The 56,275-nt window shown below is 62.9% G+C and carries 51 protein-coding genes and 1 pseudogene (2 of these 52 only partly in view); 29 read left to right on the forward strand and 23 right to left on the reverse strand.

From position 1 onward, the window contains the following. Window positions 1-333 carry the 5' portion of a transporter substrate-binding domain-containing protein gene (locus QYE47_RS01875; RefSeq protein ID WP_014592763.1) on the reverse strand. 153 nt of this gene lie to the left of the window's left edge, so the window shows 333 of its 486 coding nt (coding positions 1-333); the start codon lies at window positions 331-333; the stop codon falls past the left edge of the window. A gap of 223 nt (window positions 334-556) precedes the next feature. On the opposite strand from QYE47_RS01875, the gene QYE47_RS01880 reads away from it, so the two are divergent. Further along, a complete protein-coding gene (locus QYE47_RS01880) occupies window positions 557-1,033 on the forward strand; it encodes a DUF4399 domain-containing protein (RefSeq protein ID WP_014592762.1) in 477 nt (158 codons plus the stop codon). A 46-nt stretch (window positions 1,034-1,079) separates the two neighbouring features. On the opposite strand, the gene serA is transcribed toward QYE47_RS01880, so the two are convergent. Beyond that, complete coding sequence (gene serA / locus QYE47_RS01885) at window positions 1,080-2,309, reverse strand: phosphoglycerate dehydrogenase (protein ID WP_014592761.1); 1,230 nt, start codon at window positions 2,307-2,309, stop codon at window positions 1,080-1,082. Between the two features lie 171 nt (window positions 2,310-2,480). On the opposite strand from serA, the gene QYE47_RS01890 reads away from it, so the two are divergent. The 4 genes from QYE47_RS01890 (at window position 2,481) to QYE47_RS01905 (ending at window position 6,665) form a co-directional block, all read left to right on the forward strand. Continuing rightward, window positions 2,481-3,878 carry an FAD-binding oxidoreductase gene (locus QYE47_RS01890; protein ID WP_019439116.1) on the forward strand — a complete coding sequence of 466 codons (1,398 nt, stop codon included), beginning with the start codon at window positions 2,481-2,483 and terminating at the stop codon, window positions 3,876-3,878. A 26-nt stretch (window positions 3,879-3,904) separates the two neighbouring features. Continuing rightward, entirely contained in the window at window positions 3,905-4,570 is a 666-nt protein-coding gene (locus QYE47_RS01895) for a fumarylacetoacetate hydrolase family protein (RefSeq protein ID WP_010955685.1), read from the forward strand. 181 nt (window positions 4,571-4,751) lie between these two features. Beyond that, complete coding sequence (locus tag QYE47_RS01900; protein ID WP_014592759.1) at window positions 4,752-5,672, forward strand: SdiA-regulated domain-containing protein; 921 nt, start codon at window positions 4,752-4,754, stop codon at window positions 5,670-5,672. Between the two features lie 90 nt (window positions 5,673-5,762). Continuing rightward, window positions 5,763-6,665, forward strand: a complete 903-nt coding sequence (locus QYE47_RS01905; protein WP_014592758.1) for an SdiA-regulated domain-containing protein — start codon at window positions 5,763-5,765, stop codon at window positions 6,663-6,665. 103 nt (window positions 6,666-6,768) lie between these two features. Here QYE47_RS01905 and rpiA read toward each other — a convergent pair whose 3' ends face one another. Next, window positions 6,769-7,443: a ribose-5-phosphate isomerase RpiA gene (gene rpiA, locus QYE47_RS01910; protein ID WP_003249004.1), complete on the reverse strand. Its 675-nt coding sequence runs from the start codon at window positions 7,441-7,443 to the stop codon at window positions 6,769-6,771. 133 nt (window positions 7,444-7,576) lie between these two features. Here rpiA and ilvA point away from each other — a divergent pair, with 133 nt between their 5' ends. Together ilvA and QYE47_RS01920 are read left to right on the forward strand one after the other, a co-directional pair. Beyond that, window positions 7,577-9,091 (forward strand): threonine ammonia-lyase, biosynthetic, encoded by a 1,515-nt coding sequence (gene ilvA / locus QYE47_RS01915; RefSeq protein ID WP_014592757.1) that lies wholly within the window; start codon window positions 7,577-7,579, stop codon window positions 9,089-9,091. Window positions 9,092-9,238: 147 nt separating this feature from the next. Next, window positions 9,239-9,664 carry a DUF2269 domain-containing protein gene (locus QYE47_RS01920; RefSeq protein ID WP_012054018.1) on the forward strand — a complete coding sequence of 142 codons (426 nt, stop codon included), beginning with the start codon at window positions 9,239-9,241 and terminating at the stop codon, window positions 9,662-9,664. A gap of 100 nt (window positions 9,665-9,764) precedes the next feature. Here the strand turns inward: QYE47_RS01920 and QYE47_RS01925 are convergent, their stop codons facing one another. Next, a complete protein-coding gene (locus QYE47_RS01925) occupies window positions 9,765-10,421 on the reverse strand; it encodes an HAD family phosphatase (RefSeq protein WP_012054017.1) in 657 nt (218 codons plus the stop codon). Between the two features lie 141 nt (window positions 10,422-10,562). Between QYE47_RS01925 and QYE47_RS01930 the strand changes: the two genes are divergently transcribed. Together QYE47_RS01930 and ptsP are read left to right on the forward strand one after the other, a co-directional pair. Continuing rightward, on the forward strand, window positions 10,563-11,042 hold the full coding sequence (locus QYE47_RS01930; protein ID WP_003249017.1) for an RNA pyrophosphohydrolase: 480 nt from the start codon (window positions 10,563-10,565) through the stop codon (window positions 11,040-11,042). 22 nt (window positions 11,043-11,064) lie between these two features. Beyond that, complete coding sequence (ptsP, locus tag QYE47_RS01935; protein WP_014592756.1) at window positions 11,065-13,344, forward strand: phosphoenolpyruvate--protein phosphotransferase; 2,280 nt, start codon at window positions 11,065-11,067, stop codon at window positions 13,342-13,344. Window positions 13,345-13,466: 122 nt separating this feature from the next. Here the strand turns inward: ptsP and QYE47_RS01940 are convergent, their stop codons facing one another. After that, entirely contained in the window at window positions 13,467-14,213 is a 747-nt protein-coding gene (locus QYE47_RS01940) for an NRDE family protein (protein ID WP_014592755.1), read from the reverse strand. 129 nt (window positions 14,214-14,342) lie between these two features. Here QYE47_RS01940 and QYE47_RS01945 point away from each other — a divergent pair, with 129 nt between their 5' ends. From QYE47_RS01945 to QYE47_RS01955, 3 genes are read left to right on the forward strand one after another with little or no spacing between them, the layout of a single operon-like run. Then, entirely contained in the window at window positions 14,343-15,125 is a 783-nt protein-coding gene (locus QYE47_RS01945; RefSeq protein WP_014592754.1) for a sulfite exporter TauE/SafE family protein, read from the forward strand. 16 nt (window positions 15,126-15,141) lie between these two features. Next, a complete protein-coding gene (gene lgt, locus QYE47_RS01950; RefSeq protein WP_014592753.1) occupies window positions 15,142-15,948 on the forward strand; it encodes a prolipoprotein diacylglyceryl transferase in 807 nt (268 codons plus the stop codon). Window positions 15,949-15,999: 51 nt separating this feature from the next. After that, window positions 16,000-16,971, forward strand: a complete 972-nt coding sequence (locus QYE47_RS01955; RefSeq protein ID WP_003249029.1) for a thymidylate synthase — start codon at window positions 16,000-16,002, stop codon at window positions 16,969-16,971. Window positions 16,972-17,037: 66 nt separating this feature from the next. Here QYE47_RS01955 and cadR read toward each other — a convergent pair whose 3' ends face one another. Further along, a complete protein-coding gene (gene cadR, locus QYE47_RS01960) occupies window positions 17,038-17,532 on the reverse strand; it encodes a Cd(II)/Pb(II)-responsive transcriptional regulator (RefSeq protein WP_014592752.1) in 495 nt (164 codons plus the stop codon). A gap of 83 nt (window positions 17,533-17,615) precedes the next feature. Here cadR and QYE47_RS01965 point away from each other — a divergent pair, with 83 nt between their 5' ends. From QYE47_RS01965 to QYE47_RS01985, 5 genes are all read left to right on the forward strand, one after another. Next, the gene (locus QYE47_RS01965; RefSeq protein ID WP_014592751.1) at window positions 17,616-19,880 is read left to right on the forward strand and encodes a heavy metal translocating P-type ATPase; all 2,265 of its coding nucleotides are present in this window, start codon (window positions 17,616-17,618) and stop codon (window positions 19,878-19,880) included. Between the two features lie 9 nt (window positions 19,881-19,889). Next, a complete protein-coding gene (locus tag QYE47_RS01970; RefSeq protein WP_014592750.1) occupies window positions 19,890-20,759 on the forward strand; it encodes a LysR family transcriptional regulator in 870 nt (289 codons plus the stop codon). Window positions 20,760-20,990: 231 nt separating this feature from the next. Continuing rightward, entirely contained in the window at window positions 20,991-22,049 is a 1,059-nt protein-coding gene (locus QYE47_RS01975) for a putative 2-aminoethylphosphonate ABC transporter ATP-binding protein (RefSeq protein ID WP_014592749.1), read from the forward strand. A 1-nt stretch (window position 22,050) separates the two neighbouring features. After that, on the forward strand, window positions 22,051-23,775 hold the full coding sequence (locus QYE47_RS01980; protein WP_014592748.1) for a putative 2-aminoethylphosphonate ABC transporter permease subunit: 1,725 nt from the start codon (window positions 22,051-22,053) through the stop codon (window positions 23,773-23,775). A gap of 18 nt (window positions 23,776-23,793) precedes the next feature. Continuing rightward, window positions 23,794-24,819, forward strand: coding sequence for a putative 2-aminoethylphosphonate ABC transporter substrate-binding protein (locus QYE47_RS01985; protein WP_014592747.1), 1,026 nt, complete (start codon window positions 23,794-23,796; stop codon window positions 24,817-24,819). Between the two features lie 258 nt (window positions 24,820-25,077). Here the strand turns inward: QYE47_RS01985 and QYE47_RS01990 are convergent, their stop codons facing one another. Further along, the gene (locus QYE47_RS01990) at window positions 25,078-26,442 is read right to left on the reverse strand and encodes a GTPase/DUF3482 domain-containing protein (protein WP_070384448.1); all 1,365 of its coding nucleotides are present in this window, start codon (window positions 26,440-26,442) and stop codon (window positions 25,078-25,080) included. Further along, window positions 26,435-27,826 (reverse strand): DUF2868 domain-containing protein, encoded by a 1,392-nt coding sequence (locus QYE47_RS01995; RefSeq protein ID WP_041167109.1) that lies wholly within the window; start codon window positions 27,824-27,826, stop codon window positions 26,435-26,437. Before QYE47_RS01995 ends, QYE47_RS01990 begins: the two co-directional genes overlap by 8 nt. Window positions 27,827-27,880: 54 nt before the next feature. On the opposite strand from QYE47_RS01995, the gene QYE47_RS02000 reads away from it, so the two are divergent. Further along, window positions 27,881-28,396, forward strand: a complete 516-nt coding sequence (locus QYE47_RS02000; RefSeq protein WP_014592744.1) for a dihydrofolate reductase — start codon at window positions 27,881-27,883, stop codon at window positions 28,394-28,396. A gap of 199 nt (window positions 28,397-28,595) precedes the next feature. Here QYE47_RS02000 and QYE47_RS02005 read toward each other — a convergent pair whose 3' ends face one another. Further along, window positions 28,596-29,987 carry an L-cystine transporter gene (locus QYE47_RS02005; protein WP_014592743.1) on the reverse strand — a complete coding sequence of 464 codons (1,392 nt, stop codon included), beginning with the start codon at window positions 29,985-29,987 and terminating at the stop codon, window positions 28,596-28,598. Window positions 29,988-30,231: 244 nt separating this feature from the next. Between QYE47_RS02005 and QYE47_RS02010 the strand changes: the two genes are divergently transcribed. Then, window positions 30,232-31,287, forward strand: coding sequence for a phosphorylcholine phosphatase (locus QYE47_RS02010; RefSeq protein WP_014592742.1), 1,056 nt, complete (start codon window positions 30,232-30,234; stop codon window positions 31,285-31,287). Window positions 31,288-31,525: 238 nt separating this feature from the next. Here the strand turns inward: QYE47_RS02010 and ilvD are convergent, their stop codons facing one another. Both ilvD and QYE47_RS02020 read right to left on the reverse strand, forming a co-directional pair. Then, entirely contained in the window at window positions 31,526-33,367 is a 1,842-nt protein-coding gene (gene ilvD / locus QYE47_RS02015; protein ID WP_003249056.1) for a dihydroxy-acid dehydratase, read from the reverse strand. 270 nt (window positions 33,368-33,637) lie between these two features. After that, entirely contained in the window at window positions 33,638-34,834 is a 1,197-nt protein-coding gene (locus QYE47_RS02020) for a class I SAM-dependent rRNA methyltransferase (RefSeq protein ID WP_004575470.1), read from the reverse strand. A 175-nt stretch (window positions 34,835-35,009) separates the two neighbouring features. Here QYE47_RS02020 and QYE47_RS02025 point away from each other — a divergent pair, with 175 nt between their 5' ends. Next, window positions 35,010-35,828, forward strand: coding sequence for an HDOD domain-containing protein (locus tag QYE47_RS02025; RefSeq protein WP_172830965.1), 819 nt, complete (start codon window positions 35,010-35,012; stop codon window positions 35,826-35,828). A gap of 3 nt (window positions 35,829-35,831) precedes the next feature. Then, the gene (gene mutM, locus QYE47_RS02030) at window positions 35,832-36,644 is read left to right on the forward strand and encodes a bifunctional DNA-formamidopyrimidine glycosylase/DNA-(apurinic or apyrimidinic site) lyase (RefSeq protein WP_010955661.1); all 813 of its coding nucleotides are present in this window, start codon (window positions 35,832-35,834) and stop codon (window positions 36,642-36,644) included. A gap of 161 nt (window positions 36,645-36,805) precedes the next feature. On the opposite strand, the gene QYE47_RS02035 is transcribed toward mutM, so the two are convergent. The 5 genes from QYE47_RS02035 to QYE47_RS02055 all read right to left on the reverse strand — a co-directional run bounded on the left by QYE47_RS02035 (window position 36,806) and on the right by QYE47_RS02055 (window position 41,302). Further along, window positions 36,806-37,057, reverse strand: coding sequence for a YfhL family 4Fe-4S dicluster ferredoxin (locus QYE47_RS02035; protein WP_003249063.1), 252 nt, complete (start codon window positions 37,055-37,057; stop codon window positions 36,806-36,808). A 101-nt stretch (window positions 37,058-37,158) separates the two neighbouring features. Then, entirely contained in the window at window positions 37,159-37,644 is a 486-nt protein-coding gene (coaD, locus tag QYE47_RS02040) for a pantetheine-phosphate adenylyltransferase (RefSeq protein ID WP_010955660.1), read from the reverse strand. 112 nt (window positions 37,645-37,756) lie between these two features. After that, on the reverse strand, window positions 37,757-39,355 hold the full coding sequence (locus QYE47_RS02045; protein WP_014592740.1) for a GMC family oxidoreductase: 1,599 nt from the start codon (window positions 39,353-39,355) through the stop codon (window positions 37,757-37,759). A gap of 20 nt (window positions 39,356-39,375) precedes the next feature. After that, window positions 39,376-39,861: a hypothetical protein gene (locus QYE47_RS02050; RefSeq protein ID WP_014592739.1), complete on the reverse strand. Its 486-nt coding sequence runs from the start codon at window positions 39,859-39,861 to the stop codon at window positions 39,376-39,378. Window positions 39,862-39,871: 10 nt separating this feature from the next. After that, window positions 39,872-41,302 (reverse strand): coniferyl aldehyde dehydrogenase, encoded by a 1,431-nt coding sequence (locus QYE47_RS02055; protein ID WP_070384447.1) that lies wholly within the window; start codon window positions 41,300-41,302, stop codon window positions 39,872-39,874. Window positions 41,303-41,453: 151 nt separating this feature from the next. On the opposite strand from QYE47_RS02055, the gene QYE47_RS02060 reads away from it, so the two are divergent. Together QYE47_RS02060 and QYE47_RS02065 are read left to right on the forward strand one after the other, a co-directional pair. After that, on the forward strand, window positions 41,454-42,119 hold the full coding sequence (locus QYE47_RS02060; RefSeq protein ID WP_003249070.1) for a TetR/AcrR family transcriptional regulator: 666 nt from the start codon (window positions 41,454-41,456) through the stop codon (window positions 42,117-42,119). Window positions 42,120-42,154: 35 nt separating this feature from the next. Further along, complete coding sequence (locus tag QYE47_RS02065; RefSeq protein WP_070384446.1) at window positions 42,155-43,009, forward strand: sulfurtransferase; 855 nt, start codon at window positions 42,155-42,157, stop codon at window positions 43,007-43,009. 12 nt (window positions 43,010-43,021) lie between these two features. On the opposite strand, the gene QYE47_RS02070 is transcribed toward QYE47_RS02065, so the two are convergent. From QYE47_RS02070 to QYE47_RS02095, 6 genes are all read right to left on the reverse strand, one after another. Continuing rightward, on the reverse strand, window positions 43,022-44,014 hold the full coding sequence (locus tag QYE47_RS02070) for a hydrolase (RefSeq protein WP_014592736.1): 993 nt from the start codon (window positions 44,012-44,014) through the stop codon (window positions 43,022-43,024). Between the two features lie 60 nt (window positions 44,015-44,074). Beyond that, on the reverse strand, window positions 44,075-45,448 hold the full coding sequence (locus tag QYE47_RS02075; protein ID WP_301158827.1) for a pitrilysin family protein: 1,374 nt from the start codon (window positions 45,446-45,448) through the stop codon (window positions 44,075-44,077). Beyond that, a complete protein-coding gene (locus QYE47_RS02080; protein WP_014592734.1) occupies window positions 45,441-46,742 on the reverse strand; it encodes a pitrilysin family protein in 1,302 nt (433 codons plus the stop codon). The genes QYE47_RS02075 and QYE47_RS02080 overlap by 8 nt, the downstream gene beginning before the upstream one ends. 94 nt (window positions 46,743-46,836) lie before the next feature. Then, entirely contained in the window at window positions 46,837-47,439 is a 603-nt protein-coding gene (rsmD, locus tag QYE47_RS02085) for a 16S rRNA (guanine(966)-N(2))-methyltransferase RsmD (RefSeq protein WP_014592733.1), read from the reverse strand. Next, window positions 47,439-48,929, reverse strand: coding sequence for a pitrilysin family protein (locus tag QYE47_RS02090; protein WP_014592732.1), 1,491 nt, complete (start codon window positions 48,927-48,929; stop codon window positions 47,439-47,441). The genes rsmD and QYE47_RS02090 overlap by 1 nt, the downstream gene beginning before the upstream one ends. After that, window positions 48,922-50,277 (reverse strand): pitrilysin family protein, encoded by a 1,356-nt coding sequence (locus tag QYE47_RS02095; RefSeq protein WP_004575476.1) that lies wholly within the window; start codon window positions 50,275-50,277, stop codon window positions 48,922-48,924. The genes QYE47_RS02090 and QYE47_RS02095 overlap by 8 nt, the downstream gene beginning before the upstream one ends. 231 nt (window positions 50,278-50,508) lie before the next feature. On the opposite strand from QYE47_RS02095, the gene ftsY reads away from it, so the two are divergent. From ftsY to rpoH, 4 genes are all read left to right on the forward strand, one after another. Further along, window positions 50,509-52,002, forward strand: coding sequence for a signal recognition particle-docking protein FtsY (ftsY, locus tag QYE47_RS02100; protein WP_070384445.1), 1,494 nt, complete (start codon window positions 50,509-50,511; stop codon window positions 52,000-52,002). Window positions 52,003-52,004: 2 nt separating this feature from the next. Beyond that, a complete protein-coding gene (ftsE, locus tag QYE47_RS02105) occupies window positions 52,005-52,676 on the forward strand; it encodes a cell division ATP-binding protein FtsE (RefSeq protein WP_003249079.1) in 672 nt (223 codons plus the stop codon). Further along, on the forward strand, window positions 52,673-53,698 hold the full coding sequence (ftsX, locus tag QYE47_RS02110; RefSeq protein ID WP_014592730.1) for a permease-like cell division protein FtsX: 1,026 nt from the start codon (window positions 52,673-52,675) through the stop codon (window positions 53,696-53,698). Before ftsE ends, ftsX begins: the two co-directional genes overlap by 4 nt. 111 nt (window positions 53,699-53,809) lie before the next feature. Beyond that, window positions 53,810-54,664, forward strand: coding sequence for an RNA polymerase sigma factor RpoH (gene rpoH / locus QYE47_RS02115; protein ID WP_009684917.1), 855 nt, complete (start codon window positions 53,810-53,812; stop codon window positions 54,662-54,664). A 204-nt stretch (window positions 54,665-54,868) separates the two neighbouring features. On the opposite strand, the pseudogene mtgA reads toward rpoH, so the two are convergent. Continuing rightward, window positions 54,869-55,614 (reverse strand): annotated as a pseudogene (mtgA, locus tag QYE47_RS02120) (monofunctional biosynthetic peptidoglycan transglycosylase). Window positions 55,615-55,643: 29 nt separating this feature from the next. On the opposite strand from mtgA, the gene QYE47_RS02125 reads away from it, so the two are divergent. Continuing rightward, on the forward strand, window positions 55,644-56,015 hold the full coding sequence (locus tag QYE47_RS02125; RefSeq protein ID WP_014592729.1) for a DUF423 domain-containing protein: 372 nt from the start codon (window positions 55,644-55,646) through the stop codon (window positions 56,013-56,015). A 102-nt stretch (window positions 56,016-56,117) separates the two neighbouring features. Then, window positions 56,118-56,275, forward strand: the 5' portion of a protein-coding gene (gene thiS / locus QYE47_RS02130) for a sulfur carrier protein ThiS (RefSeq protein ID WP_003249090.1). The gene runs 43 nt beyond the window's last position; only the first 158 of its 201 coding nucleotides appear in the window; it begins with the start codon at window positions 56,118-56,120; its stop codon lies off the right edge, out of view.

Below are 56,275 nucleotides of genomic sequence, written 5' to 3' on the forward strand. Positions count from 1 at the left end.
AATCGGCAGGCTCACATCGAGCGGGCCGTCGCCTGTGAGCGATTCACTCGACGGAGCGAATGCGATGTCGTACTTGCCACTCTCGACACCCGCCAGCACTTCGGTCGCCGGGGCTTCGACGAACTCGGCGCGCAAGTCCAGTTCCTTGGCCAGGGCCTGGCCAAATTCGATGTCGAAACCTGTCAGGTGGTCGTCTTGTTTGAAGGCGTATGGCGAGTTCTCGGCCTGTACGGCAATGCGCAGTTCGCCCCGGTCGGCGATTTCGTCGATCAGCTCCGCCTGAGCCAATGGACTGATCAGTACTGCCAGCAGTACCCCTATGGTCGAACGCATGTATGCCCCTTTTCTTTTAGCAGTTTGAAATCGATCGCCACGGCTTTCTTCCTCGCCGTGATCGAGCGCAGCCTATGACCTTCAAGCCTCGGCATTGTTTAACCCTGACGGAAATATTTCTGTCAGGCAATGTGAACACCTTGGCGGTTATTTCAACTAAGGTGAACTACCGCCGCTTTTGGATGACAGGCTGCGGTCAATAAGTGAACCACAGGAGAAGTGAATGAACAGCCTATTTTCGCGTGCTGCCGTTGCCGGTCTGCTGATGGGGGCGTCGGTGTTCGCCAGTGCCGCAGACGCCCTGAAGAGCCAGGAGCCGCCCAAGGAGGCGAAGGTCTTCATCGTTTCCCCCGCCGATGGTGCCACGGTCGACAAGACCTTCACCGTCAAGTTCGGTATCGAGGGTATGGGCCTCAAACCTGCGGGTGACCAAACCCCGCACACCGGGCACCACCATCTGCTGGTGGATGTCGACAAAGAGCCGGTTGCTGACATGCCACTGCCAACCAGCCTGATGCCAGAGGCCGGCGTCGCACTGCCGGCGGGGCCGCAAGTACTGCACTTCGGCAAGGCACAGACCGAAACCAGCATTACCCTGACCCCGGGCAAGCACACCCTGCAACTGATTCTGGGTGACCAGTATCATGTGCCGTTCAAGCCTAGCGTCGAGTCGAAGAAGATCACGGTTGAAGTGAAATAAAAAAGGGAGGCCACCAGGGCCTCCCTTTTTCATACCGCCAGCGACCTTAGAACAGGACGCGCGAACGGATGGTGCCTTTGACCTGTTGCAGTTTTTCCTGCGCCAGGTCCGAGTACTCGGCGTCAACGTCGATTACCACGTAACCGACTTTCTCGTTGGTCTGCAGGAACTGACCGGAGATGTTGATACCGTTCTCAGCGAAGACCTTGTTGATCTCGCTGAGCACGCCCGGGATGTTTTCGTGAATGTGCAGCAGACGGTGTTTGCCTGGGTGTGCTGGCAGGGCCACTTCCGGGAAGTTGACCGAGGACACCGAAGTACCGTTGTCGCTGTACTTGACCAGTTTCTCGGCCACTTCCAGGCCGATGTTGGCCTGGGCTTCGGCGGTGGAACCACCAATGTGCGGCGTCAGGATCACGTTGTCGAGGCCGCGCAGCGGGCTTTCGAACTCTTCGTCGTTGGAGCGTGGCTCGACCGGGAACACGTCGATGGCGGCGCCGATCAGGTGCTTGTCCTTGATGGCAGCGGCCAGGTGGTCCAGCTCGACCACGGTGCCACGGGCGGCGTTGATCAGGATCGCGCCCTTCTTCATCGAGCGGATTTCCTTCTCGCCGATCATCCACTGGGTGGATGGCAGCTCAGGCACGTGCAGCGAGACGATGTCAGCCAGGCCCAGCAGCTCGTTCAGGCTGGTGACCTGCACGGCGTTGCCCAGTGGCAGCTTGGTCAGCGGGTCGAAGAAGTACACCTGCATGCCCATGTTCTCAGCCAGTACCGAAAGCTGGGTACCAATCGAGCCGTAGCCGACGATGCCCAGTTTCTTGCCGCGGATTTCGAACGAGTTGGCCGCGCTCTTGATCCAGCCGCCACGGTGGCAGGAGGCGTTCTTCTCAGGGATGCCGCGCAGCAGCAGGATGGCTTCGGCCAGTACCAGCTCGGCGACCGAGCGGGTGTTGGAGTATGGCGCGTTGAACACGGCGATACCGCGCTCGCGGGCAGCTTCCAGGTCAACCTGGTTGGTACCGATGCAGAAGCAGCCAACAGCGACCAGTTTCTTGGCGCAGTCGAAGATCTCTTCGGTGAGCTGGGTACGCGAACGGATGCCGATGAAGTGGGCATCGGCGATCTTTTCCTTCAGCTCGGCTTCCGGCAACGAACCAGTGAGGTATTCGATGTTGGTGTAGCCGGCGGCCTTGAGGGTATCGACCGCGTTCTGGTGCACACCTTCAAGAAGAAGGAACCGGATCTTGCTCTTGTCGAGAGAAGTCTTGCTCATCTGCGTAAACCTGTATCCCGGAGATAAATTGGCGAGGGGTGATGCCAGGCGCGAGGGCAGCCTTAGCATGAACAGCGGGAGGGCTATGCTAGCATACGCGACACAATCTGAGCTTATCCCGACAGGTGAAGAGTGCTCAGGGTGACCATGAATAAGTCGAGAGTTCCAGCGATGACCCATCCCGCTGTTATTGAAGAACTGATGACCCTTGTCGACCCTGGCAAGGTCCTGACTGACCCGGTTTCCCTCGAAGCGTATGGCAAGGACTGGACCAAGCATTACCCGCCTGCGCCCAGCGCCATCGTCTTTCCCAAAACGGTAGAACAGGTGCAAGCCATTGTGCACTGGGCCAATGCGCACAAGGTGGCGCTGGTGCCCTCTGGCGGGCGCACCGGGCTTTCTGCCGGCGCCGTGGCGGCCAATGGCGAGGTTGTCGTCGCCTTCGACTACATGAACCAGATCCTTGGCTTCAATGCTTTCGACCGTACTGTGGTTTGCCAGCCAGGGGTCGTCACCCGCCAGCTGCAAACCTACGCCGAAGAGCAAGGCCTTTATTACCCGGTGGACTTCGCTTCCAGCGGTTCCAGCCAGATTGGCGGCAATATCGGTACCAATGCCGGCGGGATCAAGGTGATTCGTTACGGTATGACCCGCAACTGGGTGGCCGGACTGAAAGTGATCACCGGCAAGGGCGAGTTGCTGGAGCTGAACAAAGACCTGATCAAGAACGCCACCGGCTACGACCTGCGCCAGCTGTTCATCGGTGCCGAGGGCACGCTGGGCTTCGTGGTCGAGGCCACCATGCGCCTGGACCGCGCACCGCGCAACCTCACCGCCATGGTGCTGGGCACACCGGACTTCGACTCGATCATGCCGGTGCTGCACGCCTTCCAGGGCAAACTGGACCTGACCGCTTTCGAGTTCTTCTCCGACAAGGGGTTGGCCAAGATCCTCGCCCGCGGCGATGTGCCTGCGCCCTTCGCGACGGATTGCCCGTTCTATGCGCTGCTGGAGTTCGAGGCCAGCACTGAAGACGTGGCCAACGAAGCATTGGCTACCTTCGAGCATTGCGTCGAGCAGGGTTGGGTGCTGGATGGGGTGATGAGCCAGAGCGAAACCCAGCTGAAAAACCTGTGGAAGCTGCGCGAGTACCTGTCGGAAACCATCTCGCACTGGACACCGTACAAGAACGACATTTCCGTCACCGTCTCGAAAGTGCCTGCGTTCCTGCGCGACATCGACGCCATCGTCTCAGCGCATTACCCGGACTATGAAGTGGTGTGGTACGGCCATATTGGTGACGGCAACCTGCACCTGAACATCCTCAAGCCTGAGCATATGAGCAAGGACGACTTCTTCGCTTCGTGTGCCAAGGTCAACAAGTGGGTGTTCGAGATCGTCGAGCGTTACAACGGGTCGATTTCTGCCGAGCATGGCGTGGGCATGACCAAGCGTGACTACCTGGGCTACAGCCGCTCCCCCGAAGAAATCGCCTGCATGAAGGCAATAAAGGCCGTGTTCGACCCTAACGGCATCATGAATCCGGGTAAGATCTTCGCACCTGAATAAAAAGCAGTATCCAGAAGGAGTCGGCCATGAGTTACCAGCACCAGTACGTAGACGGCACGCGCATTCACTTCCCCTTGGGCAAGGTGGTGTGCATCGGCCGTAACTATGCCGAGCATGCCAAGGAACTGGACAACCCGATCCCCACCGAGCCGCTGCTGTTCATCAAGCCAGGCAGCTGCGTGGTGCCGGCCGAAGGTGGCTTCAAGATCCCGGCCGAGCGTGGGTCGGTGCACTATGAGGTTGAAATTGCCGTGCTGCTGGGCAAGCCGCTGTCGACCCACCCGAGCGAGGAAGAGGTGCTGGATGCCATTTCCGGTTACGCACCGGCGCTGGACCTGACCCTGCGCGACGTGCAGGCCAAACTGAAGGAAAAGGGCCTGCCCTGGGAGCTGGCCAAGTGCTTTGACGGCGCTTGCGTGCTGCCACCGTTCGTCTCGGCCGCCAGCTTCGAGGACGTGACAGACATCCCGGTGCGCCTGACCGTGAACGGCGAAGTGCGCCAGGATGGTAACAGCGCGATGATGCTGAACCCGATCGTGCCGATGATTCAGTACATGGCAGCGCATTTCTCGCTACAAGCGGGGGATGTGATCCTCACCGGTACCCCGGCGGGTGTTGGGCCGTTCAATGTCGGTGACGAACTGGTGCTGGAACTGCCGGGTGTGAGCCGCTTCGAAAGCCGGGTGCTTTAACTCGAAACCGCGTCGCCTTCTTTGCGGGTAGACGCGTTCCTGCAGGGATTGCACAGGCCTTGAATACTGTGCAGCACCTTGGGCGCGGGTTTACCGGCGAAGAGGCCGGCCCTGTTTACCGATTTTTCACACCTAATCCGGATAATGCGCGCACCTACGCCCATTTCCCCAGGATCACCGCATGCCATTCCCCTCCAGCGCCCCGGTAACCCCCAAGCGTCGCTTCTACCTGCGCTGGCCCTTCGGCCTGGCAGTGGCGGCGGTGATCGGCTATGGCGTGGCCGTGGCCATGCACTGGGATGACCGCGGTGCACTGTGGGTAAAAGAAAGCTTCGAAAGCACCACCGCGCGCAGCGATAGCGTGTGGCTGCCGGATTACCAGGTGGACATCGACGCCAAGCCGCTGCCGGGCATGGACGATGATGAAGCCTCGGATGTGGCCTTCAACCCGCAAACCCGCACCCTGTTCGCGGTCATGGGCAAGAACCCGTTCCTGGTCGAGCTGAGCCTGGAGGGCGATGTACTGCGCAAGATCCCGCTCAACGGCTGGAACAACCCCGAAGGCGTCGCGGTGCTCGAAGACGGCAACCTGGCCATCACCGACGAGCGCCTGCACGATCTGACCGTGGTCAAGGTGGACGCGCAGACCACTGCACTGAATCACGACGACTTCCCGAGCCACGACCTGGGCCCTTCGGCCAAGAGCAACAAGGGCTTCGAGGCCATCGCCTGGGACCCGCTGCGCCAGCGCCTGATCATTGGCGAGGAGCGCCCGCCCAAGCTGTACACCTGGAACACCGATGGCCGCAGCCCGCTCAAGGGTGAGAAGCAGCCGTTGCCTAGCGATGAACTCGACTTGCGCAACCTGTCTGCGCTGGGTGTCGACCCGCGTACTGGCCACTTGCTGGTGCTTTCGGCCGACTCCAACATGCTGCTGGAGCTGGACGAGCAGGGCCAGCAAGTCAGCTTCATGACGCTGCTGGGCGGCTTCAACGGGCTTGAAGGCACCATTCCGCGGGCTGAAGGGGTGGCCATGGACGACAAGGGCACCTTGTACATGGTCAGCGAGCCGGCGCTTTTCTATCGATTCAAAAAGAACTGACAGCATCATCAGAATTGCCTGACGCTTGCATTAAGCTTTGCTTCAGCCATTCATGATTAGATTCGCCATCCTTGTGTCGAGTCTGTCCCTATGCGTCGTTTTGTTCGCCTGTTCCTTGTTCTGGCTGCCCTTGGTCTGCTCCTGCTTGGCTGGGCCGGGCAGGAGTTTCGCCTGTTCGAGCGTGGCTGGTTCAATCTCAAGACCTGGTGGCAGCCTGTTGAGCGCAGCATTGGCCTGGATCGCTACCGGGTGGTGCTGGAGGCGCAACCGATCGAAGGGCTGGATGATGACATCTCGGCGCTGACCTACGACCCCGACCGCAAAAGCCTCTTCACGGTCACCAACGCCCGTTCGGAGCTGATCGAGCTGTCGCTGGATGGCCGTATCCTGCGCCGTGTGCCGCTGACTGGCTTCGGCGACCCGGAGGCTGTGGAGTACGTTGGGCCAAACAGCTATGTGATCACCGACGAGCGTCAGCAACGGCTGATTCGCGTACGGCTGGAAAACGACACGATGTTTCTTGATGCCGGTGATGCCGAACAGCTGACATTGGGTATTGGTCTCAATGGCAACAAAGGCTTCGAGGGCTTGGCCTACGATTCGGCGGGCAAGCGCCTGTTCGTGGCGAAAGAGCGTGACCCGATGCTTATCTATGAGGTGCATGGCTTCCCGCATGACAATCCGGAAAAGCCCTACGCCGTGCATGTGGTACAGGACCGCAAGCGCGATTCACGGTTGTTTGTGCGGGATTTGTCGAGCTTGCAGTTCGATGAACGCAGTGGGCATTTGCTGGCGTTGTCGGACGAGTCGCGGTTGGTGCTGGAGCTGGATGTACAGGGCCAGCCGCTGAGTACCTTGTCGTTGCGCAAAGGCTTCCAGGGGTTGCAGGCGACGGTGCCGCAGGCGGAGGGGATTGCGATGGATGAAGCGGGGACCATTTACCTGGTCAGTGAGCCGAACCTGTTCTATGTGTTCAAGCAGCCGGTTGATTGATCGCCTGTCAGGGCCTATTCGCGGGTAAACCCGCTCCTACAGGGATCGCCACGGTTCCAGGCCTGTGGGGTACCTGTAGGAGCGGGTTTACCCGCGAAGGGTTTTACTCGGCCTTGAGGCTCTTAACGCCTTCAGCGGTACCCAGCAGCAGCAGATCCGCCGGCCGCGCCGCGAACAGGCCGTTGGTCACCACGCCGACGATGGCGTTGATCTGCGCTTCCAGCTCCACCGGGTTGGTGATCTGCAGGTTGTACACATCCAGGATCACGTTGCCGTTGTCGGTGACCACGCCTTCACGGTACACCGGGTCGCCACCCAGCTTCACCAGCTGACGCGCCACGTGGCTGCGGGCCATGGGGATCACTTCGACCGGCAGCGGGAAGGCCCCCAGTACCGGCACCAGCTTGCTGCCGTCGGCGATGCAGATGAAGGTCTTGGCCACGGCCGCGACGATTTTTTCGCGGGTCAGGGCTGCGCCGCCGCCCTTGATCAGGTGCAGGTGTGCGTCGCTCTCGTCAGCACCGTCCACGTAAAACTCAAGCTCGCTGACGCTGTTCAGTTCGTAGACCGGGATGCCATGGCCCTTCAGGCGCTGGGCGGTAGCTTCGGAGCTGGCGACTGCGCCGTCGAACGCGGTCTTGTGTTGAGCCAGGGCATCGATGAAGAAGTTGGCGGTCGAACCGGTACCGACGCCTACGACGCTCTTTTCATCCAGCTTGGGCAGAATGAAGTCGACAGCGGCCTGGGCGACGGCCTGTTTGAGTTGGTCCTGGGTCATGCGGGCTCCGGAAGGGGCAGGGCGGTTTCAAAGATGCCTAGTATAACGGCTCGCACGGCTTTGCTGTGGTCGCCCGACGTAGCGCTGGGGTAGACTCCCAGCCCTCGTCCCGCGGCCCAGTGATGCTTTCCCGATGCTCGAACAGTACGTCAAGAAGATCCTCACCTCGCGCGTCTATGACGTTGCCGTCGAAACCCCGTTGCAGAGCGCCGGGCAGCTGAGCAAGCGCCTGGGCAACCAGATTCTGCTCAAGCGCGAAGACCTGCAGCCAGTATTCTCGTTCAAGATCCGCGGCGCGTATAACAAGCTGGCCCAGCTGAGCCCGGAAGAACTGGCCCGCGGGGTGGTGACCGCCTCTGCCGGCAACCACGCCCAAGGCCTGGCCCTGGCCGCGCGTGAAATGGGCATCAAGGCCACCATCGTGATGCCCAAGACTACCCCGGAGATCAAGGTCGAAGGCGTGCGCTCGCGCGGCGGCAAGGTGGTGCTGCATGGCGACTCGTTCCCTGAGGCACTGGCCTATTCGCTGAAACTGGTCGAGGAAAAGGGCTTCGTCTACGTTCACCCTTACGACGATCCGCACACCATCGCCGGGCAGGGCACCGTCGCCATGGAAATCCTGCGCCAACACCCTGGCCGGCTGGATGCGATCTTCGTGCCGGTGGGCGGTGGCGGCCTGATCGCCGGCATTGCTGCCTACGTGAAGTACCTGCGCCCGGAAATCAAGGTAATCGGTGTCGAGCCGGACGATTCCAACTGCCTGCAGGCGGCTATGGCTGCCGGTGAGCGTGTGGTGCTGCCGCAGGTCGGGCTGTTCGCCGATGGCGTGGCGGTGGCGCAGATTGGCCAGCACACCTTCGATATCTGCCGCCACCATGTGGACGAAGTCGTCACTGTCAGTACCGATGAAATCTGCGCAGCAATCAAGGATATCTACGACGATACCCGCTCGATCACCGAGCCTGCTGGCGCTCTGGGAGTGGCGGGCATCAAGAAGTACGTCGAGCTATACGGCGTCAGCGGCCAGACCCTGGTGGCCATCGACTCCGGTGCCAACGTCAATTTCGATCGCCTGCGCCATGTGGCCGAGCGTGCCGAGCTGGGTGAGAAGCGCGAAGCGATCATCGCCGTGACCATCCCTGAGCGCCCGGGTAGCTTCAAGGCCTTCTGCGAGGCTATCGGCAAACGTCAGATCACCGAGTTCAACTACCGCAAGCACACCTCTGACGAAGCGCATATCTTCGTTGGGGTGCAGACCCACCCGGAAAACGACCCGCGCGCTGCGCTGGTGCAGCAACTGACCGAGCAGGGCTTCCCGGTTACCGATCTGACCGACAACGAACTGGCCAAGCTGCATATTCGTCATATGGTCGGCGGCCACTCGGCCGGTGCCAGCGATGAAATGGTGCTGCGCTTCGAATTCCCCGAGCGGCCAGGGGCGCTGTTCAACTTCCTCAACAAGCTGGGCGGGCGCTGGAACATCTCGATGTTCCACTACCGCAACCATGGCGCGGCTGACGGGCGCGTGGTGGCGGGGCTGCAGGTACCGGAGGACGAACGTCACCTGGTGCCGGCAGCGCTGGCCAAGATCGGTTACCCGTACTGGGACGAGACCGAAAACCCGGCCTACAAACTGTTCCTGGGCTGAGCGGCTAAGCTAGGGCTGATGGCCCTTTCGCGGGCTTGCCCGCTCCCACAGGTACTGCGCAGGCCTAAAGGCCTGAGATACCTTGGCAGGAGCGGGTAAGCCCGCGAAGAAGCGACCGCAAAATGCCCGTTTAAGGACGACCGAGACATGGAACACCTGACCACGCTCAAGACCCTGCACATCATCGCCACCGCGCTACTGCTTCTGGGCGCCCTGGGCCTGGCGATCTGGACCTGGCGCGCCCGCCGTCAGGGCGATGCCGAAGCCTACGCCAAGCTGCTGCGCCGGCCGTTGGTGTTCGTCTGGTTGGTGATGGGCCTGTGCCTGGTGAGCATGCCGTTCACCGGCTGGTGGCTGGTACACCTGGTGGGCTGGCCACTGGGGCAGACCTGGGTGTTGGCATCCAGTGTCATCTATACATTTGGCGCGTTTGCCGTGTGGTGGCTGCTGGTGCGGCTGAACCGGCTGCGCAAGGCCGAGGTGGTAGGGTTGCGGTTTACCCTGGCGCTGGCGGTATTCAGTGGGGTTTGCTTCCTGTCCATTGCCGGGCTGATGGGGGCCAAGCCGGTCTGACAGCCTTGTGCTGTTTGTGCCGGCCTCTTCGCGGGTGAACCCGCTCCTACAACGGGCGGCGCGGTCCTTGTAGGGGCGCGAAAAGGCGGCACAGGAAGCTTCAATCCCGCAGCGAGATCACCGGCCACCCACGCTTATCCGCCTCGGCCCGCAGGTCCGGGGCCGGGTCCACTGCCACTGCATGCGTCACCCGCTGCAACAACGGCAGGTCATTCATCGAGTCGCTATAGAAGTAGCTGTCCTCAAGATCAAAGCCGTTCTCCAGCATCCAGCGCTCCAGCCGCGTCACTTTGCCTTCACGGAAACACGGTATATCGGTACTACGCCCGGTGTAGCGGCCGTCGCGCACCTCGCATTCGGTTGCCAGCAACACCCGCACCCCCAGGCGCCGAGCGATCGGTGCGGTGACGAAGCGGTTGGTGGCGGTGATGATCACCAGTTGGTCACCCGCCTCGCGGTGCTGCTGCAGCAAGGCGAGGGCCTTGGGCAGGACGATGGGCTCGATGCAGTCGCGCATGAAGTCGCGGTGCCATTCGTCGAGCTGGGGCATGGGTGTTGCCGCCAGGATTTCCATGGAAAAGGCCAGGTAGGCCTGCAGGTCCAGGGTGCCGTTGAGGTAATCCTGGTAGAAGCTGTCGTTGCGTTGCTTGTAGGCGACCGGGTCGAGAATGCCGCGCTCGCAAAGATAGTCACCCCAGGCATGGTCGCTGTCGCCACCGAGGAGGGTATTGTCCAGGTCGAATAAAGCCAGGCGCATCGCGGTCACTCGCATCAGCCACAGGGTAGGCCCGCAGAATACGGAGTTTTCACGCTGCTGCACATAAGCTTGGCGGGCGCGTTGCTGCGCTCGCAAGCTTTGTGGAACAATGCGTTGACATGCGTTTGCGAGGTTGCTGCCGTGATCGACCCGGATGGTTTTCGCCCCAATGTCGGGATCATTCTCACGAATGATGCCGGGCAGGTGCTATGGGCTCGACGGATCAACCAGGATGCCTGGCAATTCCCCCAGGGTGGTATCAACCCTGACGAGACGCCGGAAGATGCCCTGTACCGCGAGCTGAACGAAGAAGTTGGCCTTGAACGCGACGATGTGGAAATTCTTGCCTGCACCCGTGGCTGGTTGCGTTATCGTTTACCCCAGCGATTGGTACGTACCCACAGCCAGCCGCTGTGCATCGGCCAGAAGCAGAAGTGGTTCCTGCTGCGCCTGGTGAGCAACGAACAACGGGTGCGGATGGACCTGACCGGCAAGCCGGAATTCGACGGCTGGCGCTGGGTGAGCTATTGGTATCCGCTGGGCCAGGTTGTGACATTCAAGCGCGAGGTGTACCGGCGCGCCCTGAAAGAGCTAGCACCGCGTCTGTTGACGCGCGACTGACGACGGAGTTCGACCCCGAGCCATGCTCAATACGCTGCGCAAGATCGTCCAGGAAGTAAACTCCGCCAAAGATCTCAAGTCGGCGTTGGGGATCATTGTCTTGCGCGTCAAGGAAGCCATGGGCAGCCAGGTCTGCTCGGTCTACCTGCTCGACCCGGAAACCAACCGCTTCGTGCTGATGGCTACCGAAGGCCTGAACAAGCGCTCCATCGGCAAGGTCAGCATGGCCCCCAACGAAGGCCTGGTTGGCCTGGTCGGTACCCGGGAAGAGCCGCTGAACCTGGAAAACGCCGCCGACCACCCGCGTTACCGCTACTTTGCCGAAACCGGCGAAGAGAAATTCGCCTCCTTCCTGGGTGCGCCGATCATCCACCACCGCCGTGTGGTCGGGGTACTGGTCATCCAGCAAAAGGAGCGCCGCCAGTTCGACGAGGGCGAGGAAGCCTTCCTGGTCACCATGAGCGCCCAGCTTGCCGGGGTTATCGCCCACGCCGAGGCTACCGGCTCGATCCGTGGCCTGGGCCGTCAGGGCAAAGGTATTCAGGAAGCGCGCTTCGTGGGTGTGCCAGGTTCGCCTGGTGCCGCGGTGGGGCGTGCGGTGGTGATGTTGCCGCCGGCCGACCTGGAAGTGGTCCCGGACAAGACCGTCGATGACATCGACGCCGAACTCAAGTTGTTCCAGAACGCCCTGGAAGGTGTGCGCGACGACATGCGCAAGCTGTCGGCCAAACTGGCCACCCAGCTGCGCCCGGAAGAGCGTGCGCTGTTCGATGTCTATCTGATGATGCTTGAAGACGCAGCCCTGGGCGGTGAGGTGACCGAGGTCATCAAGACCGGCCAGTGGGCCCAGGGCGCCCTGCGCCAGGTGGTTGGTGAGCACGTCAACCGCTTCGAGCTGATGGACGACGACTACCTGCGTGAGCGTGCCTCCGACGTCAAGGACCTGGGGCGCCGCCTTTTGGCCTACCTGCAGGAAGCGCGCTCGCAGTCGCTGGTGTATGCCGACAACACCATCCTGGTCAGTGAGGAACTGACACCGGCCATGCTCGGTGAAGTGCCGGAAGGCAAGCTGGTCGGCCTGGTCTCGGTACTCGGCTCGGGCAACTCCCACGTCGCCATTCTCGCGCGGGCCATGGGTATCCCCACGGTGATGGGCCTGGTCGACCTGCCATACTCCAAGGTCGACGGTATTGAACTGATCGTCGACGGCTACAAGGGCGAGGTGTTCACCAACCCCAGTGAAGTGCTGCGCAAGCAGTACAGCGAAGTGGTCGAGGAGGAACGCCAGCTGGCCCAAGGGCTGGATGCACTGCGCGAACTTCCGTGCGTCACCCCCGACGGTCATCGCATGCCCCTGTGGGTCAACACCGGCCTGCTCGCTGACGTGGCCCGTGCCCAGCAGCGCGGTGCCGAAGGGGTAGGCCTGTACCGCACTGAAGTGCCGTTCATGATCAACCAGCGCTTCCCCAGTGAGAAAGAGCAGCTGGCCATCTACCGTGAGCAGCTGGCGGCCTTCCACCCGCTGCCGGTGACCATGCGTACCCTCGACATCGGTGGTGACAAGTCACTGTCGTACTTCCCCATCAAGGAAGAAAACCCGTTCCTCGGCTGGCGCGGCATCCGCGTCACCCTCGACCACCCGGAAATCTTCCTGGTACAGACCCGCGCCATGCTCAAGGCCAGCGAGGGACTGAACAACCTGCGCATCCTGCTGCCGATGATTTCCGGCATTCACGAACTGGAAGAGGCGCTGCACCTGATCCACCGCGCCTGGGGTGAAGTGCGTGACGAAGGTACCGACGTACCGATGCCGCCAGTGGGTGTGATGGTGGAAATTCCGGCGGCGGTGTACCAGACCAAGGAGCTGGCGCGGCAGGTGGACTTCCTGTCGGTAGGCTCCAACGACCTGACCCAGTACCTGCTGGCGGTGGACCGCAACAACCCGCGGGTCGCCGACCTGTACGATTACCTGCACCCGGCGGTATTGCAGGCGTTGAACACGGTGGTGCGCGACGCCCATGGCGAAGGCAAGCCGGTGAGCATCTGCGGCGAGATGGCCGGTGACCCGGCGGCGGCGGTCCTGTTGATGGCTATGGGCTTCGACAGCCTGTCGATGAACGCCACCAACCTGCCGAAGGTGAAGTGGATGCTGCGCCAGATCAATATGGGCAAGGCCAAGGAACTGCTGGCCGAGGCCTTGAGTCATGACAACCCGCAGGTTATCCACAGCTCGCTGCAACTGGCCCTGAAGAACCTTGGGTTGGCGCGGATGATTGGGCCTGGGGCTAATAAAACCCTGTGAGGGTGATGCTGCCTGTGCCGGCCTCTTCGCGGGTGAACCCGCTCCTACATGGATCGGCGTACATGGATCGGTGTAGGAGCGGGTTTACCCGCGAAGAGGCCCGAACAGACAACACCAAATGCTCAGACCAACAACTCAATTTCCCCCAAATGCCCGCCAAAAGGCCCGAAACTGCGCTCAACCAGCCGCCTTCGCCCCTGTTCATCCACAATCAGCACTGTACTCGCCCGGGTCCCGTAATTCTGGCTGGCGATGAATACGCTCGACAGCAACTTTTCGGTCGCTAACCCCACGCCTGTCTCTGGTAGATCACCATCAGCCGCGGGCTCGTTATCCGCGAGTAAATCCAGCAGCCTGTGCGGCTCCGGCGTGTCCAGCAGGCTCTCCAGTCCGTCACGTGCCTTCACCAGCTTCGGCCACGGTGTATCCAGCCCGGCGTTCGAAAGCCCGTAAACCCCAGCCTTCAGCAGACGCGGCGCGGCCTCACGGGCATGCAGATAACCCAGTCGCTGCCCATCACCCACCAGCAAGTTGAACCCCGAGTACTGCCCGCTACGGCTGGCCACCTGGTCCAGGTAAGCCTCGACCCCTAGCTCGCCTTGCAGAAACGCCGCCACCAGCTCACCCCGCGAGCGAGGCCCCGGCGCCTGGCCCGGGTCGCGGATGTTGGTCAACGCGGCAAAGCGCCCCTGTGGGCCTACGCCCAGCCAGGTACCGCCTGCCTCCAGGTCGCGCCCGGCATGCACCCCAGGTGCATCCTCCCAGGCCGCCAGGGGCTGCGTGGGGCGGGCATAGAATTCGTCGCGGTTGGCCGCCACGATCAGCGGCAGGGCGTGCCCCGGCCGCCAGGCAAATACGATCAGGCACATAGGTTGGCCTCTGTGTTTTTTGGTCACTGTACCCACAGGAACGATGCGGATCCATCCTGACACAGAGTTCACTAGAGCCCCGAGCCCGGCTTCCGTTACCATGCCGGATTGATTTCTAGGGGATGCCGAATGGAATTCGTGCTCTATCTGTTGTTGGGCGCCTGTGCCGGTGTGCTGGCCGGGCTGTTCGGCGTGGGCGGCGGCATCATCATCGTGCCGGTGCTGGTGTTCAGCTTTACCCTGCAGGGTTTTGACGCTTCGGTCCTGACCCACCTGGCCGTAGGCACGTCACTGGCCACCATCGTCTTCACCTCGATCAACGCCGTGCGGGAGCACCACCGCAAGCGCGCGGTGCAATGGCCGATCTTCGTCTGGATGACCTTCGGCATCCTCCTGGGGGCCGGTGTCGGTGCCAAGACCGCTTCTCTGATCCAGGGCCCACTGCTGCAAAAGATCATCGGTGTGTTCGCCCTGGTCATCGCCGCGCAGATGGCCCTTGACCTCAAACCCAAGGCCAGCCGTGGCGTCCCCGGCAAACCTGGGCTGATCGGTGCAGGTGGCGTGATTGGCTGGGCCTCGGCCATTTTCGGCATTGGCGGTGGTTCACTGACGGTGCCGTTCCTCACCTGGCGTAGCCTGCCCATGCAGCAGGCAGTGGCCACGTCATCGGCCTGTGGCCTGCCGATTGCTGTAGCCAGTGCCCTTAGCTTCATGCTGCTGGGTTGGCACGAGGCGCACCTGCCGCCCCACAGCCTGGGTTACGTGTACCTGCCCGCGTTGGTCGGCATTGCCGTGACCAGCATGTTCTTCGCCCGCTTCGGCGCGCGCCTGGCGCACAAGCTGTCGCCCCGTTTGTTGAAACGCCTGTTCGCAGCCCTGCTGTTCTGTGTTGGCCTCAGCTTTTTGATTTGAATCGAGAGGAAGTTCCATGCTGCCTTACCCGCAGATAGACCCCGTGGCCCTGGCCATCGGGCCGCTGAAAATCCATTGGTACGGCCTGATGTACCTGATCGGCATCGGCGGTGCCTGGCTGCTGGCCTCGCGCCGTCTGAACCGTTTCGACCCCACCTGGAACCGCGAGAAGCTGTCCGACCTGGTGTTCTGGCTGTCGATGGGGGTGATTGTCGGCGGTCGCCTGGGCTATGTGCTGTTCTACGACCTGCACGCCTACCTGGCCAACCCGACGCTGATCTTCGAGGTGTGGAAGGGCGGTATGTCGTTCCACGGCGGCTTCATCGGCGTGATGCTGGCGGCCTTGTGGTTCGGCAAGCGCAACAACAAGTCGTTCTTCGAGCTGATGGACTTCGTCGCCCCACTGGTCCCGATCGGCCTGGGTGCCGGGCGTATCGGCAACTTCATCAACGCCGAGCTGTGGGGCAAACCCACCGACGTGCCATGGGCGATGATCTTCCCGCCGTTCAGCGACCCGGCCCAGTTGCCGCGCCACCCGTCGCAGCTCTACCAGTTCGCCCTTGAGGGCGTGGCGCTGTTCGTCATCCTGTGGCTGTTCTCGCGCAAGCCACGGCCGACCATGGCGGTGTCAGGCATGTTCGCGCTGTTCTACGGTATCTTCCGCTTCATCGTCGAATTCGTGCGGGTGCCGGATGCCCAGCTGGGCTACATCGCCTGGGGCTGGCTGACCATGGGTCAGATTCTCTGTGTGCCGATGATCCTGGCTGGCCTCGGTCTGATCTGGTGGGCTTATAATCGCAAGCCCACGGCGAAACCCGCCTGATTAATCCCACGGCAGGGGCGATCCCCCTGCCGTTTTTGCTACAGGTAAGCCATGAAACAGTATCTGGACCTGGTCCGCGACGTCATTGATAACGGCACGTTGCAGGGAAACCGCACCGGCATCCGCACCATCAGCCTGCCGGGCGCAATGCTGCGTTTCGACCTGCAGAAGGGCTTTCCGGCCATTACCACGCGCAAGCTGGCGTTCAAGTCGGCGATCGGTGAAATGGTTGGTTTCCTGCGTGGCGTGAAGAACGCCGGTGAGTTCCGTGAGCTTGGCTGCAAGGTCTGGGACCAGAACGCCAACGAAAACGCCCAGTGGCTGGCCAACCCGTTCCGTCAGGGCCATGACGACCTGGGCGAGATCTATGGCGTGCAATGGCGCCAGTGGCCGGGCTACAAGCGCATCCCGCTGAGCAACCCGGCGGCCATCGAAATGGCCGAGCAAGCCGGCTTCCGCCGTATAGCCCAGGACGAAGAGGACGGCGTCGCGTTCGTCATCCTGTACAAGGCGATCGACCAGGTGCGTCAGTGCCTGGACACCATCGCCAACGACCCGGGTAGCCGCCGCATCCTGTTCCACGGCTGGAACTGCGCGCAACTGGACGAAATGGCACTGCCACCGTGTCACTTGCTGTACCAGTTCCACCCGAATGTCGAGACCAGGGAAATTTCCCTGACCCTCTACATCCGCTCCAACGACCTGGGGCTGGGCACGCCGTTCAACCTCACCGAAGGCGCGGCGCTGCTGTCGCTGTTCGGTCGCCTGACCGGCTATACACCGCGCTGGTTCACCTACTTCATCGGCGATGCCCATGTGTATGAAAATCACCTGGACATGCTCAACGAGCAGCTCAAGCGCGAGCCGCTGGAGGCGCCGAAGCTGGTCATCAGCGACCGTGTGCCGTCGTTTGCCGAGACTGGCAAATACGAGCCGGAGTGGCTGGAGAAGATCGAGCCGAGTGATTTCTGGCTGGAGGGCTATGAGCACCATGCGCCGATGACAGCGCCGATGGCGGTCTGATAGATCTTCATTGTTTGAACTGGCCTCTTCGCGGGTGAACCCGCTCCTACAGGGTACTGCACAGGCCTAAGTCGTGCGCGGTCCCTGTGGGGGCGGGTTCACCCGCGAAGCTTTTGGCTCAATGCCGTGACTTCTCCCCACATGCGAATGCTCGGTATCCGGCACCGATACCGCCCCGTTTGTCTCCAGTTGCTGCAAGATCGCGCATTCACTCCCCTGCGCGTTGCAGCGCCGCCGCAGCTCCACCAGTTGCTCCTGCAATGCCACCAAGCCATCGATCCGCGCCTGAACATGCTCGATATGCTCGTCGATCAGCGCATTGACGCTGCCGCACGCGTCGGCGGGGCTGTCGCGCAGGCGTAGCAGGCTGCGAATTTCGTCCAGGGTCATGTCCAGCGTGCGGCAGTTGCGGATGAAGGTCAGCCGCTCCACATGGGCCTGGGTGTACAGCCGGTAGTTGCCCTCGCTGCGCGCCGGCTCTGGCAGCAGGTTTTCACGCTCGTAGTAGCGGATGGTTTCCACCGCGCAGTCGGTGGCTTTGGCCAGTTCTCCGATCTTCATCACGAAATCTCCAGCAAGTGGCTTGACCCTATAGTGGCTACAGGGTGTTCACTTGGCAACAGGCTCAATTTAAGGATGACCCCATGAACCAGCCTGTCAGCCACGAACACAAGCATCCGCACGATCACGATCACGATCACGCTCATGGCGATGACGACCATGGCCATGCTGCCCACGCTCACACCTGCTGCGGCGCCAAAGCCGTGCCGCCGCTGGTGCAACTGAGCGAAACGGCCAGTGCCCAGGCACAACTCAGTCGTTTCCGCATCGATGCCATGGACTGCCCCACCGAGCAGACCCTGATTCAGGACAAACTGAGCAAGCTGGCCGGTATCGAACAGCTGGAATTCAACCTGATCAACCGCGTACTTGGCGTGCGCCACACCTTGGACGGCACCGCCGATATCGAGCGGGCTATCGACAGCCTGGGCATGAAGGCCGAGCCGATTGCCGCCCAGGACGACGGCAGCGTCAGCGTGCCACAACCGGCCAAGGCCCGCTGGTGGCCACTGGCATTGTCGGGTGTTGCCGCAATCGCCGCCGAAATCGTGCACTTTGCTGCACTCGCCCCGGAATGGATGGTGGCGGGCCTGGCACTGGCAGCGATCCTCGGTTGCGGCCTGGGTACCTACAAGAAGGGCTGGATTGCCCTGAAAAACCGTAACCTCAACATCAATGCGCTGATGAGTATCGCTGTGACGGGTGCGGTACTGATCGGCCAGTGGCCGGAAGCGGCTATGGTGATGGTGCTGTTCACCGTTGCCGAACTGATCGAAGCGCGTTCGCTGGACCGTGCGCGCAATGCCATTGGCGGGTTGATGCAACTGACCCCGGACATGGCCACCGTACAGCAGGCCGATGGCCAGTGGCGCGAGCTGGACGTGCGTGAGGTGGCCGTCGGCGCACTGGTGCGGGTGCGCCCCGGTGAGCGTATCGGCCTGGACGGTGAAGTGACCAGCGGGCAATCCAGCGTCGATCAGGCGCCGATTACCGGCGAAAGCCTGCCTGTGGAGAAGGGGGTGGGCGACAAGCTGTTCGCTGGCACCATCAACCAGGCGGGGGCGCTGGAGTTTCGCGTCACCGCCGCTGCCGGGCAGTCGACCCTGGCGCGGATCATCAAGGCCGTGGAGGAAGCGCAGGGCGCGCGGGCGCCTACCCAACGCTTCGTCGACCGTTTCTCACGTATCTACACCCCGGTGGTGTTCGCCATTGCCCTGGCCGTGGCGCTGATACCACCGCTGTTCATGGCTGGCGCCTGGTTCGATTGGATTTACCGCGCCTTGGTGCTGCTGGTGGTGGCCTGCCCATGCGCGCTGGTGATCTCGACCCCGGTGACCATCGTCAGTGGCCTGGCCGCCGCTGCGCGCAAAGGCATCCTGATCAAGGGTGGCGTGTATCTGGAGGGTGGCCGCCACCTGGATTTCCTGGCCCTGGACAAGACCGGCACCATCACCCATGGCAAGCCGGTGCAGACCGACGCCAAGGTGCTGACGCCGCTGTTCGAAGACCGCGCACAAGCCTTGGCGGCCAGCCTGGGCGAGCGTTCGGACCACCCGGTGTCCCGCGCTATTGCCGAGTTCGGCAAGCAGCAAGGCCTGGCCTTGAGCGAGGTCAGTGACTTCGTTGCGCTGGCCGGGCGTGGCGTGCGTGGTGTCATCGCCGGTGAGGTCTACCACTTGGGCAACCATCGCCTGGTCGAGGAGCTGGGGCTGTGTTCACCAGCGCTGGAGGCCCAACTGGATGCGCTGGAGCGCCAGGGCAAGACCGTGGTCCTGCTGCTTGACCGCTCCGGGCCACTGGCACTGTTCGCTGTGGCCGACACGGTCAAGGACAGCAGCCGTCAGGCGATTGCCGAATTGCATCAGCTGGGTATCAAGACTGTCATGCTGACCGGTGACAATCCGCATACTGCGCAGGCCATTGCCGCCGTGGTGGGGATCGACCGCGCCGAGGGCAACCTGTTGCCGGCCGACAAGCTGAGAACCATTGAGGCGTTGTACGCCCAAGGCCATCGGGTGGGCATGGTCGGTGACGGCATCAACGACGCCCCGGCGCTGGCCCGCGCCGAAATCGGTTTTGCCATGGCTGCTGCCGGCACCGACACCGCCATCGAGACGGCCGATGTGGCGCTGATGGATGATGACTTGCGCAAAATCCCGGCCTTCGTCAGGCTGTCGCGCCAAAGTGCGGCGATCCTTATGCAGAACATCGTGCTGGCGTTGGGCATCAAGGCGATATTTCTGGCGATCACCTTCGCCGGCATGGCCACGATGTGGATGGCGGTGTTCGCTGACATGGGCGTGAGCTTGCTGGTGGTGTTCAACGGCTTGCGCCTTTTGCGCAAATAGAGGACGTACATGCTGAGTTCCGAGCTGAAGGCCTTCTACATGGTGGCCCGTCTGGGCAGCATTACCCAGGCGGCGAAGAAGCTTGGCCTCAGCCAGCCCACGGTGACCACGCAGATCCGCAGCCTGGAAGGCCAGTACGCCGTGGAGCTGTTCTACCGCGGCGGGCGGCGCCTGGTGTTGAGCGAGGAGGGCTTACGCCTGCTGCCGATGGTCAAGGCGCTGCTGCAGCAGGAAGCCGACATCGAGTTCGAGCTGCGCAACAGTGGTCAGGCCCAGGGCAGCCTGCGCATTGCGGCCACTGCGCCTTACTACATTCTCGACCTGGTCAAGATCTATCGCGAACGTTTGCCGCGGGTTGAAGTGGCGGTGGAGATCGGCAACTCGCAGCAAGTGCTGGAAATGCTCGAGGATTACCGGGTGGACATTGCCGCGTCGTCGCAATGGGTGGAGGACGCACGGTTGGTGCGGCGGATACTGGGCACTGACCCTTTGGTGGTGGCGGTGCACCGCAACCACCCGCTGGCCCATCGCCAGTCGGTGTCGATCGAGGTGGTGTCGGGGCATTGCCTGCTGATGCGCGAGAAGGGCTCGACCACACGCAAGCTGACCGAGCAGATGATGCAGGAGGCCGGGGTCAAGGCCAGCGCCATGATGGAAATCGGCAGCCGCGAGTCGATCCGCGAAGCGGTGCTGCGCAATATCGGCATCAGCGTGATTGCCCGCCATGAGGTGCCGCACAATCCCGAACTCCGGGTGCTGGCGCTGGAAAATGCGCCGGTGATGCACGAGTACCTGTATTGCCTGAAGGAACGGCGCCAGGCCAGGTTGCCGGCGGCATTCCTGGGGGTGGCGCAGGAAGTGGCCGGTTCGCAGTTCTAGATTTCTGCTGGCTTCTTCGCGGGTAAACCCGCTCCTACATTTCAGCGTACCCGCGTGCCTGCATTTTCCGCGAACATGCATGCCGTTGTAGGAACGGGTTTACCCGCGAAGAGGCCGGTACAGGCCACTACTAAATCTACCTATACCACTATCATCGGCTTTTGCCTTTAAGCCACAGAACCTTCGCACAGCCTGCCTAGCATGGCCCCATCTCTTCGATGAGGCCATGCCATGAACCACACCACCCCCGGCGCACAGATTAAAGTGCGCAACATCCACAAGTGCTTCGGTGCCTTTACGGCGCTCAACGATGTCTCGCTGGACATCGCTGCGGGCGAACTGGTGTGCCTGCTCGGCCCATCCGGCTGTGGCAAGACCACGCTGCTGCGTTGCATTGCCGGCCTGGAGCGCCAGGATCGCGGTACGCTGTACATCGGCGAACGCGATATCTCCGATCTATCCCCCCAGGCGCGGGACTACGGCATCCTGTTCCAGTCCTACGCGCTGTTTCCCAACCTTACCGTCGAAGCCAATATCGCCTATGGCCTGTCGGGCAGTGGTCGGGAGCAGGCCCGCCAGCGGGTGGCCGAAATGCTCGAACTGGTAGGCCTGTCGGGTAGCGAGAAGAAGTACCCAGGCCAGCTCTCCGGTGGCCAGCAGCAACGTGTGGCCCTGGCCCGCGCGCTGGCACCGTCGCCATCGCTGCTGCTGCTCGATGAACCGATGTCGGCGCTGGACGCCCGGGTGCGCGAGCACTTGTGCACCGAACTGCGTCAGCTGCAGCGCCAACTGGGCATCACCACGTTGATGGTTACCCACAACCAGGACGAGGCCATGTTGATGGCCGACCGCATCGCGGTGATGAACAACGGCCAAGTCGAGCAGTACGCCACCCCGCAGGAAATATACGACCACCCGGCCACGCCGTTCGTGGCCGAGTTCGTCGGCCAGGGCAACTGGCTGCCGTTCCAGCGCAGCAGCGACAGCCATGCCCAGGTCGGCGACATGAACATGCGCCTGGCGCCGGGTTCAGCCCAGGCCAGCAGTGGCCGGCTGTTCTGCCGCCCGGAAGCGATCACGGTCAACCCGGTGGTGCACGAAGAAAACCTGTTCCCGGCCATGGTCCGCGAAATCACCTTCCTCGGTAACCGCTGCCGCATGAGCTTTGAACTCAAGGCCCTGCCAGGCCATGCCCTGCTGGCCGAGCTGGCCCCCGAGGCCATGCCGCGCCTGGGTTCGCAGGACATCTGGGTGGCGTTGCCGCCGCAGAGCCTGCAGGTGTTTGCCTGAGATGGCCGCGCCAATGTCCCTGCCATTGAGCCAGGCCAAGGCCGCGCCGCGTGCTGGCTTCGCCCTGGGTGACCGGCTGTTCGTCGTCGGTGGCAAGAGCCTGCTGCTGATCCTGTTGGTGCTGGCCGTGCTGATGCCGTTGCTGGCGATCTTCTGGCGTGGTTTCAGCGGTGAAGCGGGCCAGGGTGGTGGCCTGCTGGCGGCCCGTGAGCTGTTCGCCAGCGACAACTTCCACTGGTTGCTGGGCAACAGTCTGTCGGTGGCCTTCACCGTCGCGGCCATTGTGGTACCACTGGCCTATCTGTTCGCTTATGCCCTGCAACGCACGCTGATCCCGGTCAAGGGCCTGTGGCGGGGGATTTCGCTGCTGCCGTTACTGGCGCCGTCGATGCTGCCGGCTATCGCCCTGGTCTACCTGTTTGGCAACCAGGGCCTGCTGCGCGGGTTGCTCAGCGACAATATCTACGGTTTCTGGGGCATCGTGCTGGGCGAGGCCATCTATACCTTCCCGCATGCGCTGATGATTCTGCTGTCGGCACTGTCACTGGCCGATGCTCGCCTGTTCGATGCGGCCCACAGTATGGGGGCAGGCTCGTGGCGTGCGTTCACCAGCATCACCTGGCCGGCCTCGCGCCAGGCGGTGTTCGCGGCGTTTTGCCTGGTATTTACGCTGACTATCACAGACTTCGGTGTACCGGTCGTGGTGGGGGGCGACTATCAAGTGCTGGCGCTGGAAGCCTACAAGGCGGTGGTGGGCCAGCAACAGTTCGGCCGTGGCGCGCTGATCGGCATGGTGCTGCTGTTGCCGGCCCTGTTCAGCTTTACCGTCGACGCCTGGCTGCGTAGACGCCAGGGCGAGGCCATGGGCGGCCGTGCCCAGGTGTTCGAACCCAAGCCGTCACGCGGCCGCGATGCCTGCTTCCTGACCATTGTGCTGCTGGTGTGCGCGGCGTTGCTGGTGGTGATCGGTATGGCGGTGTACTCCTCGCTGGTCACTTTCTGGCCCTACAACCTGTCGTTGTCGCTGCGCCACTACATGTTCGAAGACACTGCCGGTGGCGGCTGGCTGGCCTACCGCAATAGCGTGACCATGGCCATTGGCACCGCGCTGATCGGCAGCATCGTGATCTTCACCGGTGCTTACCTTATGGAGAAGACCCAAGGCCAACGTCTGCTCAACCATGCGCTGCGCCTGCTCAGCTTCATCCCCATGGCCGTGCCGGGCCTGGTACTGGGCCTGGGCTACGTATTCTTCTTCAACCTGAACGGCAACCCGCTGCATGTGCTGTACGGCGGCATGGGGTTGCTGGTGGTGTGCACCATTGCCCATTACCTGACCACCGCGCAGATGACCGCGACCACTGCCCTGCGCCAACTCGACGGCGAGTTCGAGGCCGCCGCGCTGTCGCTGAAGGCGCCGTTGTACAGGCACTTCGTGCGGGTGACCGTGCCGATCTGCCTGCCGGCACTGCTGGACATCATCCGCTACCTGTTCGTATCGGCGATGACCACCGTGTCGGCAGCGATCTTTCTGTACAGCCCCGACACCATCCTGGCTGCCGTTGCCGTGCTGAACATGGACGACGCCGGCAACGTTGGCGGTGCCGCCGCCATGTCCACCTTGATCCTGCTGACCAGTGCCGGCGCTTCACTGTTGCTGGCTGCAGCCTCGCGCGGCCTGCTGCGCCGCTCCCAAGCCTGGCGCCAACGCGCCGCGACCGTCTGACCTGTAAGGAACCTACCCATGCACAAGCACCTTGCACTTGCCGTTGCCGTTTCCGCTGTGTTCAGCCTGCAGGCTTCGGCCGCCGATACCCAACTGACGGTCTACACCGCCCTGGAAGCCGAGCAACTGAAAACCTACAAGCAGGCCTTCGAGAAAGCCAACCCGGATATCGAGATCAAGTGGGTGCGTGATTCCACCGGTATCATCACCGCCAAGCTGCTGGCGGAGAAAGAGCGCCCGCAAGCCGACGCTGTGTGGGGGCTGGCGGCATCGAGCCTGGCCATCCTCGACCAGAACGGCATGCTCGAAGCCTATGCGCCAAAGGACCTGGGCAAGATCTCCGGCAATTATCGCGACGCCGCCAACCCGCCAGCCTGGGTCGGCATGGACGTGTGGGCCGCCACCATTTGCTTCAACACCATCGAGGCCGAGAAACAGGGCCTGAGCAAACCGGTGAGCTGGCAGGACCTGACCAAGCCTGAGTACAAAGGCAAGATCGTCATGCCCAACCCGGCCTCGTCCGGCACCGGCTTCCTGGATGTCAGTGCCTGGTTGCAGACCTTTGGCGAGCCGCAGGGCTGGGCCTACATGGATGCGCTGCACCAGAACATCGGCCAGTACGTTCATTCCGGCTCCAAACCGTGCAAGCTGGCGGCGGCGGGCGAGTTTCCGATCGGTATTTCGTTCGAATACCCGGCCGTTCAGCTCAAGCGCCAAGGCGCGCCGCTGGACATCGTGCTGCCAAAGGAGGGCTTGGGCTGGGAGATCGAGGCAACCGCAGTGATCAAAGGCTCGCCCAAGGCGGATGCAGCCAAGCGCCTGGCCGATTTCTCCGCCAGCCCGGCGGCCATGGAACTGTACAAGGAAAACTTCGCCGTACTGGCCGCGCCGGGCATCGCCAAGCCGCAGACCGAGCTACCGGCGGATTATGAGCAGCGGTTGATCAAGAACGACTTTGCCTGGGCCTCGAAAAACCGCGACCAGATTCTGGCCGAATGGCGCAAGCGCTATGACGGCAAGTCGGAGAAGGTGGCCCAGCAGTAACGCTTCACTGTTGCAGGGCTGGCCTCTTCGCGGGTAAACCCGCTCCTACACGGGGACAGTGGAATACAGCCCGTCGTAGGAGCGGGTTCACCCGCGAAAGGGCCGGTCCTGCTGGCCAATCTCCACCCGCCGTTCACCGTTGCCGCCGCCACCGTATTCGCGGGTAAACCCGTTCCTACCACGGTGGTGGACACACATCGGGGGGGCACAGGCCGTTGTAGGAGCGGGTTCACCCGCGAAAGGGCCGGGCCTGCTGGCTCAAATCTGTGAAACCAGCGCCTCCAGCTGTCCCTGCCGCTCAGCCTGATTCAGCTTCGCCCCGGGATTCAGGGTGGACCATTGCGGGTGCGCCCGCGCCTTGACCAGCGCCTCCGGCAACTTGCCCTCGCGCCAGGCCTTTTCATCCAGCTCACCCAGCCTGATGCTGTCCTGCGCCGCATGCCCGCGGTTATCCAGCGCCACCATCAACTGCTGCTGACGCAAGGCCAGCAGACGCAATACCGTGTCGTCCACGGTCAGCTCGCGCTTGCCCTTGAGCTTGCCCATCAACCGTGAGCCATAGTTGCGCGCCGTCTGCAGCGCACCGCCGGCAATCGCCCCGGCCAGCGCCGCCGCGCCGAGGGTAAGGCCACCAACCAGCAAATCGACCCCGGCCCCCGCTGCCGCCCCCGCCGCCACGCCGCTGCCCAGGCGCACGCCCAACAGTTTCAACGTCTCTGGATTGAACAAATCATCGCCCCAGCGGCCGTCCAGCAATGGCAGGTCGCTGGCGTGGGCGTCCTCACGGCGGAAGGCATACAGCTTGAGCAGGGCTTCGACGCAGCGTTGTTCTCGTTGGCGTATGTCCTGGCGCAGCGCCTCAATGGCCCGAGCTTCTGCCGCTGGTTCGGCCTCGACACTGCGCCGGCATGCAGCGCAATCGAGCAGCAGCTCGGCAATCAGGCGCTTGCCGCTGTGCCGGCGTGCCAAACGCTGTGCCTGCTGGTCGTCGATCAGCCGTTGCAGCGCCGGGCGGGCGTTTTCCAGCAGCAGCGCCAGGCTTTCGTACAAACGGCGCTCGCCATCCTCTGGCGGGGCCACGCTGTCGAACCGCACCAATGCGTGAAGCCCAAGCCGGGCAAGGGCTTCACGCCATTCAGGCTCGCGGTGCTGGCTGCTGGCGACGAAGTTGAGCACCGGCAGCAACGGCTTGCCGCAGTTGGCCAGTACTTCCAGTTCGTCGCGGTACTTGGCAAGCACCGGCTCGCGCGCATCGATCACATACAGCCCGGCATTACTGGCCAGCAGTTGGCGCAATACCTTGGCCTCCTGTTCGAAGCGTTGGCGCGCTTCGCTGCCCTGCAGAAAGCGCTCCAGCCGGGCCGGGCCGTCCAGGCGCTCGCCCGGGCGTTCCAGACGTTCAAGGTAGTCGAGCAGGGCGATGGCATCTTCCAGGCCGGGCGTGTCGTACAGCTCCAGCAAGGGTTCACCGTCCACAGACAGCCGCGCACCTTCCACATGGCGGGTGGTGCTGGGGCGGTGGGACACTTCGCCAAAGCCGACGTCGCGGGTCAGGGTGCGCAGTAGCGAGGTTTTACCAACATTGGTATGGCCGACCACGGCCAGTTTCAGTGGCTCAGTCATGGCCATGCTCCAGCCAGGTCAGCGGTGAGGTGTCGGCATGGTGCAGGCCAAGACGGTCAAGGGCTTCGTGCCAATCGCCCAGACGCTGCGCATCGAGGGGCTGGCCGGGTGCAGCCTGCAGTAGCCAGATACGGGTTGCGCCGGCATTGCGCGCCAGTTCGGCGAGCAGCGCCAGGCTGCCGCGGTCAGGCGAACGGCGTGGGTCGCAGGCGATGGCCAGGCGTGCCGGCGGGAAGCGGCTGAGCTGCTCCAACAGCCGGTTGCGTGATTCGCGGCTGTCGAGTACGCCGGCATCGGTCACGCTTTTGGGCAGGGCGGGTGGCCAGGGGCGCTGGTCGTCCAGCTCCAGGCCGACCAGCAGGGCACCGCTGCTGCCGCTTTCCAGCTGCCCGGCGGCAAACTGTGGCAAGGCTTGCGGGGCAGCATCCTGCACGCCGATGCGCTCGCTGCGCGGCATCAGTGCTTCGCGCAGTTGCGCGTAGCCGGGCAGGCCCAGGTCCAGCGTCAGGCGTTCGCGGCCCTGGCGCCAGCGCCACAGGCATAACCCGGCCAGCAGCAGGCGGGGCAGCAGGCCGTATACCAGTACCACGCCAAGCAGCCAGCTGGCCCAGGCCTGGCGTGCCATGTCCAGGGCCGGCAGGCTGTCGCCGCTGGCGCGGATCATGGCTTCGTCGGGCACGGCGAAGCCCAGCAACGAGGGCAGGGCGCCCAGTGCTTGGGTCAGGTGAATGAACGGGTCGGCGGCGAGCAAGGTGGTTTCCCAGACAAAGCCATAGCGCCGGGTTGCCAGCAAGACCAGCAGCATGCCCAGCGCGGTGAGCATCGCCAGCAGCCAAAGGCCGTGTACCAACAGGCCGAGCAGCCACCGGTTGAGGCGTTGACGTTGCAGCAGCACCAGCAGCGCTGGCGCCAGGTGCGCGGCCTTGGCATCGCGGGCAAAGCGTTCGCTCAGCCACAGCCACAAGCGGCCCAACCCTGCGCCATGCTCGCCGCTCAGGGCAAAACCCATGGCCCAGCCCAGCAGCATCAGCAGGTTCAGCCCGAGCAGGCTGCCCAGCGCCCAGAACACATTCACCGGGCGCTGCCCGTCACCGAGGGCGGCCAGCCCCAGGCCTGCGCCACTGAGCACGGCCAGCAGCAGCAGGGCCAGCAGCGCCAGACGCGCGCCCTGCTTCCAATGGCGCAGGGCGCCGGTCATGTCATCGCGCTCGGCCAGGAACAGCGCACGTGTTTCGATGCGCGTGGCCAGGTCGCCACCTAGCTGGCGGGCGTGGCGGTTCGCTTCCTGGTCTTCCAGCGGGCCGGCATGTTCTTCGCGCAGGCGTACCGCTTCGGTGAGCCAGCGCTTGTCCAGTGGCGTGGGTGCAGTCACAAGGTCTTCCATTGCACAGGTCAAGGCAGAAGCATAACCCACACGCCCGGTGCTATCCTCGCCGGCATGAATACATCACTCCCCCTCAGCCTGATCGCGGCTTATGCCGAGAACCGCGTGATCGGCATCGACAACTCCATGCCCTGGCATTTGCCGGGGGACTTCAAGTACTTCAAGGCCACCACCCTGGGCAAGCCGATCATCATGGGGCGCAAGACCTGGGACTCGCTGGGGCGGCCGCTGCCTGGGCGGCTGAACATCGTGGTCAGCCGCCAGCCGGGGCTTGAACTGGCGGGTGCCGAGGTGTTCGCCTCGCTTGAAGAGGCGTTGGTGCGGGCCGAGCAGTGGGCGCGCGAGCAGGGCGTCGGTGAGCTGATGCTGATTGGTGGCGCGCAGCTGTATGGGCAGGCGCTGGAGAAGGGGCTGGTCAGCCGCATGTACCTGACGCGGGTTGAGTTGGCGTCAGAGGGGGATGCGTGGTTCCCGGCATTTGATGAAGGGCAGTGGAGGCTGACTTCTAGCGAGGTACAGGCTGAGGAAGGTAAGCCGGTGTATCACTTCGAGGTTTGGGATAAGGGTTGAGATTGTTGGGGGCTGCTCTGCAGCCCTTCGCGGGTGAACCCGCTCCTACGGGGGCCGCAGGGGGGCAGAGATTGTTGGGGCTGCTTTGCAGCCCTTCGCGGGTGAACCCGCTCCTACACGGGACCGCAGGGGGTTTAGGTTTTGAGCAAGACACGAGCGGCCTTGTCGCGAAAGGGGCGCAATGCGCCCCGGCGATCTGTCAGGTGTGGCTCAGCTCGGCATGTTCATCACCGGCCAGCACTTCCTTGTCAGTCTCTTTCAACAGCTGGCTGGTGACAACGCCCGCCGTCATCGAACCGTTCACGTTCAACGCCGTACGGCCCATGTCGATCAGCGGCTCCACCGAAATCAGCAACGCCACCAGTTCCACCGGCAAGCCCATGGCTGGCAGCACGATCAGCGCGGCAAAGGTGGCACCGCCGCCCACGCCGGCAACCCCTGCAGAGCTCAGCGTGACGATGGCCACCAGGGTGGCGATCCACAGCGGGTCGAAGGTGTCGATGCCTACCGCTGGCGCGACCATCACCGCCAGCATGGCAGGATAGAGCCCGGCGCAGCCGTTCTGGCCAATGGTGGTGCCGAACGATGCGCTGAAGCTGGCGATCGATTGCGGCACGCCCAGACGGCGGGTTTGTGCCTCGATGTTCAGCGGAATGCTGGCGGCGCTGGAACGGCTGGTGAAGGCGAAGGTCAGCACCGGCCACACCTTGCGGAAGAAGCGCAGCGGGCTCACACCGGTGGCGGCGAGGATGATGCCATGCACCACGAACATCAACCCCAGGCCCAGGTACGACACCACCACGAAGCTGCCCAGCTTGAGGATGTCCTCCGTGTTGGAGCTGGCCACTACTTTTGTCATCAACGCCAGCACGCCATAGGGGGTCAGCTTCATCACGACCCGCACCAGGCGCATCACCCAGGCCTGCAGGGTATCGATGGCGGACAGGGCGCGCTCGCCCTTCTCGGCGTCGTCCTTGATCAGCTGCAGCGCGGCCAGACCGAGGAACACCGCAAAGATCACCACGCTGATGATTGAGGTCGGCTTGGCCCGCGCCAGGTCGCCTACCGGGTTGCTGGGGATGAACGACAGCAGCAGTTGCGGGATGTTGAGGTCGGCAACCTTGCCCGCGTAGTCACTGTGGATAACCTGCATGCGTGCGCTTTCCTGGACGCCGGCCACCAGGCCCTCGGCGCTGAGGCCGAACAGGTTGGTCAACACAATGCCGATCAGGGCGGCAATGGCCGTGGTCAGCAGCAGGGTGCCAATGCTCAGCACGCTGATGCGGCCCAGCGAAGAGGCAGTGTGCAAACGTGCCACGGCACTGAGAATCGAGGCGAAGATCAGCGGCATGACGATCATCTGCAGCAGGCCGACATAGCCGTTGCCGACCAGATCGAGCCAGGCGATGGTTGCCTTGAGCACGGGGTGGCCAGCGCCATAGATCGTGTGCAGCACAAGGCCGAAGACCACGCCCAGCACCAGGCCAAGCAGTACCTTCTTGGCCAGGCTCCAGTCGGTGCGGCGGGTTTGTGCCAGACCCAGCAACAGGGCCAGGAACGCCAGCAGGTTGAGTGACAGCGGCAGGTTCATTGAAGCTCCAGCAGAAAAAAGCATAAGTGGCATCGCCTCTGTGAGCGATTGCGAACGGAAATGCTAACAGCCTGAAAACAAACGAATTTATACCCAAATGGAATTTACATAGTCGTTTATGGAATAACGGGATGTCGCAGATTGCAATGAACAAGGCGTTTGCGGCTGCCTGGAGGTCGTTATCGGGGGCTTGCAGTAGGAATTGTTGCACTAGCGTTTCTGGGTCATTTCAGGAGATTCGTACATGAAAGTCGCTGCGAAAGCCGCCGCCATTGGCCTGTCCCTGCTGTTCAGTATCGAAACCTTCGCCACGGAGCTCAAACACTGGCCTGCTGACGCGGCCAAACAGCTCGACAGCATGATCGCCGCCAATGCCAACAAGGGTAACTACGCGGTGTTCGACATGGACAACACCAGTTACCGCTATGACCTGGAAGAAGCCTTGCTTCCGTTCATGGAAAACAAGGGCCTGCTAAGCCGCGACAAGCTCGACCCTTCGTTGAAGCTGATGCCGTTCAAGGACACTGCCGAGCACAAGGAAAGCCTGTTCAGTTACTACTACCGGCTGTGTGAGATCGATGACATGGTCTGCTACCCGTGGGTAGCCCAGGTGTTCTCCGGCTTTACCTTGCAGGAGCTGAAGGTGCAGGTGGATGAGCTGATGGCTTCGACCAAGCCGATCCCCAGCACCTATTACGAAGGCGACCAGGTCAAGGCCATCGAGGTTCAGCCGCCCAAGGTCTTCAAGGGCCAGGCCGAGCTGTACAACAAGCTGATGGAGAACGGCATCGACGTCTATGTGATTTCGGCGGCCTCCGAAGAGCTGGTACGCATGGTCGCCTCGGACCCCAAGTATGGTTACAACGTGAAGCCCCAGAACGTGATTGGCGTGAGCCTGCTGCTCAAGGACCGCGCCAGCGGACAGCTGACCACTGCGCGCAAGCAGATCAGCGCCGGGCACTACGATGCCAAGGCTAACGAGGGCCTGGAGCTGACCCCTTACCTGTGGACCCCGGCCACCTGGATGGCGGGCAAGCAGGCGGCGATCCTTACCTACATCGACGAATGGAAGAAACCGGTGCTGGTGGGCGGCGACACGCCGACCAGCGATGGCTACATGCAGTTCCACGGGGTGGATGTGGGCAAAGGCGGTATCCACCTGTGGATAAACCGCAAGGCCAAGTACATGGACCAGCTCAACGGGATGATTGCCAAAAATGCGGCGGCGCAGGCCAAGGAAGGGTTGCCGGTGACGGCGGACAAGAACTGGGTGATTGTCACGCCGGAGCAGATTCAGTAACGGGAATATCAACCATCGCGGCCCACAATGAGGGGCTGGGCGGCTTTCTGGTCAATGTTTTGCGCCAACAGGGTCACTTGTTCAATGGCACGTTCACGGATCCTGGCGCCCTCAGGGCCGAGGGTCTGTTCGACCACTACACTGTGCGCCGCGAAGCGAGAGCTTTGATCCAGCCTTTATCCACAGGCAAAAAAAACCGGCGTACGAGACGCCGGTTGTGCCAATGCCAGAAAAGCCCTTACAGCCCTTCGAGCATTGCCTTGTTACGCACCGCACCCTTGTCGGCACTGGTGGCCAGCAGGGCATAGGCCTTGAGCGCGGTGGTTACCTTGCGTGGACGGACCTCGGCTGGCTTCCAGCCCTTCTTGTCCTGCTCGACACGGCGTTCCGCCAGCTCTTCATCGCTGACCAGCAGGTTGATCGAGCGGTTAGGGATGTCGATCAGTACCTTGTCGCCGTCGCGCACCAGGCCGATGGCGCCGCCCGCCGCGGCCTCTGGCGAGGCGTGGCCGATCGACAGGCCCGAAGTACCGCCTGAGAAGCGACCGTCGGTGAGCAGGGCGCAGGCCTTGCCCAGGCCTTTGGACTTGAGGTACGAGGTCGGGTAGAGCATTTCTTGCATGCCCGGGCCGCCTTTCGGGCCTTCGTAGCGGATGATCACGATGTCGCCGGCTTTCACCTCGTCGGCGAGGATGCCGCGCACGGCGCTGTCCTGGCTTTCGAAGATCTTCGCGGTGCCCTCGAACACGTGGATCGATTCGTCGACACCGGCGGTTTTGACCACGCAGCCATCCAGTGCGATGTTGCCGTACAGCACGGCCAGGCCGCCCTCTTGCGAGTAGGCGTGTTCAAAGCTGCGGATACAGCCGTTTTCACGGTCGTCGTCGAGGGTTTCCCAGCGGGTCGACTGGCTGAATGCGGTCTGGGTCGGGATACCGGCAGGGCCAGCCTTGAAGAAGGTGTGCACGGCTTCGTCATCGGTCTGGGTGATGTCCCATTTGGCGATGGCTTCTTCCATGCTGCGGCTGTGCACGGTCGGCAGGTCGGTGTGCAGCAGGCCGCCACGGGCCAGCGAACCGAGGATGCTGAAGATGCCGCCGGCGCGGTGGACGTCTTCCATGTGGTACTTCTGGATGTTCGGCGCCACTTTGCACAGCTGCGGCACTTTGCGTGACAGGCGGTCGATGTCGCGCAGGTCGAACGCCACTTCGCCTTCCTGTGCTGCGGCCAGCAGGTGCAGGATGGTGTTGGTCGAACCGCCCATGGCGATGTCCAGCATCATGGCGTTTTCGAACGCTTTGAAGTTGGCGATGCTGCGAGGCAGTACCGACTCGTCATTCTCGCCGTAGTAGCGCTTGCACAGCTCGACGATGGTGCGGCCGGCCGTGAGGAACAGCTGCTCGCGGTCGGAGTGGGTGGCCAGGGTCGAACCGTTGCCCGGCAGGGCCAGGCCCAGGGCTTCGGTCAGGCAGTTCATCGAGTTGGCGGTGAACATGCCGGAGCACGAACCGCAGGTCGGGCAGGCGCTGCGCTCGTATTCGGCGACTTTCTCGTCGGAGGCCGTGGAGTCGGCCGCGATGACCATGGCATCGACCAGGTCCAGGCCGTGGCTGGCCAGCTTGGTCTTGCCGGCTTCCATCGGGCCGCCGGAAACGAAGATCACCGGGATGTTCAGGCGCAGGGCGGCCATCAGCATGCCGGGGGTGATCTTGTCGCAGTTGGAGATACAGACGATAGCGTCGGCGCAGTGCGCATTGACCATGTATTCCACGGCGTCGGCAATGATTTCGCGGCTTGGCAGCGAGTACAGCATGCCGTCGTGGCCCATGGCGATGCCGTCATCGACCGCGATGGTGTTGAATTCCTTGGCCACGCCACCGGCGCGTTCGATTTCGCGGGCCACCAGCTGGCCCAGGTCCTTCAGGTGCACATGGCCCGGGACGAACTGGGTGAACGAGTTGGCGATGGCGATGATCGGTTTCTTGAAGTCTTCGTCCTTCATCCCGGTGGCGCGCCACAGGGCACGGGCGCCGGCCATGTTGCGGCCTTGGGTGGAAGTCTTGGAACGATAATCAGGCATGAAACACTCCTGGCGGCTTAATCAGGTCACAAATAGGGGAGTGAGCTTCTCTTGTCCTTTGCGCCGCAGGCCGGTTGCCACTGGCACGGATGGGGCCAAGACTGCGCGGGATCGCCGCGTGCTTGACCAGAGCTCATAAACCCGCCGGGGATGACTGGCGATGAATAGGCCGATTCTACACCGCTGGCGCGGTGAGGGAATGCAGATGTGGATGGTTGGCGGGGGGATTGCGGCAGGAAAGGGCCGCTGGGCGGCCCTTTTTGGCAGATATCAGCTGTTTGGCAGTAACCGGCAGGTGATGCTTTTGATGTAGCGGGTTTCGGCGATGGCCGGGTGTACCGGGTGATCCGGGCCCTGACCGCCTCGCTCAAGCAGCTGCATGTTGCGGTCCAGGTGGCGGGCACTGGTCAGCAGGATGTTGTTCAGGTCGTCCTCGGGCAGGTGCATCGAGCACGAGGCGCTGACGAGGATGCCGTCTTTGTTCAACATGCGCATGGCCTGTTCGTTCAGGCGGCGGTAGGCCGCTTCGCCGTTTTTCAGGTCCTTTTTGCGCTTGATGAAGGCAGGTGGGTCGGCAATGATCACGTCGAAGCGTTCTTCGGCTGCCTTGAGCTCGCGCAGGGCTTCGAACACGTCGCCTTCGATGCAGGTCAGCTTCTCGCTGATGCCGTTCAGTGCAGCGTTACGCTCCACGCCGTCCAGGGCAAAGCCCGAGGCATCGACGCAAAACACTTCGCTGGCGCCGAAGGCACCGGCCTGCACGCCCCAGCCACCGATGTAGCTGAACAGGTCGAGTACACGCTTGCCCTTCACGTACGGTGCCAGGCGGGCGCGGTTCATGCGGTGGTCGTAGAACCAGCCCGTCTTCTGGCCTTCGCGCACCGGGGCTTCGAACTTGACGCCGTTCTCTTCCAGCGGCACCCAGTCCGGCACTTCGCCGTAGACGGTCTCGACATAGCGCTGCAGGCCTTCGGCGTCGCGCGCGGCCGAATCGTTCTTGAACAGGATGCCGCTGGGCTTGAGCACCTGCACCAGTGCGGCGATCACGTCATCCTTGTGCGCTTCCATGGTGGCCGAGGCCAGCTGCACCACGAGGATATCGAAGAAGCGGTCGACCACCAGGCCAGGGAGCAGGTCGGAGTCACCGTAGACCAGGCGGTAGCACGGCTGGTCGAACAGGCGCTCGCGCAGCGACAGGGCGACGTTCAAGCGGTGTACCAGCAGCGACTTGTCCAGCGGCAGCTTGATGTCGCGTGACAGCAGGCGGGCGCAGATCAGGTTGTTCGGGCTCAGTGCGACGATGCCCAGCGGCTTGCCGTTGGCTGCCTCGAGAATGGCCTGCTGACCCGCCTGGAAGCCTTGCAAAGGGGTCGCGCTGACATCGACTTCGTTGCTGTAGACCCACAGGTGGCCGGCGCGCAGGCGGCGGTCGGCATTGGCTTTGAGGCGAAGGCTGGGCAGGGACATGACGTCGCTCCGGGAAAAAGAGCGGGATTATAGCGTGTCTGCTGTGCTTTCGCCTTTAGAGGTGTGGTAACTGGGAGCGCTTAGAGGGTTAAAATGCCGCGTCCTAAACGAGTGTGCACGTATGTCCCAAGAACTCAGCGCCGAACAGATCCAGCAAGCCTTGCAAGGCATCACCATCCCGCCTCAACCGCAGATCATGGTCGATCTGCAGTTCGAGCAGTACATGCCTGACCCAGACCTGGAAACCATCGCCAAGCTGATTTCCCAGGACCCGGGCCTCTCTGGTGCCTTGCTCAAGCTGGTCAACTCTCCGCACTTCGGCTTGTCGAACAAGATCGGTTCGATCCAGCGTGCGGTGAACCTGCTGGGGAGCCGTTCGATCATCAACCTGATCAACGCCCAGTCGATCAAGGGCGAGATGAGTGACGAGACCATCGTTACCCTCAACCGCTTCTGGGATACCGCCCAGGACGTCGCGATGACCTGCCTGACACTGGCCAAGCGTACCGGCATACAGGCGGCGGACGAGGCCTATACCCTTGGCCTCTTCCATGACTGTGGCGTGCCGTTGATGCTCAAGCGCTTCCCCGATTACATGGACGTGCTGGAAGAGGCATACGCCAAGGCCGACCAAGAAACACGCGTGGTCGATACCGAAAACCGCACGTTCAACACCAACCATTCAGTGGTCGGCTACTTCACAGCCAAATCCTGGCGCTTGCCCGAGCACCTCACTGCGGCCATCGCCAACCACCACAATGCCTTGGCCGTGTTCCGCGACGATACCTCGCGCAATACCCAGAGCCAGCTGAAAAACCTGCTGGCGGTGCTGAAGATGGCCGAGCATATCTGCGCGTCCTACCGGGTGCTGGGCAACCAGTCGGTGGACCACGAATGGAATGCGGTCGGCCCTTTGGTGCTCGATTACATTGGCTTGTCGGAATACGATTTCGAAAACCTCAAGCAGAATATTCGCGAGTTGGGCGGACACTGACACATGCCGGAATTGCCAGAAGTAGAAACCACCCGGCGCGGTATTGCGCCACACCTGGAAGGCCAGCGCGTCAGCCGTGTGGTGGTACGCGACCGACGCCTGCGCTGGCCGATTCCGGAAGACCTTGATGTGCGCCTGTCAGGGCAGCGCATCGTCAGCGTGGAGCGACGCGCCAAGTACCTGTTGATCAATGCCGAAGTGGGGACGCTGATCAGCCATTTGGGCATGTCGGGCAACCTGCGGCTGGTCGAGCTGGGCTTGCCGGCGGCCAAGCATGAGCATGTCGACATCGAGCTGGAGTCCGGGCTGATGCTGCGCTACACCGACCCACGCCGCTTTGGTGCCATGCTGTGGAGCCTGGATCCTCTGAACCATGAGCTACTGCTGCGCCTGGGGCCTGAGCCGCTGACCGACCTGTTCGATGGTGAACGGCTGTTCCAGCTGTCCCGCGGGCGGTCGATGGCGGTCAAGCCGTTCATCATGGACAACGCGGTGGTGGTAGGGGTGGGCAACATCTACGCCACCGAGGCGCTGTTTGCCGCCGGTATCGACCCACGCCGGGAGGCGGGCGGGATTTCCCGGGCGCGCTACCTGAAACTGGCGATCGAGATCAAACGGGTGCTGGCAGCGGCGATCGAGCAGGGTGGTACCACCTTGCGTGACTTCATCGGTGGCGATGGGCAGCCAGGGTACTTCCAGCAGGAACTGTTTGTGTACGGGCGTGGCGGGCAGCCGTGCAAGGTATGCGGCACTGAGTTGCGCGAAGTGAAGCTGGGGCAGAGGGCGAGCGTGTACTGCCCGCGCTGCCAACGATAAAACGTTCGCTGCAAACCTGTTGAAGCAAAACCTGAACGTTGGCGCGGTAACTGTGGGAGCGGGCAAGCCCGCGAAGCAGGCGACGCGATGAATGGCTCCGGCTGCGCCGGTGTTCGCGGGCATGCCCGCTCCCACAGGGAGCGTGCAGCGAAGGGCAGTGATCAGCCCTTGCCAGTGATCCGGCGATACTTGGCCATCAGCTGTTCTTCGGTTTCCGGGTGCGCTTCATCCAGCGGGATGCAGTCGACCGGGCACACCTGCTGGCACTGCGGCTCGTCGTAATGGCCTACGCACTGGGTGCACAGGTTAGGGTCGATCACGTAGATCTCTTCGCCTTGGGAGATAGCCTCGTTCGGGCACTCGGGTTCGCAGACGTCGCAATTGATGCAATCGTCGGTGATGATCAGGGACATGGGGACTCCGGCCGGGGCTCACAGCCCGGGCATGTTCAACGCAATGGGCACAATTGTGCCGCATTCGCGCCCGCAGTGCACGCGGGCGCGACAATCAGGCGTCAGGCTTGCTTCTTGAAGCGTTCAGTCAGTGCGTCGGCCACCACCGGGTGGACGAACTTGCTGATATCACCGCCCAGCGCAGCAATCTCCCGGACCAGGGTCGAGGAAATGAACGAATAACGCTCCGACGGCGTCAGGAACAGGCTCTCGACATCGGGGGCCAGTTGCCGGTTCATGTTCGCCAGCTGGAACTCGTACTCGAAGTCGGACACCGCACGCAGGCCACGCAGGAAGACGTTGGCGCCCTGTTCCTTGGCGAAATGCGCCAACAGGGAAGAGAAGCCGATGACTTCGACATTGGGCAGGTGCTTGGTGACCTCACGGGCGAGCTCAACCCGTTGTTCCAGGGGGAACAAAGGGTTTTTCTTGGGGCTGGCCGCCACCGCGATGATCACGTGGTCGAATAGCCGCGAAGCGCGCTCGACCAGATCGCCATGGCCTTTGGTAATGGGGTCGAAAGTACCCGGGTACAACACTCGGTTCATCGCGTCATCCTGGCTGGAGTGCGTTGGGGAGTCGGATGGTAGCGCAGCGACGGCGCCCCGGCCAAGTCATGCGGCCGACTGATGGCACTATAGACAGGGGCCATGTTCGTTGTCATGCGCTGTGTGCCAGGCGGCTGACCAGTGCTTCGCTGAGCCTGGCGCTGATGGCATACACCGACAATTGCGGGTTGGCGCCGATGCTGGTGGGGAACAGTGAACCGTCGTGAATCGACAGGTTTTCCAGCTGGTGATGGCGGCCCAGGCTGTCGCACACCGCGTGGCGCGGGTCTTCTCCGAGGGCACAGCCGCCCATTACATGGGCGCTGCCCAAGCGCGTGCGGAAGGGCTCCAGACGCAGTTTGTCGATCATGGTCAGGGCCTGTTCCAGGCTAGAGGCGGCGCTGGCGTCGCTGTGCACCAGGGTTACCTGGGTGGCGCCAGCAGCGAACTGTATTTGCGCCATGCTGCGGTAGGCGCGCCGCAGGCCATCCCGCAGGTAGTCGGTGACCGGGTAATCGAGCACGGGTGAACCATCGCCGCGCAGTTCCACGGTCCCGCCTTGGCTTTCGGGGTGAAAACCATCGCGTAGCAGCGCCAGCATCACATGGGTATGTGGCAGCTCGGCCATGCGCTGGGCACTTTCGTGGCCGAGCCCGCCCAGCAGGGTGCTGGCCAGGGCCGGATGCAGCGGCGGTACTTCCAGCTTGTAGCCAGCCGGGCCGTCTACGCCGCCTTGCCACTGAAAGTGATCGCTGTAGATCGATTGCGGGGCGCCATGGTAGGGGTCGATACGCTCGCTGAAGCGTGCCGCACTGAAGTTGACCAGGTGCAGGAAGGTTCGCTTGCCCAGGCGACCATGCGGGTCGGGCGCGGCAGAGCGCAGCAGCAGGGCCGGGCTGTTGATACCGCCACCGGCCAGGAGGTAATGGCGTGCCCGCACGCCGACCTGCCTGCCGGTAGGGTGTATGCCCTGGGCGTCCAGGGCCTGGCATGTCAGGCTCTGAATGCGTTCGCCGTTGTGGGTGAAGCGCTCGGCCCGCGCCAGGTACAGCAGTTCGCCGCCTTGCTCGAGGGTGGCAGGTATACGGGTCACCAGCATCGATTGCTTGGCATTCACAGGGCAGCCCATGCCGCAGTAGCCCAGGTTCCAGCAGCCGCGCACATTGCGCGGGATCACCCCCCAGCGGTAACCCAGCTGTTCGCAGCCCCGGCGCAGCACATCGTTGTTGGCATTCGGCGGCAAGGCCCAAGGGCTGATGCCCAGTTCCTGCTCCATGCGCTCGAACCAGGGGCGCAGTTCATCCTCGCCCAAACCGTTCACGCCATGGACCGAGGCCCAGTGCGCCAGGGTTTGCGGTGGAGTACGAAAGATCGAGGTCCAGTTCACCAGCGTGGTGCCGCCCACGGCGCGGCCCTGCAGGATGGTAATGGCGCCATCCTTGCTCATGCGCCCCAGCCCTTCCTGGTAAAGGCTGGCGTAGGCTTCGCTCTCCAGCAGGTGGAAATCGCTGCTGGTCTTCAGGGGGCCTTCTTCGATCAGCAGTACCTTGAAACCGGCAGCGCTGAGCATCTGCGCACTGGTGGCGCCGCCGGCACCACTGCCGATCACGGCAATGTCGGCCTCCAGAAACAGGTCGTGCTCCAGGCGAGAGGCGTCGTGGGTGATCCAGCCGCGTTCGAGGCCTTGGCGAAACGGGTCGGGGACAGGCATTGGCGATGCTCTTGTTGTTTTCAGATTTTCGGTGGGCCCGGGTAACCGCAGTCTGCCCAGGATTCGGGGCGTTCGTACCAGGCCATTTGCAGCAGTTGCAGCAACGAGGCGTGCCCCATGCGTAGCAGGTTCAGCGAGCTGTCCTGCCAGCGTTGCAGGAACGCCGTGACCTGCGTGGCGCCAGCTTGGCCCCAGCTGCCCCAGACGCCGGTCAGCGGGCCGCGAGTCAGCGGCAGGCTGAGCACGTCGAACAATTGCCGGGTGAGCTTGAGCATTTCCGGCGACAACGCCGCCAGCTTGTTGTCGAGGCTGCGCAACACCGGCGCATCGGTGGCCTGTGTACCGGCCAGGACCACCGGGATCAGCGCACGCAGCAGGGGCAGGTCGTCGTCACGAAGTACCTGATAGCCGGTTGCGGCGGTTTGCACGCTGCACCCCACCAGGCTGGCACCCGCCAGAAAAGCACTGGCGCCGAGGCTGAAGCGCAGCAGGTCGCGGCGGTGCATGGCGCGGCCCTCAGCGGATGAATAATTTGTAGACCAGGCGTTGCAAGGCTTTGCCATAAGGCGGGTAGATCAGCCGTGCGGCGTTGAAGCGTTGCTTGGCAAGTACCGCCTTGGCCTTGCTGAAGGTGAGGAAACCGTCATGACCATGGTAGTGGCCCATGCCTGAAGGCCCGATGCCGCCGAAGGGCAGATCATCCTGGGCAACATGCAGCAAGGTGTCGTTCAGGCACACACCGCCGGAGTGGGTGTGACGCAGCACATGCTCCTGGGTGTGGCGGTCATAGCCAAAGAAGTACAGCGCCAGTGGGCGTGGGCGCTGATTGATGTAGGCCAAGGCCTGGTCGAGGCTGTCATAAGGCACTAACGGCAATAGTGGGCCGAAGATTTCGTCTTGCATCACCTGCATGCTGTCGTTTACGTCCAGCAGCAAGTGTGGCGGCAGGCGCCGGCCCTGAGGGGCTTCGCCTGGGTACAAGTCGAGTACTTGCGCGCCTTTGGCGCGGGCATCATCCAGCAGGTGCTGCAAGCGCTGCAACTGGCGCGGGTTGATGATGGCGGTGTAGTCGGGGTTGTCGGCGATGCGCGGGTACAGTCGGTGCACGGCGCGCTGGTAGGCGTCGCTGAAGGCGGGCAGCCGTTCGCGTGGCACCAGTACGTAGTCGGGGGCGACGCAGGTCTGGCCGGCGTTGAGGGTCTTGCCGAAGGCGATGCGCTCGGCGGCGCTGTCCAGCGGCACGTCGTCAGAAACAATAGCGGGGGATTTGCCACCCAGCTCCAGGGTGACCGGGGTCAGGTTGTGTGCGGCAGCCTGCATCACCTGGCGGCCCACGCTGGTGGCACCGGTGAACAGCAGGTGGTCGAAGGGCAGGCGGGCGAAGGCCTGGCCCACCTCGACCTCACCGAGCACAACGTTGACCAGGTCTGTGGGGAACACACGCTCGAGCAGTTGCTGCAGGGCCAGGCCAGTCGCGGGCGTGGCCTCGCTAAGCTTGAGCATGACCCGGTTGCCGGCGGCCAGGGCGCAGGTCAACGGGCCGATGGCGAGGAGCAACGGGTAGTTCCACGGCACGATGATGCCGACCACGCCCAAGGGTTGATAGCGCACCTGTGCGCTGGCCGGCTGGAACGCCAGGCCGACACGGCGTCGGCGGGTGCGCATCCAGCCTTGCAAGTGCTTTTCGGCGTGGCGCAGGCCCTGCACTGACGGTAGCAGTTCGGCCAGCAAGGTCTCGTCGGCGCTGCGCCCGGCAAAATCCTGGCTGATGGCTTCGATCAGTTCTGCCTGGCTGCTCAGCAAGGCTTCACGCAGGCTCTTCAGCCACTGCCGCCGCTGCGCCGCTGGTGGCAGCGGGTTACCGGCAAAGGCCAGGCGCTTGGCCGCGAACGTCGTCGCGAGGTCGAGGTCGAATTGCACAGGGGGCAAGGCACTGGGCGAGTTCATGGTGGTGTCGAGTCCGGGCCGGGGTTGCCTAGAGCCTATACTCTAATTTGTACCATGGTGCGAATTTTTCCATGCCGCTCAACGGTGCATTCCATCTGTAATACGCCGTAAGATAAGCCTTTGATGAAAGCCTGCAGACTGGGAGCTGAGCATGGCCCCGCGCATGAAGACCCGAGAGCGCATCGTGCAGAACAGCCTGGAGCTGTTCAACCAGCAGGGCGAACGCAGCGTCAGTACCAACCACATTGCCGCGCACATGGAAATCTCGCCCGGCAACCTGTATTACCACTTCCCCAACAAGCAGGCGATCATTGCCCTGTTGTTCAGCCAGTACGAAGCGCTGGTGGACAGCTTTCTGCGCCCGCCGCAGGGCCGCGCGGCAACCGTGGAAGACAAACGCTTCTACCTCAAGGCCTTGCTGGCGGCTATGTGGAACTACCGCTTCCTGCACCGTGACCTGGAGCATCTGCTGGACAGCGACGCCGAACTGGCCGCCCGTTACCGGCGTTTTTCCGAACGCTGCCTGCGCCAGGGCCAGGCGATCTACCGCGGCTTCGTCGAGGCAGGGATCCTGGCCATGGTGCCGGCGCAGATCGAATCGCTGACCATCAATGCCTGGATCGTGCTGACATCATGGGTACGTTTTCTTAGCACCACGCGTGAACATTCCGCGCACTTGGGTGAAGAAGCCTTCAAGCGCGGCGTCTATCAGGTGCTGGTGCTGGAGCTCGGTTTCGTCACCGACAATGCCCGTCCTGCCGTGGACGCGCTGTGTCAGGAATTCCATGTACCGTTCAACCAGGCTCTGGAGCACTAGCCCAGGGCTCTTGTGCCATAGATCAGGAGATTGTCATGTCCCTTGCGCAATTGATCACCCCGCAGCAGTTGGCCGAGCGTCTGGGCTCGCCCAAGTTGGTGATCCTCGACTGCCGCTTTGCCCTCGAGGATGTGGACTATGGCCAGCGCAGCTATGCCCAGGGGCATATTGAGGGGGCGCATTTTGCCGACCTGGACCGGGATCTCAGCGGGCCGGTGAGCAAGGGGCGCACCGGGCGCCACCCATTGCCCGATCCGCAGCAGCTGGTCGAGCGCCTGCGAGAGTGGGGCCTGAACAACGACAGCGAGGTGGTGCTGTACGACGACGGCCCCGGCGCCTTTGCCGCCCGCGCCTGGTGGCTACTGGTCTGGCTGGGCAAGCGCAGCGGTGTGGCGATTCTCGACGGTGGCCTGAAGGCTTGGCACGCGGCGCACCTGCCGTTGAGCCTGGACCCACCGCCCAAACGTGAGGGCACTTTCAGTGGTGAACCTGACGCGAAGCTGCTGATCGATGCCGACCATCTGGGCAAGCGCCTTGGTAGCACAGACCTGACTTTGATCGATGCGCGTGCCTTGCCACGTTTTCGCGGTGAAGTGGAGCCGATCGACCCGGTGGCGGGGCATATTCCCGGTGCCCAGTGCGCAGCGTTTACCGACAACTTAGGCGCTGATGGGCGCTTCTTGCCTTCGGACCAACTCAGGCAGCGCTTTGCCGAAATGCTTGCCGGGCGGGCGCCGGAGCAGTTGGTGTCTTACTGCGGATCCGGGGTGACGGCTTGCCATAACCTGTTTGCCTTGGCGCTGGCAGGCTACCCGCTAGGCAAGCTGTATGCCGGGTCGTGGAGTGAGTGGATCAACAATCCCGCGCACGGCGTGGCTACGGGCGAATAGATCCAGCTCGGGCTAGGTACCCTCGACCAGCCACTGCGGAATCCGGCGCTCCAGGTAATACCCCGGATTGCGCAGACTGCCGTCCACAAAGCCCACATGCCCGCCACGGCTATGCAGTTCGAAGCGGGTTTGCGATGCCAGTTCACGGGCTGTGGGCAAGCTGTGGCAGGACACGAACGGGTCATCGCTGGAATGGATGATCAGCGTCGGCGTGCGATTCTGGCCCAAGAAGAAATGGCTCGATGAGCGACGATAGTAGTCGTGCACGTCGCGAAACCCGTTCAGGGGGGCGGTAACCCTACCGTCGAAGTCCCAGAATGTGCGCAACTTGGTCAGTGGCCCCAAGCGCTGCAGCGTCGCCAGCCGGTCATGTTGGCCGTTGGCGTGAAAGTGCTGCTGCTTGAGCTGTACATACGCCAGCATTTCGCGCATGAAGTGCGCTTGGTAAACCTTGGAGAAACCTCGGCCAATGCGGTCGGCACAGTGGTCCAGGCGAAACGGCACCGATACTGCGACCGCCGCCTCCAGCTGGCTGGCGACCCCGCTCTCGCCCAGGTATTTCAGCAGAACGTTGCCCCCCAGCGAGTAACCCACCGCGTACAGCGGCGCCAGTGGGCGCTGGGCGCGCAGGTGGCTGACAATTTCGGCCAGGTCCTCGCTGGCGCCGGAATGGTAGCTGCGGGGCAGGAGATTGGGCTCGCCCGAGCAGCCGCGCCAGTTCGCTGCCACACTGGCCCAACCGCGTGCGTGCAAACTTTGCTGCAGGCCTTTGACGTACGGCGAATGGGACGAACCGGTCAGCCCGTGCAGCACCAGCACCAATGGCACATTCGGCTGGTGCGGGCCGTGCCAGTCCAGGTCGATGAAGTCACCGTCGGCCAGCCACAAGCGTTCGCGGCTACGTGGCAGGTCCGGCAGCTTGCGCCACAATGGCCCCCACAGCGTTTGCAGATGGGGGTTGGACAGGCCGAAGGCTGGGTGGAACGTGGCGCTGGTAGTGGGCATGCTGGGCGACTCATGTTGTGCCTGCCTAGAGTGCCATGAAACAGCGCCACAGTACCTGCGCTATTGGTAGAGGGCCGGCAACGCTTGCTGCTCGGCTTGAGGGCCGACACTGACCAGCACCTTCTGGTCCAGGTCGAGCCGGCGCTGCATGACAGCGCGAAGGTCCGCTGGGGTCAGCCTGCCGATGCGCTCGATGTAGGTGTTCAAATAGTCCGCGGGCTGGTTTTGATGGGTGATCTGCGCGAGCAACGCTGCCAGGCTCTTGTTTTGCGCTATCCCGCGTAGCTGTTGCCCGGCCAGACGATTGCGCGCCAGGTCCAGCTCGGCCTGGGTCGGGCCTTGGTCGATGAAGTCGCGCAGCAGCTCCTCTACCAAAGCCTGCGAGCCTTGCACGTACGCAGGGGCGATTTCCCACGAGATGGTCAACAGGCCACCGGCACTCATGGGCGACACTCGACTGTAGATACCGTAGGTCAGCCCACGGCGTTGGCGCATTTCCACCATCAGGCGGGATTCGAGGTCTGCCCCCAATACCTCGCTAGCCAACACCAGCGCTGGATACTCCGGGTCATTGGCGGGTACGTTCATGGGCACTGCCAACACCAATGCACTGCTGGCACCATCCTGCTCGATGTTCACAGTTGCACTGGCTGCTGCCGGCACGGCAGGCAGCTTTACGGCGGACCAGCCTTGGGGCAGGGCCTGGCTTATTTGCTGGGCAATGTCTTGTGCATCAGCAAGGGAGAGGTCCCCGACCAACACCATTTCCAGGTTGCTGGCGGAATAAGCACGCTGGTGGAATGCCCGCAAGTCCTCAGGGGTGACAGTTGCCATACCCTCGGCTGTGCTACCCCAAGGGTTGCCGTAGGGGTGCCCCTTGAACAAATGGCGGAAAACTTCGCTCCGGGCCCTGATGTCGGGGCGCCGTTCTCGTGATGCATTGGACTGCAACAGCTGGCGCTTTACCGTCTCCAATGCAAGGGCTGGAAAGGCAGGGCGTGCGGCAAGATCGATGAAAAGCGCCAAGGCAGGATCAAGCAGAGCCTTGCTGCTCAGGCTGCGCAGGCTCAATGTCGCGTGCTCCAGGCGGACCTGTTTGTCCATGATCACGCCCAGTCGCTCCATGCGCTCGGCTTGCTGGGCGGCGGTGTAAAGCTGGCTGCCCTCGTCGAGCATATGCAGCGTCAGGGCTGCCAGGCCGGATTGCAGGGGGGCTTGGCTTGTGCCGGCCTTGAACCGCAATACCACATCGACGATAGGTAACCCACGTGCTTCGACGAACTTCACACCTGCGCCTGTTGCTGTTGTCCAGGCTTGCACATGTGTCTGATGGGGCGTGAGCTGGTTCAGGTCCAGCCCCTGGGCCGAGATCAGGCCGCCAAAAATATTATCGCCATCGGCCGTATGCTGGGGCTGCGCAATAATGTCACTCATCAGCGCTCTCCTTGGTGTGCATGAAAGTGATAGCGGCTCGGTCTTCGGTGAGGAAGTCCAGGGCAGCCTGGCCAACTTGTTCGGCTGTCACGGCGTTGATGGCCTGCCGTTCATCGTCCAGCGTCACGGGGTCCAGGCCGCAGCTGGCCTGCTTGCCAATGGTTTCTGCCTGTTTGCCGATATCGTCCATTTCGAACAGTCGCCTGGCCAGCAGCCGCGCTTTGGCGCGTTGAAGGCCTTCTTTGGAGGGGGCGGAGTGGCGGAACGCATTGATTTCCAGCATCAGCCTTTCGGCTGCTTCTTCTGGCGTAACGTGTGGGCTGCAGAACGTGTAGAGGGTCAGCAGGCTGTCGCCCCGTTGCCAAGGCTCATAATCTGACCGGATCCCCCGCAGTAGCGGTTCCTCCAACACCAACCTGCGTTGCAAGGTGCTGGCTTGGCCGTCGGCCAGGATGTCGGGTAGCAGCCTCAGTGCATAAGCTTGCTCATCAGACTTGGCGGTACATTGGCTGGGGAGGTTGAAACTGAGGATCACGCCCGTGTACAGGCCTTGCAAGCGCAGGGTCTGGTAGCGCCGTAAAAGACCTGGCGGGGCTTTGTGGGTTTGTCGCAGCGGCAGGCGATTGGCGGGGATCGCTGAAAAGTGCCGGGTTACCAGGGTTTGCAGTTGTGGCAAGGCAATGTCGCCGGCTACCGCAAGCGTGGCGTTGTTAGGGTGATACCAGCTTTGGTACCAGGTACGTGCTGCAGCCAGCGTCATGTGGCCAAGGTCCGCTTTGTGACCGATCACTGGCGTGCCGTAGCCGCTGTTGCCATAGGCCAGTAGCTGGTGATGCTCCAGGGCCAGCGCGAGAGGGGTGTTATCGATATTCTCACGTCGCTCGGCCATGACCACTGCCAGTTCGCGAGCGAAGGGTGCGCTGTCGAGGGTAGCGCTTGCCATCACGTCGGCCATGGCTTCCAACGCGATCTCCAGGCGATTGCTGGGTAATGTAAGCGGGAAGACCGTGGCTTCTTGGGCAGTGAATGCATTCGGATTGCCACCAAGGCGGGCCATGAGCGCGGAGTACTGGCCGCCGGCCAACTTGCTGCTGCCTTCGAACAGCAGATGCTCCAGTGCGTGAGAAAGGCCGGTGTGGCCTTCAGGCTCGTAGCTGGAGCCGACGTGATACCACAGTTGCGCACTGACCAGTGGCGCGCGCCTGTCTTCACGAAGGTACACACGCAAGCCATTGGCCAGTGTAAAAGCGCTTACTGCGCTGGTGGGCGCAGGCGGGGAAGGGTTTCGGGGCATGGTTGACGCGCTCCTGCAAGAATAGAAGGAGAAGCTTCAGCCATGCCCCAGGCCGGTTGGCGGTAACTAAATACGCCAGCCCCGGGTTATGTGGTCAGGCCCGCTGCCAAAGTGCGTAGTGCACCTGGCCAGTCTTTTTTTCACGGTGCAGGCGCCAGTTGCCTGGCAGCTGCAAGGTCGAGGGTGCCGCTTCGCTTTCTGTGTAGACCCATGCCTGCTCGCTCAACCACTGATGCTGCTCCAGCATGTTGCAGGTGTTGGCCAGCAGGTCCTGGTGGAACGGCGGGTCGAGGAACACGACATCGAACTGCTGCTTGGCCGGGGCTTGCAAGTAGCGCAGGGCGTCGGTTTGCAGAATTTGCCCGCGAGGACAGCGCAGGATTTCGAGGTTGTTCTTCAGGTTGGCGATGGCCGCAGGGTTGCTGTCCAGCGCCACGGCATCCTCGGCCCCACGGGACAGGGCTTCGAGCACCAAGGCACCGCTGCCGGTGAAGGCGTCCAGCACGCGGGCGCCCTCGATGTAGGGTGCCAGCCAGTTGAATACGGTTTCCCGTACGCGGTCAGGCGTTGGCCGCAGGCCTTCGCCTTCCGGCACCGCCAGGCGGCGGCTGCGCCACTCGCCGGCGATGATGCGCAGGTGGCCCTGGCCCTTGCTTGGGCCCGCCTGCGGGCGGGCGGGAGGGGTGGATCTTGGCATTAGTGCTCCGGTACCCCGAGCGGTTGCTCGGAGGGCTTGTCAGTGGGTGCTGGCAGCGGTTTTTGTGGCACTTTCGGGCCAACGGTGACGATCACCAGTTTATCGGCTGACAGGTGTTTGTTCATGGCTGCCTTGACCTGTTCGACGGTAAGGGCCTGGGACTGTTGCATGAAGTCCTCTAGCCAGGTCAGCGGCAAGTTGTAGAAGCCGATTGCGCCCAGTTGGCCGACGATGCTGGCATTACTGGCATTGGACAGCGGGAAGCTGCCGGCCAGCTCGCGCTTGGCATCGTCCAGTTCCTGTTGGGTAGGGCCCGTCTTCAGGTAGTCGGCGAGAATGCCTTGCACCAGCTTGAGCGTACCTTCGCTGAGCTCGGCACGGGTTTGCAGGTTGATCATGAACGGGCCGCGTACCTGCATCGGGCTGAATACCGAGTAAACGCCGTAGGTCAGGCCACGCTTCTCTCGCACCTCGCTCATCAGCCGGGTACCGAAGGCGCCACCACCAAGGATCTGGTTGCCCAGCGACAGGGCTGGCCAGTCCGGGTCCTGGCGGTCGATCCCCAGTTCGGCCAGCATCAGGTGGGTCTGCTTGGACGGGAAGTCGATGTGGGTCAGGCCGGCCTTGGCGTCTGCGGGTTGGGCCGGTGCGGCCAGCGCAGGGCCCTTGGGCAGGCCGGCAGACACCTGTGCGGCGATGGCTTCGGCCTCTGAACGGCTGAGGTCGCCGACCAGGGCGATTACCGCATTGCCGCCGGTATAGGCCTTCGCGTGGAACGCGCGCAGTTGGGCAAGGCTAATGCCCGAAATGCTCTCTGCGGTGCCGTCGCTTGGGTGGGCGTAGGGGTGGTCGCCATAGAGCTTGCCGAAAAGGGACTTGCCGGCGATCTTGCCGGGGTTTTGCTTCTCATATTCGAAGCCAGCCAGCATCTGGTTCTTGATGCGCTTGAGGGCATCCTCGGGGAATGTCGGCTTGCCCGCCACCTCTGTAAACAGTTTGAGGGCCGGTTCGCGCTTGTCCTTGGTACTGAGGCTGCGCAGCGATGCGACGGCCATGTCGCGGTAGGAACCGTTGCCAAAGTCTGCGCCCAGGCCTTCGAAGCCTTCGGCGATGGCGGTGACGTCCTTGCCGGCCACGCCCTCGTTGAGCATGGCGTTGGTCAGAGCGGCCAGGCCTGGCGTGCCGCCGTCCTGGCTGCTGCCGGCGGCGAAGGTGACACGCAGGTCGAACATGGGCAGTTCGCGGGCCTCGACGAACAGCACCCGGGCACCTTCGGCGGTGTTCCAGTGCTGAATGTTCAACTGACGCCGGCTGGGGGCCTTGCCATTCAGTTCGGCCAGCGACTGCAAGGTGTTGGCCGGGCGGGCCGCGCTGCTGTCGGCCTTGGCAGCGTTATCGGCCATGGCCGGAGCGGCCAGCACTGCCGCCAGCGCCAGGGCACGAATGCCCGTGGCCAGCAGGGTTGGGCGTGGTGCGCGGCGATCACTCATGGGCGGACTCCTCGGGCAGTACATGGGCAACGCTCAGGCGTTCGCGGGTGAAGTAGGTGCGCGCGGCGTTCTGGATGTCCTGCGGGGTGACGCGCTTGAGCTCGTCCAGCTCGCTGTCGATCAGCTTCCATGACAGGCCGACGGTTTCCAGCTGGCCGATGGTAGTGGCCTGGCTGCTGATGGAGTCGCGGTCGTAGACCAGGCCGGCGATGACCTGGGCGCGTACGCGTTCCAGCTCTTCGGCGCTGGGCGGTGTGCTCTTGAGTTCTTCAAGCAGCTGCCAGATGCCCTTCTCGACGTCGGCGAGGGTTTTCTGCTTCTGCACATTCGGCGTCGCCGAGATCAGGAACAGGCTGTCGCCGCGGGTGAAGGCGTTGTAGCTGGACGACGCGCCGGCCACCAGTTCCTGGCCACGCTCCAGGCGGGCCGGCATGCGGGCGCTGTAGCCGCCGTCGAGCAGTGCCGAAATCAGGCGCAGGGCGTGCACCGTCCGAGGGTCCTTGGCGGTGGGCAGGCCGGGCACGTTGAAGCCGTAGATCAGGCTTGGCAGCTGGGTTCGTACGTGCAGGGTCAACTGGCGCCAACCTGGTTCGGCCAGTTCCAGAGGCAGCTTGGCTGGCGGTACGGCGCGTTTGGGTATATTACCGAAATACTTCTGCGCCAGGCCCTTGACCTCGTCGGCGGTGACATCACCGACCACCACCAGAGTGGCGTTGTTGGGGGCGTACCAGGACTCGTACCAATGGCGCAGTTCCTCGACCTTCATGCGCTCCAGGTCGGCCATCCAGCCAATGGTCGGCGTGTGGTAGCCGCTGGCCGGGTAGGCCATGGCGCGGAACAGCTCGAATGCCTTGGCATTGGGCTGGTCGTCGGTGCGCAGGCGGCGTTCTTCCTTGATGACCTCGATTTCGCGGCTGAACTCGTCGGCAGGCAGGCGCAGGCTGGCAAGGCGGTCGGCCTCCAGTTCCAGGGCTACCGGCAGGCGGTCGCGGGCCAGCACTTGGTAATAGGCGGTGTAGTCGTCGCTGGTGAAGGCGTTTTCATCGGCGCCGAGGTCACGCAGAATGCGCGAGGCCTCGCCGGGGCCGACCTTGGCGCTGCCCTTGAACATCATGTGTTCCAGCGCATGGGACAAGCCGGTCTGGCCCGGGGTCTCGTAGCTGGAGCCGACCTTGTACCAGATCTGCGAGACCACCACCGGGGCGCGATGGTCTTCGCGGACAACGACCTTCAGGCCATTGTCGAGGATGAATTCGTGGGTGGGTTGCACATCGGCGGCAAAGGCCGCGAGCGGCAGGCAGAGCGTGCCGAGCAACAGGCCAGCGGCGCGGCGGGCTAGAGCGTTCATACGGTGTTTAACCTGTTCGGCGGCCCGCTGGGTTTAGCGTCGGCGGGCCAGGAGGTGCTAGGATACTGATCCGGTTGCCTGGCGACCATGCCTGTCGCCGTTCTGGCCCACAGGACACTAAGTCAAAACGTTGCGCATGAACCAGCCGGCTTCAAGATAGTCTGTTCTGCGTAGAGAGAATTCCCGATTGGCCATAGCTGGCCTATCGCTACCCTGAGATAGCCGTCTTCCATGTTTGGTTCCAACGACGACAAAAAAGCGCCGGCCGAGGCTGGTGAGAAGAAAGGCCTGTTCAGCTGGTTTCGCAAGAAGCCGCAGCCACCTGCGGGAGCGGGCGTGCCAGCGCATGAACCCCCCGCTGTCGAGCAGTCTGCAGCCGCTCCGGTCGAGGGGTCTGCCGCCGAAGTGCCACAGGCCCCCGAACCCGTTCAGGCCCCTGCGGCCCCACAGCTGGCTGAGCCGCAGCCGGTCGCCGCACCCCCCCGGCCCGCGGTAGTCGAGGCCCCCGTTCCTGAGCCGGTTGCGTCCCAGCCGTTGCAGGCTCCTGAGCCAGAGCCGGTCGCATCCCAGCCGCTGGTGGCACCTGCACCGCAGCCGGTTGCGTCCATGCCCTTGCAGGCGGCCCCTGTCGAGTCTGCCCCTGTCGAGGCCGCCACGCCGGTCAGCAACCTGGTGCTGCCGGTTGCCGAAGAGCCCGTGGCCCTGGTGCCGGACCTGGAGCCGAAAGCACCGCCCGCAATCCCGGAACGCGCGGTACCAGCCCCGGCGGCGCCTGTTGCGGCACCCGTCGAACAGGCCAAGCCCGGCTTCTTCGCGCGCCTCAAGCAAGGCCTGTCCAAGACCAGTGCCAGCATCGGCGAGGGCATGGCCAGCCTGTTCCTCGGCAAGAAGGTCATCGACGACGACCTGCTCGACGAAATCGAGACGCGCCTGCTGACTGCCGACGTGGGTGTGGAAGCTACCTCGGCCATTGTCCAGAACCTGACCCAGAAGGTCGCGCGCAAGCAGTTGGCCGATGCCGATGCCCTGTACAAATCGTTGCAGGAAGAACTGGCTGCGCTGCTGCGCCCGGTCGAGCAGCCGCTGAACGTACAGGCCCAGAACAAACCCTATGTGATCCTTGTGGTTGGCGTGAACGGCGCCGGCAAGACCACCACCATTGGCAAGCTGGCGAAAAAGCTGCAACTGGAAGGCAAGAAGGTCATGCTGGCTGCCGGTGATACCTTCCGCGCAGCCGCGGTCGAGCAGTTGCAGGTGTGGGGTGAGCGTAACCAGATTCCGGTGATCGCCCAGCACACGGGTGCCGACTCTGCTTCGGTAATCTTCGATGCCGTGCAGGCCGCCAAGGCCCGTGGCGTCGACGTGCTGATCGCCGACACTGCCGGCCGCCTGCACACCAAAGACAACCTGATGGAAGAGCTGAAGAAGGTCCGCCGGGTCATCGGCAAGCTCGACGCTGAGGCGCCGCACGAGGTGCTGCTGGTGCTTGACGCCGGCACCGGCCAGAACGCCATCAGTCAGGCCAAGTACTTCAACCAGAGCGTCGAGCTGACCGGCCTGGCCCTGACCAAGCTGGACGGCACTGCCAAGGGCGGGGTGATCTTCGCCCTGGCCAAGCAGTTCAACATCCCGATCCGTTTCATCGGCGTCGGTGAAGGCATCGACGACCTGCGTACCTTCGAAGCCGAGCCGTTCGTCAAGGCTCTGTTCGCCGAGCGAGATTGACCATGATCCGATTCGAGCAGGTTGCCAAGCGCTATCCCAACGGTCATGTGGGTTTGCATGAGCTGAGTTTCCGGGCGCGCCGGGGCGAATTCCTGTTCGTCACCGGCCACTCGGGCGCTGGCAAGAGCACCTTGCTGCGCCTGTTGCTGGCCATGGAGCGCCCGACCAGCGGCAAGCTAATGCTGGCAGGGCAGGACCTGGGCCAGATCAGCAATGCGCAAATCCCGTTCCTGCGCCGGCAGATCGGCGTGGTGTTCCAGAACCACCAGCTGTTGTTCGACCGCACGGTGTTCAACAACATTGCTTTGCCGCTGCAGATTCTCGGCCTGTCCAAGGTCGAGATCGCCAAGCGCGTGGACTCGGCCTTGGAGCGTGTATCGCTGTCCGACAAAGGCGAGCTGTTCCCGGCTGACCTGTCCACCGGGCAGCAGCAGCGGGTGGGTATCGCCCGCGCCATCGTTCACCAGCCGGCTCTGCTGCTGGCTGACGAGCCCACCGGTAACCTCGACCCGCGCCTGGCTGCAGAGATCATGGGCGTGTTCGAGGACATCAACCGCCTGGGCACGACGGTATTGATCGCCAGCCACGACCTGGCGCTGATCGCGCGCATGCGCCATCGCATGCTGACCTTGCAACGCGGCCGCTTGATCGGCGATGGGGAGGCCGGGCAATGAACACAACACGTACGCCGAAGGTTTCCGAGCGGGTTGCACCGAAACCGGCCGATCCGCAACCTGCGAAGAAAAAACGCGGTGAAGACGATGATGGCCCGGACTTCAGCACCCTGCTGCATGCCTGGCTGGAAAGCCACCGTGCCAGCTTGGCCGACAGCCTGCGCCGCCTGGGCAAGCAGCCGATCGGCAGCTTCTTCACTTGCCTGGTCATGGCCGTGGCGCTGAGCATGCCGATGGGCCTGTCCTTGTTGCTGAAGAACGTCGAGCAGCTTGGCGGTTCGTGGCAGCGCGCTGCGCAGATTTCGCTGTACCTCAAGCTTGATGCCGGCAGCCGCGATGGCGAAGCGCTGCGCGACGAGATCAAGGGCATGCCTGGCGTGGCGGACGCCCAGTATGTCAGCCGCGAGCAGGCCCTGGAGGAGTTCCAGCAGCAGTCCGGCCTGGGCGAGGCCTTGCGCGAACTGCCAGACAACCCACTGCCGGGTGTGGTGGTGGTAACCCCGACCGAGGTCGACAAGCCGGCCCTGGACGCCTTGCGTCAGCGCCTGGCGGAGTTGCCGCGGGTGGACGTGGCGCAACTGGACCTGGTCTGGGTCGAGCGCCTGGCAGCCATCCTCAAGCTGGGTGACCGCTTCGTCTTCGGCCTGGCCGTGATGCTGATTTCTGCCCTGCTGTTAGTAATCGGTAACACAATTCGTCTACACATTGAAAACCGTCGTATCGAGATCGAAGTGATCAAGCTGGTCGGCGGCACCGACGCCTACGTGCGCCGGCCGTTCCTGTACATGGGCGCCCTGTATGGCCTGGGTGCAGGCCTGCTGGCGTGGGGCATCCTGGCGTTTGGCCTGAACTGGCTGAACGAGGCGGTGGTAGGGCTTTCCGGGCTGTATGGCAGTGACTTCGCCCTGGGCGGCGTTCCGGCTTCCGATGGTCTGTCGCTCTTGATCGGAGCAGTGTTGTTGGGGTATATCGGTGCATGGATTGCAGTCGCCCGCCACTTGAACGAGCTGGCGCCGCGATAGTTTTTACGTGCCAGCATTGACATTTTCTTCACTGCGGAACTTGTACCGTCGTTCCAGGTCAATGTTGGCAGCGCCCACAAGGTGCGAGTTTTGTAAGTCGGAGGTTCTTGAATGACCACATCGTTGCAACCTGCCTATGCCCTGGTACCCGGTGCAAACCTGGAAGCCTATGTGCACACGGTCAACAGCATCCCGCTGCTGACGGTCGAGCAGGAGCGTGATCTGGGCGAGCGTCTCTATTATCAGCAGGATGTCGAGGCCGCTCGTCAGATGGTGATGGCCCACCTGCGTTTCGTTGTACATATCGCCCGTAGTTATGCCGGCTACGGGTTGGCCCAGGCTGACCTGATCCAGGAAGGCAATGTCGGCCTGATGAAGGCCGTCAAGCGCTTCAACCCTGAAATGGGTGTGCGCCTGGTGTCGTTCGCCGTGCACTGGATCAAGGCAGAGATCCACGAGTTCATTCTGCGCAACTGGCGCATCGTCAAAGTGGCTACCACCAAGGCTCAGCGCAAGCTGTTCTTCAACCTGCGTAGTCAGAAGAAGCGCCTGGCGTGGCTGAACAACGACGAAGTGCATCGCGTGGCGGAAAGCCTTGGCGTCGAGCCGCGCGAAGTGCGCGAGATGGAAAGCCGCCTCAGCGGCCAGGACATGGCCTTCGACCCGGCAGCGGAAGCTGACGACGACAGCGCCTTCCAGTCGCCTGCGCATTACCTGGAAGACCACCGTTACGATCCGGCGGTGCAACTGGAGGATGCCGACTGGAGTGACAACTCCACCAGCAACCTGCACGAAGCGCTGCAGGGCCTGGACGAGCGTAGCCGCGACATTCTCTACCAGCGTTGGCTGGCGGAGGAGAAGGCCACGCTGCATGAACTGGCAGACAAGTACAGCGTATCGGCTGAGCGTATTCGCCAGCTGGAGAAGAATGCGATGAACAAGGTCAAGGCACTGATCGCTGCCTGATCGAGTCTGGGTTGTAAGGAAAAGCCGCTGGCCCTGATGGGGTGAGCGGCTTTTTTATTTGTGCTGGCTTTGCCGGCCAATTCGCGGGTAAACCCGCTCCTACAGGGGATGCGGTTGCCCGTAGGCGCGGGTCTGCCCGCGAGGAGGCCGGGCACGCGGTTGCCCGTAGGAGCGGGTTTACCCGCGAAAGGGCCGGGCCTGCATTCAAAGCTTTCTGGAGGAGTCCAGCTGCATCAGGTAGCTGGGCCCACCCAACTGGCTCATCTGCCGGCGAATCCAGCCGGCCCGGCTGGCCACGTAGGCACTCGGTCGGCTGGCACTCCATTTGATGGGGCTAGGCAGCACCGCAGCCAGCTGCGCCGCCTGCTGGCGGCTGAGCCTGCTGGCGTCGACACCAAAGTGATAACGCGCCGCTGCCTGGGCACCAAACACGCCCTTGCCCCACTCGGCGCTGTTCAAATAGACCTCGAGAATCCGCTCTTTCGACCAGAACAGCTCAATCAGTGCGGTGAACCAGGCCTCCAGCCCCTTGCGAAACCAGCTGCGGCCTGACCACAGAAACAGGTTCTTGGCCACTTGTTGGGTCAGGGTGCTGGCGCCGCGAATGTTGCCACCGCGCTCGTTGTGGGCCAGCGCCGCCTGAATGGCCGGGAGGTCGAAGCCCCAGTGGTTGGCGAACTTCTGGTCCTCGCCAGCAATGACTGCAACCTTGAGCTCATCGGAGATGTTCTCCCATGGCTCCCAGTCGCGCTGCAGGTCGATCGGTTCACCATTCACCCAAGACTGTACCTTGCGCTCGACCATCAGCGCCGTGCCGGGCGGTGGTACCCAGCGGAACACCAGCACCAGCACGATGCTGCCGGCAACGAACCAGAGCAGGGCGCGGGAGAGGCGACGGATAAGCGTTGACAGCATGTCGATGGCTTGGCCCTAAGGGTGGAAGGGGCCATTATACAGACCCGATACAAGGAGTCGTCCCATGCTTCGCAGCTTCCTGATGCTTGCCGCCTTTTTCGGCTTTACCGGTGTCGCCCTGGGCGCCTTCGCCGCTCATGGCCTGAAAAACCGGCTGACGGCTGACTACCTGGCGATCTTCCACACCGGCGTGACTTACCAACTGGTCCATGCCTTGGCCATTCTCGGCGTTGCGGTGCTCTCGGCGCACCTGCCCGGGCGCCTGGTCGGGTGGGCTGGCGGCCTGTTTGCGTTGGGCATCGTGCTGTTCTCCGGCAGCCTGTACCTGCTGACCCTCAGTGGCCTTGGCAAGCTTGGCATCATCACCCCGATTGGCGGCTTGTGCTTCCTTGTCGGCTGGCTGTGCCTGGGCCTGGCAGCCTGGCGGCTGGGCTGACCGAGTGGTCCACAATCACGACTAATGGCGCGCACCGCCCTTGGGTTGCAGGGCGGTTCGGCGCTAGAATGCTGGCCCCAAAGAACAATGGTGGCCGTGCGCATGCGCATTAAATTGAACGGTGAACCTTACGAACTGCCTGCCGGCGAAAGCGTTGCAGCCCTGCTGGCGCGCCTGGAACTGACCGGGCGCCGTGTTGCAGTGGAACTGAACCTGGATATCGTGCCGCGCAGCCAGCACGACAGCACGCTGCTGAATGA

The sequence above is a fragment of the Pseudomonas sp. 2,4-D genome, assembly GCF_030418155.1.
GTDB classification, from domain to species: domain Bacteria; phylum Pseudomonadota; class Gammaproteobacteria; order Pseudomonadales; family Pseudomonadaceae; genus Aquipseudomonas; species Aquipseudomonas alloputida.

Coding starts and splice junctions, on each gene's coding strand:
- QYE47_RS02060 (WP_003249070.1), top strand. CDS start 41,454: ATGGCCCCGCGCATGAAGACCCGAGAGCGCATCGTGCAGAACAGCCTG.
- lgt (WP_014592753.1), top strand. CDS start 15,142: ATGCTGCCTTACCCGCAGATAGACCCCGTGGCCCTGGCCATCGGGCCG.
- QYE47_RS01880 (WP_014592762.1), top strand. CDS start 557: ATGAACAGCCTATTTTCGCGTGCTGCCGTTGCCGGTCTGCTGATGGGG.
- QYE47_RS01940 (WP_014592755.1), bottom strand. CDS start 14,213: ATGTGCCTGATCGTATTTGCCTGGCGGCCGGGGCACGCCCTGCCGCTG.
- rpiA (WP_003249004.1), bottom strand. CDS start 7,443: ATGACCCAGGACCAACTCAAACAGGCCGTCGCCCAGGCCGCTGTCGAC.
- QYE47_RS02070 (WP_014592736.1), bottom strand. CDS start 44,014: ATGCCCACTACCAGCGCCACGTTCCACCCAGCCTTCGGCCTGTCCAAC.
- QYE47_RS02080 (WP_014592734.1), bottom strand. CDS start 46,742: ATGCCCCGAAACCCTTCCCCGCCTGCGCCCACCAGCGCAGTAAGCGCT.
- ftsY (WP_070384445.1), top strand. CDS start 50,509: ATGTTTGGTTCCAACGACGACAAAAAAGCGCCGGCCGAGGCTGGTGAG.
- QYE47_RS02000 (WP_014592744.1), top strand. CDS start 27,881: ATGAATACATCACTCCCCCTCAGCCTGATCGCGGCTTATGCCGAGAAC.
- QYE47_RS02010 (WP_014592742.1), top strand. CDS start 30,232: ATGAAAGTCGCTGCGAAAGCCGCCGCCATTGGCCTGTCCCTGCTGTTC.
- QYE47_RS02050 (WP_014592739.1), bottom strand. CDS start 39,861: ATGCACCGCCGCGACCTGCTGCGCTTCAGCCTCGGCGCCAGTGCTTTT.
- QYE47_RS02065 (WP_070384446.1), top strand. CDS start 42,155: ATGTCCCTTGCGCAATTGATCACCCCGCAGCAGTTGGCCGAGCGTCTG.
- QYE47_RS01980 (WP_014592748.1), top strand. CDS start 22,051: ATGGCCGCGCCAATGTCCCTGCCATTGAGCCAGGCCAAGGCCGCGCCG.
- QYE47_RS02020 (WP_004575470.1), bottom strand. CDS start 34,834: ATGTCCCTGCCCAGCCTTCGCCTCAAAGCCAATGCCGACCGCCGCCTG.
- serA (WP_014592761.1), bottom strand. CDS start 2,309: ATGAGCAAGACTTCTCTCGACAAGAGCAAGATCCGGTTCCTTCTTCTT.
- ilvA (WP_014592757.1), top strand. CDS start 7,577: ATGCTCGAACAGTACGTCAAGAAGATCCTCACCTCGCGCGTCTATGAC.
- QYE47_RS01995 (WP_041167109.1), bottom strand. CDS start 27,826: ATGGAAGACCTTGTGACTGCACCCACGCCACTGGACAAGCGCTGGCTC.
- QYE47_RS01905 (WP_014592758.1), top strand. CDS start 5,763: ATGCGTCGTTTTGTTCGCCTGTTCCTTGTTCTGGCTGCCCTTGGTCTG.
- ilvD (WP_003249056.1), bottom strand. CDS start 33,367: ATGCCTGATTATCGTTCCAAGACTTCCACCCAAGGCCGCAACATGGCC.
- QYE47_RS01955 (WP_003249029.1), top strand. CDS start 16,000: ATGAAACAGTATCTGGACCTGGTCCGCGACGTCATTGATAACGGCACG.
- QYE47_RS02035 (WP_003249063.1), bottom strand. CDS start 37,057: ATGTCCCTGATCATCACCGACGATTGCATCAATTGCGACGTCTGCGAA.
- QYE47_RS02045 (WP_014592740.1), bottom strand. CDS start 39,355: ATGCCTGTCCCCGACCCGTTTCGCCAAGGCCTCGAACGCGGCTGGATC.
- cadR (WP_014592752.1), bottom strand. CDS start 17,532: ATGAAGATCGGAGAACTGGCCAAAGCCACCGACTGCGCGGTGGAAACC.
- QYE47_RS01985 (WP_014592747.1), top strand. CDS start 23,794: ATGCACAAGCACCTTGCACTTGCCGTTGCCGTTTCCGCTGTGTTCAGC.
- QYE47_RS02055 (WP_070384447.1), bottom strand. CDS start 41,302: ATGAACTCGCCCAGTGCCTTGCCCCCTGTGCAATTCGACCTCGACCTC.
- QYE47_RS01965 (WP_014592751.1), top strand. CDS start 17,616: ATGAACCAGCCTGTCAGCCACGAACACAAGCATCCGCACGATCACGAT.
- QYE47_RS01920 (WP_012054018.1), top strand. CDS start 9,239: ATGGAACACCTGACCACGCTCAAGACCCTGCACATCATCGCCACCGCG.
- ftsX (WP_014592730.1), top strand. CDS start 52,673: ATGAACACAACACGTACGCCGAAGGTTTCCGAGCGGGTTGCACCGAAA.
- QYE47_RS01975 (WP_014592749.1), top strand. CDS start 20,991: ATGAACCACACCACCCCCGGCGCACAGATTAAAGTGCGCAACATCCAC.
- QYE47_RS01990 (WP_070384448.1), bottom strand. CDS start 26,442: ATGACTGAGCCACTGAAACTGGCCGTGGTCGGCCATACCAATGTTGGT.
- coaD (WP_010955660.1), bottom strand. CDS start 37,644: ATGAACCGAGTGTTGTACCCGGGTACTTTCGACCCCATTACCAAAGGC.
- QYE47_RS01970 (WP_014592750.1), top strand. CDS start 19,890: ATGCTGAGTTCCGAGCTGAAGGCCTTCTACATGGTGGCCCGTCTGGGC.
- QYE47_RS02090 (WP_014592732.1), bottom strand. CDS start 48,929: ATGAGTGATCGCCGCGCACCACGCCCAACCCTGCTGGCCACGGGCATT.
- rpoH (WP_009684917.1), top strand. CDS start 53,810: ATGACCACATCGTTGCAACCTGCCTATGCCCTGGTACCCGGTGCAAAC.
- ftsE (WP_003249079.1), top strand. CDS start 52,005: ATGATCCGATTCGAGCAGGTTGCCAAGCGCTATCCCAACGGTCATGTG.
- mutM (WP_010955661.1), top strand. CDS start 35,832: ATGCCGGAATTGCCAGAAGTAGAAACCACCCGGCGCGGTATTGCGCCA.
- QYE47_RS02005 (WP_014592743.1), bottom strand. CDS start 29,987: ATGAACCTGCCGCTGTCACTCAACCTGCTGGCGTTCCTGGCCCTGTTG.
- QYE47_RS01895 (WP_010955685.1), top strand. CDS start 3,905: ATGAGTTACCAGCACCAGTACGTAGACGGCACGCGCATTCACTTCCCC.
- QYE47_RS02075 (WP_301158827.1), bottom strand. CDS start 45,448: ATGAGTGACATTATTGCGCAGCCCCAGCATACGGCCGATGGCGATAAT.
- rsmD (WP_014592733.1), bottom strand. CDS start 47,439: ATGCCAAGATCCACCCCTCCCGCCCGCCCGCAGGCGGGCCCAAGCAAG.
- QYE47_RS02125 (WP_014592729.1), top strand. CDS start 55,644: ATGCTTCGCAGCTTCCTGATGCTTGCCGCCTTTTTCGGCTTTACCGGT.
- QYE47_RS01925 (WP_012054017.1), bottom strand. CDS start 10,421: ATGCGCCTGGCTTTATTCGACCTGGACAATACCCTCCTCGGTGGCGAC.
- ptsP (WP_014592756.1), top strand. CDS start 11,065: ATGCTCAATACGCTGCGCAAGATCGTCCAGGAAGTAAACTCCGCCAAA.
- QYE47_RS02095 (WP_004575476.1), bottom strand. CDS start 50,277: ATGAACGCTCTAGCCCGCCGCGCCGCTGGCCTGTTGCTCGGCACGCTC.
- QYE47_RS01890 (WP_019439116.1), top strand. CDS start 2,481: ATGACCCATCCCGCTGTTATTGAAGAACTGATGACCCTTGTCGACCCT.
- QYE47_RS01945 (WP_014592754.1), top strand. CDS start 14,343: ATGGAATTCGTGCTCTATCTGTTGTTGGGCGCCTGTGCCGGTGTGCTG.
- QYE47_RS01900 (WP_014592759.1), top strand. CDS start 4,752: ATGCCATTCCCCTCCAGCGCCCCGGTAACCCCCAAGCGTCGCTTCTAC.